Consider the following 55447-nt stretch of genomic DNA (forward strand, 5'->3'; position numbering starts at 1 on the left):
GATCACGCCGGAATACATCGGCGAACGATCCAGGTTGCTGGCGATGATCTCGTGGGTGCGCGCGTTGGTGTGGGTCATCCAGCAACTGATCTGCTGCGGATGCATCTCCTTGTTGCCGAGGAAGGACATCACCGGAATCGGCGTGTCGCCAGGCTGCTCGGTCATCACCGAGAAGTCCACGGAACGGCCATCGATACGCGGCGGGGTGCCGGTCTTCAGGCGGCCGACACGCAGCGGCAGCTCACGCAGGCGCTTGGCCAGCGCGATCGAGGGCGGATCGCCGGCACGGCCGCCGGAGTAATTCTGCAGGCCTATGTGGATAAGTCCGCCGAGGAAGGTGCCGGTGGTCAGCACCACGTTGTCCGCGTGGAAGCGCAGGCCCATCTGGGTGACCACGCCCTTGACCTGATCCTGCTCGACGATCAAGTCGTCGGCGGACTGTTGGAATATCCACAGGTTCGGCTGGTTTTCCAAGATCTCGCGGATCGCCGCCTTGTACAGCACGCGGTCGGCCTGGGCGCGGGTAGCACGTACGGCTGGACCCTTGCGGCTGTTGAGCACGCGGAACTGGATGCCGCCCTTGTCGGTAGCCAGCGCCATGGCGCCGCCGAGGGCATCGATCTCCTTGACCAGGTGGCTTTTACCTATTCCGCCAATAGCGGGGTTGCAGCTCATCTGGCCGAGGGTTTCCACATTGTGGGTCAGTAGCAGGGTCTTCACGCCCATGCGTGCGGCTGCCAGCGCAGCCTCGGTGCCGGCATGGCCGCCGCCGATCACGATCACGTCAAAACGGGAAGGGAAATCCACCACGCACCTCGATGCCTGTTGAGAAGGGGGCTTTTGATTGGAAAGCGGGAAAGGGTGGCAAGTATAGGGATTTGCCCTTCACGAATGAAGCCTTCTGGACAAAAAATAGCCAGCCGGTGAGCTTTTAGGAAAATAGAGAATAAAAGAGAGAAAATTTATAAAGCTTGTTTTTTATGTTTATTCCTTAGCAAGCCATTTTCTGTGGATAGATCTCTATAGCCCAGTAATGCTATGGCCTACAGTGATGTATAAGGCTGTGCCATTCCTGGCCCTAACCACTGGGCAAGCTGGAAAACACCTGTGGATTAAAGTCGACTTTATTCACAGGGCAGTTTTCCAACGACTTATGACCAGGCTTATCGACTGGGTTCAGGCCGGGTTTTCCACAGGGTTCCCGGACTACTTGCCGATGCAGAAACTGGAGAAGATGCGCCCCAGCAGATCGTCCGAACTGAACGCGCCGGTGATTTCACCGAGGGCATGCTGAGCCTGGCGCAGGTCCTCGGCGAGCAGTTCGCCGGCGCCCATCAGGGTCAGCTGGCTGCGTCCGTGTTCCAGGCTGGTCTGCGCCTGGCGCAACGCCTCCAGGTGGCGACGGCGCGCGCTGAAGCCGCTCTCGGCAGTCTGCTCGAAGCCCATGCAGGCCTTCAGGTGTTCACGCAGCAGGTCCAGGCCATCCGTCGATTTGGCCGATAGCGCGATGATCACGTGGCCGTCTTCGCTGGTGTCCAGCAGCACCGCTTCGCCGGACAGGTCGGCCTTGTTGCGGATCAGGGTGACCCGTGCGGGATCGGGTTTCTCGTCGAGGAATTCGGGCCACAGGGCGAAGGGATCGGTTGCCTCCGGTGCAGTGGCGTCCACCACCAGCAGCACCCGGTCGGCCTCGCCGATGGCCTTGAGCGCGCGTTCCACGCCGATGCGTTCGACCTGGTCGTCGGTATCGCGCAGGCCGGCGGTATCCACCACGTGCAGCGGCATGCCGTCGATGTGGATATGTTCGCGCAACACATCACGGGTGGTGCCGGCAATATCGGTGACGATGGCCGCCTCGCGACCCGCCAAAGCGTTGAGCAGGCTGGACTTGCCGGCATTGGGTCGACCGGCGATCACCACGTTCATGCCGTCGCGCAGCAGGGCCCCCTGGCCGGCCTCGCGCAGCACTGTGGATAAATACTCGCGCACCCCATCCAGCTGGCTCAGCACATGGCCGTCGGCGAGGAAGTCGATCTCCTCCTCGGGGAAGTCGATGGCCGCTTCCACGTAGATGCGCAGCTGGATCAGGCGCTCGGTCAGCTCGTGCACCCGCCGCGAGAACTCGCCCTGCAGCGAACGCAGGGCATTGCGCGCGGCCTGGGTCGAGCTGGCCTCGATCAGGTCGGCGATGGCTTCGGCCTGGGCCAGGTCGAGCTTGTCGTTGAGGAACGCGCGCTCGCTGAACTCACCCGGCCGCGCCTGACGCGCACCGAGTTGCAGGCAGCGCTGCAGCAGCATGTCGAGCACCACCGGGCCGCCGTGGCCCTGCAGCTCGAGCACATCCTCGCCGGTGAAGGAATTGGGGCCGGGGAAGAACAGCAGCAGGCCCTGGTCGATCACCTCGCCATCATCGTCGTGCCAAGGGCCGTAATGGGCATGGCGCGGCTTGGGTTCCAGGCCGGCCAGGGTAATGCCGATGGCACGAGCACGCGGCCCGGAGACGCGCACGATGCCGACCCCTCCGCGACCCTGGGCGGTGGCGACGGCGGCGATGGTTTCGCGGACGGTGGACATGGGCGGTTTCTCGACTGTGGATATCTTGCGGATAGCAAAACGCCCCACGAGGGGGCGTCTTGTGCAGCTTCAGCGGGCTTAGGCTTTCGCCGCGGCCGCCTCGATCTTGCGGGTAATGTACCACTGCTGGGCGATGGACAAGCAGTTGTTGACCACCCAGTACAGCACCAGACCGGCAGGGAACCAGAGGAAGAAGAAGGTGAAGATGATCGGCATCAGCTTCATCACCTTGGCCTGCATGGGGTCCGGCGGAGTCGGGTTGAGACGCTGCTGGATGAACATGGTGGCGCCCATGATGATCGGCAGGATGAAGAACGGATCCTTGATCGACAGGTCGGTGATCCAGCCCAGCCACGGGGCCTGGCGCATCTCGACGCTTTCCAGCAGTACCCAGTAGAGGGCCAGGAACACCGGCATCTGTACTAGGATCGGCAGGCAGCCACCGAGCGGGTTGATCTTCTCCTTCTTGTACAGCTCCATCATCGCCTGGGACATCTTCTGGCGATCATCGCCATGTTGTTCCTTCAGGGCCTGCAGCTTGGGAGAAACGGCACGCATGCGCGCCATGGACTTGTAGCTGGCGGCCGACAGCGGGAAGAAGGCCAGCTTGATGATCACGGTGAGCGCGATGATCGACCAGCCCCAGTTGCCGAGCAGGTTGTGGATATGTTGTAGCAGCCAGAAGATAGGCTGGGCGATGAACCACAGGATGCCGTAGTCGACGGTCAGCTCCAGACCCGGGGACAGCGCCTTGAGGTGATCCTGGATCTTCGGACCGGCATACAGCACCGCACCGGTCTCGGCGCTGGCGCCAGCGGCGACGCTCAGCTGCGGGCCGGTGAAGCCGATGATGTAGTTGCCCTGGCTGTCCTTGCGGGTCTGGACGCTGTTGCTGTCGTTCTTGTCGGCAACCCAGGCGGTGACGAAGTAGTGCTGCAGCCAGGCGACCCAGCCACCCTGCACGGTCTCGCGCAGGCTCTTCTCGTCCATGTCGCCCATCTTCACCTTTTTGTAAGGCTCTTCGGCGGTCCACAGCGCCGCACCCAGGTAGGTGGCGGTGCCGGTGGCGGTGGTCGAAGACGGATCGGCGCTATGGTCGCGCTTGAGCTGGGCGTAGAAGTTACCGCTCCAGGCCTGGCCACTCTGGTTGTCGATCTTGTAGGTGACACCCAGGTCGTACTGGCCGCGCTTGAGGGTGAAGCGCTTGACGTAGTTGACCCCGGCTTCGCTGTAGTTCAGCTCGACCACCAGCTCATCCTGACCGTCGGCCAGCTCGTAGCTGCGCTTGTCGCTGTTCCACAGGGCACGACCGCTGGACTTGTCCGGTGCGTTGCTGCCGATCAGGCCGCTCTGTGCCAGGTAGGTGCGCTCGCCACCGTTGTCGAACAGCTGGAAGGGCACGTCCGGGCGATCCTGGCGACGTGGATACTTCGGCAGGGTCAGCTGCACGATATCGCCACCACGCGGATCGATGGCCACATCGAGCACGTCGGTCTTGATGCGAACCAGCTCGTCGCTGACGGCAGCCGGAGCAGCCAACTGCGGATTGGGCTCACCATTGGCGGTCGGCACGTCATCGGCGCTGTTGCTGGCCGGGGTGTCCGGCAGGGTAGCAGCGGGCTTGCCGCCGACAGTTGCGCTGGCGGTAGCCGGGATAGCGGCCTGGCCGTAGTCCTCGTTCCACTGCAGAACCATCAGGTACGACACGATGGCCAGGGCGACGAGCAGGATCGAGCGTTGGATGTCCATGGATTACTCGGTCATCGAAGGGGAGGAAGGAGCTGGAACCGGATCGTAACCACCGGGATTCCAGGGATGGCAGCGGCTCAAGCGACGAATGCCGAGCCAGCCACCACGCAACACGCCATGGGTTTCAATGGCCTGTTGCGTGTAGCAGGAGCAGCTGGGATAGAAACGACAGTGATTAGCCATCAAGGGGCTGATGGCGTAGCGGTAGAACTGGATCGGTAGGATAGCCAGTTTACGCATGGGAGCTGTCGCTTACCCCGGGAGGGGCGGCATCTTGGCGCTGTCGAGCCAGGCGTTTCCAAAGCTTGCCGAACTGCTGATGCAGTTCAGGGTTGTCCAGATCGCCTAACCCTTTGCGGGCCACCACGACAATGTCCAGACCGCCGAGCGACTCCTGGTTGAGCCGGAAGGAATCCCGGATCACACGCTTGAGTCTGTTGCGTTCGACGGAGAGCTTGACGCTTTTCTTGCCGATCACCAGCCCCAGGCGGGGATGGTCGAGATCGTTGGCGCGAGCGAGGAGCAGGACGTTCTTGCCTGGAGCCTTGCCGCTGGGTGAGTCAAATACCGATTTGAAGTGCCGGGGAGTTAGCAGACGCTTATCCCGACTGAAGTCTCGACTCACCATCCGTTCCGGATTATCAGACGGTCAGACGCTTACGGCCTTTGGCGCGACGGCGGGACAGGACTGCACGGCCGTTCTTGGTGGCCATACGGGCACGGAAACCGTGGACGCGAGCGCGCTTGAGGGTGCTGGGCTGGAAAGTACGTTTCATGGCGATCTACCTGGGTGGTCCATACGGGACCTGGATGGCCCCCGTTTAAAGAGACCGGCGATTCTAGTGAAACCGAGCCGCCAGGTCAATTTCCAACCAGTAGGGAATGAAGAAAGAAAGATGAAAGGAAAGAAAATCTTTAAAAGCTTGTTCTAACTGCTCTTGTTTAGGGGGCCTAGGGTCTGTGGAAAAGCGCCTTCGGGCCAGGGTCTACAAGGGCTAGGGAGAAGGATAAGCCTGTCTGCAAGCAGTGTGCTGGATGTTCGTACCAGGTGCATGGCCTGTGCAGGAAAGTACGATTTACCCACAGGCGGGCTTTCCCATAGGTTTCCCCCAGGCTTTTCCACCCACTTATGGTTACCTTTATCCACAGCTTTTCCGGGTTCCGGCGGGAAGACCGGAAACATTATTAAATCGTTGATTTTATTCGGCTGAAATCGCTCATTCGTGTGGATAACTATCCTCCAGGAGGGCTACAATGCGGGCTGTTTTTAGCTTTGCAAACCGTAGCGATCCCAGGGGATATCAGTGTCCATAGAACTTTGGCAGCAGTGTGTGGAGCTGCTTCGCGACGAGTTGCCCGCTCAACAATTCAACACCTGGATCCGCCCCCTTCAGGTGGAGTCGGCTGGCGACGAGCTGCACGTCTATGCACCCAATCGCTTCGTGCTCGACTGGGTCAACGAGAAATACATGGTGCGCCTGCTCGAGCTGCTGGCTGAGCGTGCCAACGGCTTGGCTCCCGCGCTCTCGCTGCTGATCGGCAGCAAGCGCAGCGCCGCTCCACGGATGGCCGCGCCTTCTCCGTCTATTAATAGTGCGCCGGCCTCTCCTGCTCCGACTCCAGCCGCAGTGGCCGATGAGCCTCCTACGGGCGACCTGTTTGCGTCTGTACCGGCACCGGCAGTCAGCCGACCGACCGAGCGCACCGTTCAGGTAGAGGGTGCACTCAAGCACACCAGTTACCTGAACCGGACCTTCACCTTCGAGAACTTCGTCGAGGGTAAGTCCAACCAGATGGCGCGAGCTGCGGCCTGGCAGGTGGCGGACAACCTGAAACACGGTTACAACCCGTTGTTCCTCTACGGTGGCGTCGGCCTGGGCAAGACTCACCTGATGCACGCGGTGGGTAACCACCTGCTGAAGAAGAACCCCAACGCCAAGGTTGTTTACCTGCATTCCGAGCGTTTTGTCGCTGACATGGTCAAGGCGCTGCAGCTCAACGCGATCAACGAGTTCAAACGCTTCTACCGTTCGGTAGATGCGCTGCTGATCGACGATATCCAGTTCTTCGCCAAGAAGGAGCGCTCCCAGGAGGAGTTCTTCCACACCTTCAACGCTCTGCTCGAAGGTGGTCAGCAGGTGATCCTCACCAGCGATCGCTATCCGAAGGAGATCGAAGGGCTGGAGGAGCGTCTGAAGTCGCGCTTCGGCTGGGGCCTGACCGTTGCGGTCGAGCCGCCAGAGCTGGAAACCCGCGTCGCCATTCTGATGAAGAAGGCCGAGCAGACCAAAGTCGATCTGCCGCATGACGCCGCCTTCTTCATCGCCCAGCGCATTCGCTCCAACGTGCGCGAGCTGGAAGGTGCGCTGAAGCGTGTCATCGCTCACTCGCACTTCACCAACCAGCCGATCAGCATCGAGCTGATCCGCGAGTCGCTGAAGGATCTGCTGGCCCTGCAGGACAAGCTGGTGAGCGTGGATAATATCCAGCGCACCGTGGCCGAGTACTACAAGATCAAGATCTCCGATCTGCTCTCCAAGCGTCGTTCCCGTTCGGTGGCGCGGCCACGTCAGGTTGCCATGGCTCTGTCCAAGGAACTGACCAACCACAGCCTGCCGGAAATCGGTGATGCTTTTGGCGGAAGAGACCACACCACAGTGCTGCACGCCTGTCGTAAGATTGCTGAACTGCGGGAAGCCGACGCGGACATCCGCGAGGACTACAAGAACCTGCTGCGCACCCTGACCACCTGATACGCAGCCCACAAGGCAAGGGACGAGACCATGCATTTCACTATTCAACGCGAAGCCCTGTTGAAACCCCTGCAACTGGTCGCCGGCGTCGTCGAACGCCGCCAGACCTTGCCGGTCCTGTCGAACGTGTTGCTGGTCGTCGAAGGCCAACAGCTGTCGCTGACCGGTACTGACCTGGAAGTCGAGCTGGTTGGTCGGGTGACGCTGGAAGACAGCGCCGAGCCGGGCGAGATCACCGTGCCGGCACGCAAGCTGATGGACATCTGCAAGAGCCTGCCGAGCGATGCGCTGATCGACATCCGTGTCGACGAGCAGAAGCTGGTGGTCAAGGCCGGTCGCAGCCGCTTCACTCTGTCCACCCTGCCGGCCAACGACTTCCCTACCGTGGAAGAAGGCCCGGGATCGCTGACCTTCACCCTGGTGCAGAGCAAGCTGCGTCGCCTGATCGACCGCACCAGCTTCGCCATGGCTCAGCAGGACGTGCGCTATTACCTCAACGGCATGCTGATCGAAGTACAGACCGGTGTGCTGCGCGCTGTTGCAACCGACGGCCACCGCCTGGCCATGTGCGCAATGCAGGCGTCGATCGAGAACACCGAGAAGCATCAGGTGATCGTGCCGCGCAAAGGTATTCTCGAACTGGCTCGCCTGCTCACCGAGCAGGACGGCGAAGTGGCCATCGTCCTCGGTGCGAACCATATTCGCGCCACCACTGGCGAGTTCACCTTCACCTCCAAGCTGGTCGACGGCAAGTTCCCGGACTACGAGCGTGTGCTGCCGCGTGGTGGCGACAAGCTGGTTGTTGGCGATCGCCAGGCACTGCGCGAAGCCTTCAGCCGTACCGCGATTCTGTCCAACGAGAAGTACCGCGGCATTCGTCTGCAACTGGCTAGCGGTCAGCTGAAGATCCAGGCCAACAACCCGGAGCAGGAAGAAGCCGAGGAGGAAGTGGCAGTCGACTACAACGGCAGCTCGCTGGAGATCGGCTTTAACGTCAGCTATCTGCTCGACGTGCTGGGCGTGATGACTACCGAGCAGGTTCGCCTGATCCTGTCCGACGCCAACAGCAGCGCTCTGGTTCAGGAAGCCGACAACGACGACTCTTCCTACGTCGTCATGCCGATGCGCCTGTAATCAAGTTCTGAATGTCCCTTTCTCGCGTCACCGTCACCGCGGTGCGAAACCTGCACCCGGTGACGCTCTCCCCCTCCCCCCGCATCAATATTCTTCACGGCGCCAACGGCAGCGGTAAGACCAGCCTGCTGGAGGCCATCCATCTGTTGGGTCTCGCCCGCTCGTTTCGCAGCAACAAACTGCAGCCGATGATTCAGTACGAGCAGCCTGCTTGTACTGTGTTCGGCCAGGTGAACCGCGATGACGGGTTGCACAGCAATCTGGGCATTTCGCGTGATCGTCAGGGCGAGCTTCAGATTCGTGTCGACGGGCAGAACGCTCGTAGCACGGCTCAGCTTGCCGAGCTGCTGCCGCTGCAGGTGATCAACCCGGACAGCTTCCGTTTGCTGGAAGGCGCGCCCAAGGTTCGTCGCCAGTTCCTCGATTGGGGAGTGTTCCACGTGGAACAACGCTTCCTGCCGGCCTGGCAGCGCCTGCAGAAGGCCCTGCGGCAGCGGAACTCGTGGCTGCGGCATGGTACACTGGACGCCGCGTCGCAAGCGGCCTGGGACCGTGAATTGTGCCTGGCTAGTGACGAGCTGGATGGCTACCGCAGAGCTTATATTCAAGCTCTGAAGCCGGTTTTCGAACGGGTATTGAGCGAGCTGGTGGAGCTGGAGGGACTGACTCTCAGTTACTACCGCGGCTGGGACAAGGACAAGCAGCTGGCCGATGTGTTGGCTACTACCCTGCCCCGTGACCAGCAGCTCGGACATACCCAGGCCGGTCCGCAACGCGCTGATCTGCGCCTGCGATTGGGGGCTCACAATGCCGCGGAGATACTGTCCCGCGGTCAGCAGAAGCTGGTGGTGTGTGCTTTGCGCATTGCCCAGGGGCATCTGCTGAATCAGGCCAAACAAGGCCAATGCATCTATCTGGTAGACGACTTGCCGTCGGAGCTGGATGAGCGACATCGACAGGCCCTGTGCCGCCTGCTGGACGATTTGCAGTGCCAGGTGTTCATCACCTGTGTCGATCACGAATTACTGAATGATGGCTGGCGCACGGACACGCCGGTCGCCATGTTCCACGTGGAACATGGCTGTATCACCCAGACACGACCATCGGGAGTGAAGGCATGAGCGAAAACCAAACGTACGACTCCAACAGTATCAAGGTCCTCAAGGGCCTGGATGCCGTACGCAAGCGGCCAGGCATGTACATCGGTGACACCGATGACGGCAGTGGTCTGCACCACATGGTCTTCGAGGTGGTCGACAACTCGATCGACGAAGCGCTGGCTGGCTACTGCAGCGATATCAGCATCACCATCCATCCTGATGAGTCCATTACCGTACGCGACAACGGTCGTGGCATCCCGGTGGACATGCACAAAGAAGAAGGCGTCTCCGCGGCTGAGGTCATCATGACCGTGCTGCACGCCGGCGGTAAGTTCGACGACAACAGCTACAAAGTATCTGGCGGCCTGCACGGCGTAGGTGTCTCGGTGGTGAATGCCCTGTCGAAAGAGCTGGTTCTGACCATTCGCCGCAGTGGCAAGATCTGGGAACAGACCTATGTCCACGGTGTGCCGCAGGCACCTCTGGCTCCGGTTGGTGACAGCGATGGCACCGGCACGCAGATCCACTTCAAACCGTCGGAAGAGACCTTCCACAATATTCACTTCAGCTGGGACATCCTGGCCAAGCGCCTGCGCGAGCTGTCCTTCCTCAACTCCGGCGTCGGCATCCTGCTCAAGGATGAACGTAGCGGTAAGGAAGAGCTGTTCAAGTACGAAGGTGGTCTGAAGGCTTTCGTCGAATACCTGAACACCAACAAGACCATCGTCAACCAGGTGTTCCACTTCAACATCCAGCGCGAGGAAGACGGCGTTGGTGTGGAAGTCGCCCTGCAGTGGAACGACAGCTTCAACGAGAACCTGCTGTGCTTCACCAACAACATTCCGCAGCGTGACGGTGGTACTCACTTGGCGGGCTTCCGCTCTGCCCTCACCCGCCACCTGAACAACTACATCGAAAGCGAAGGTCTGGCGAAGAAGTTCAAGGTTGCCACCACCGGTGACGACGCCCGCGAAGGCCTGACCGCGATCATCTCGGTCAAGGTGCCGGATCCGAAGTTCAGCTCGCAGACCAAGGACAAGCTGGTCTCCTCCGAGGTGAAAACCGCGGTGGAGCAGGAAATGGGCAAGTACTTCTCCGACTTCCTGCTGGAGAACCCCAACGAAGCCAAGGCCGTAGTCGGCAAGATGATCGACGCTGCCCGCGCTCGTGAAGCCGCCCGTAAGGCGCGCGAAATGACCCGCCGCAAGGGTGCGCTGGATATCGCCGGCCTGCCCGGCAAGCTGGCCGACTGCCAGGAAAAAGACCCGGCGCTGTCCGAACTCTACATAGTGGAGGGTGACTCCGCGGGCGGTTCTGCGAAGCAGGGCCGTAACCGCAAGACCCAGGCGATCCTGCCGCTCAAGGGCAAGATCCTCAACGTCGAACGTGCTCGCTTCGACCGCATGATTTCCTCCCAGGAAGTCGGCACGCTGATCACCGCCCTCGGCTGCGGTATCGGTCGCGACGAGTACAACATCGACAAGCTGCGTTACCACAACATCATCATCATGACCGACGCCGACGTCGACGGTTCGCACATCCGCACCCTGCTGCTGACCTTCTTCTTCCGTCAGCTGCCGGAGCTGGTCGAGCGTGGCTACATCTATATCGCCCAGCCGCCGCTGTACAAGGTGAAGAAGGGCAAGCAGGAGCAGTACATCAAGGACGACGAGGCCATGGACGAGTACATGACCCAGTCGGCCCTCGAAGATGCCAGCCTGCACGTCAACGAGAATGCCCCGGGCGTTTCCGGTGCTGCACTGGAACAGCTGGTCAACGAGTACCGCGCGGTGATCAAGACCCTCGGTCGCCTGTCCCGCGTCTACCCGCAGGACATCACCGAGCACATGGTCTACCTGCCGCGCGTGTCGGTGGAGCAGTTGGCTGACCAGGCTGCCATGCAGCGCTGGTTGGAAGCCTTCCAGGCGCGTCTGAAGGCTGCTGAGAAGTCTGGCCAGACCTACACTGCCAGCCTGCGCGAGGATCGCGAGCGTCACCTCTGGCTGCCGGAAGTGGAAATCCTGGCTCACGGCCTGTCCACTTACATCACCTTCAACCGCGACTTCTTCGCCAGCAACGACTACAAGTCGGTCACCGCTCTAGGCGACCAGCTCAACAGCCTGTTGGACGACGGCGCTTATGTGCAGCGTGGCGAGCGCAAGAAGGCTGTCTCCACCTTCAAGGAGGCCTTCGATTGGCTGAAGACCGAGAGCACCAAGCGTCACAGCATCCAGCGCTATAAGGGTCTCGGTGAGATGAACCCCGAGCAGCTGTGGGAAACCACCATGGACCCAACCGTGCGCCGCATGCTCAAGGTGACCATCGAGGACGCCATCGCTGCCGACCAGATCTTCAACACCCTGATGGGCGATGCCGTGGAGCCGCGCCGCGACTTCATCGAATCCAACGCCCTGGCGGTGTCGAACCTGGACTTCTGATCCCTGCACGCGGGGCACGCAAGTGCCCCTACAAGAGCCCCTGCTAGCGTCGCTACCAGGGGCTTTTGTTTGTCTGAGGTTAGTAGGGTCTAGACCGCTGTTGCTGGCATCCGACAGGCCTGATAAAAGCCACAGCATGCGGATTCAGAAAATGGATGTGGGCATGGGGCACATAGATAGAACGAATAGCCGTCTGTTCGAGCTCGACCTGTTACGAGCCCTGGTCACCGTGGCCGATTGCGGCAGCTTCACCACCGCCGCACTGAGACTGAGCTCTACGCAATCGACCGTCAGCCAAAAAGTCCGGCGTCTCGAAGAGCTGGCTGGGCATCGCCTGCTGGAGCGGGGCAATCGCGACGTGCTGCCCACCGATGCCGGCGAAACGGTGCTGGGTTATGCCAGGCGGCTGCTGTCGCTGAACGACGAGCTGCACGAGGCTCTGGATGGGGCGAGCGTGGCGCAGATCGTGCGCATCGGCGTACCGGACGACTTCGCCGCCGGGCGTACCACAAGGCACTTAGCCGAGTTCAGCCGCCGCTTTCCGCATATCAAGCTCGAGGTTACCGCTGGGCTCAGTCGTGATCTGGCCGGCAGCTACGATCGTGGCGAGCTGGACCTGGTGCTCCTCAAGCAACGTCGCAACAGCCGCGATGCGGTAGCGCGCTGGACGGAGAAGACACGCTGGGTGGATAGCCTGCGCAGCCCGGCGTTCGATCTCGATCCATTGCCGATCGTGACGTTTCCGCCGCGAGGCCTGTACCGCGATGAAATGATCGCGGCGCTGGAGTCGGTCGGCAGACGCTGGCGAATCAGCTTCACCAGCTCCAGTCTCAGTGGTATCCAGGATGCGATCGCCGACGGCATGGGCATCGGTCTGCTGCCGCTGCGCGCGGTGACCGGCGAGCACCTGGTGTTGCCGCAATCGGCGGGTCTGCCGGAGGTGGACATGTTCGAGGTGGCGATCATCCATCGGCCGAGTGCCGGGCCGGTGATTACTGCGCTGGCGGAGTCGTTTTCGGCCTTGCTGGAACAGGAACGAGGCAGCTGAGCCGAAAGCAGCACCGCCGAAGTTGAATTCGATAATCAAATGTGGCGCATCCCAACATTTAATTTGTCGATGAGAGAGGCGCTGGATATCTTGGATTTGCCCCGTGCCTCCAGCTCGAATGCTGCTGGACGCCGCCCCGCCGGATGACCGACATCGACGGGGAGCCGAATACCAACAGGAGACCTCCCGTGTCCAAGACGTCCTACTATGCGCCGCATGGTGGTCATCCGGCTCAGACCGAGCTGCTGACCGACCGCGCCATGTTCACCGAAGCCTATGCCGTGATCCCCAAGGGCGTGATGCGTGACATCGTCACCAGCCACCTGCCCTTCTGGGACAACATGCGCATGTGGGTCATCGCCCGCCCGCTGTCCGGCTTCGCCGAGACCTTCTCGCAGTACATCGTCGAGTTGGCTCCCAATGGCGGCAGCGACAAGCCTGAGCAGGACATCAACGCCGAGGCGGTGCTGTTCATCGTCGAGGGCGAGCTGACCCTGACCCTGCAAGGCCAGGTCCACACCATGCAACCGGGCGGCTATGCCTTCATTCCACCGGGCGCTGACTACAAGGTGCGCAACACCAGCGGCCAGCACACCCGCTTCCACTGGATCCGCAAGCACTACCAGCGCGTCGACGGCGTACCGCTGCCGGAAGCCTTCGTCACCAACGAGCAGGACATCGAGCCGCGCGTGATGCCGGACACCGAAGGCCGCTGGAGCACCACTCGCTTCGTCGACATGGCCGACATGCGCCACGACATGCACGTCAACATCGTCAACTTCGAGCCGGGTGGCGTGATTCCCTTCGCCGAGACTCATGTGATGGAACACGGCCTGTACGTGCTGGAAGGCAAGGCGGTGTATCGCCTGAACCAGGACTGGGTCGAGGTCGAGGCCGGTGATTTCATGTGGCTGCGCGCCTTCTGCCCGCAGGCCTGCTATTCCGGTGGCCCGGGTCGCTTCCGCTACCTGCTGTACAAGGATGTGAACCGCCATATGCGCCTGACGCTGAACCAGCCGCACTGATCGACACAACCGGGAGCCTAGCTCCCGGTTTGCTTTGGAAGGGGCTGCTATAGCCAAAGGCTTACACGACAAGGCGGCCTGCTGCTCTTTTGCCGCCCTGCCCTGGCGACTAATCTGCACACACCTGCCAGGAATTGGATGTCCCGGGTCATGGAAGACAGACCGCGCCAGGATGGCAAACGACAGGATGTCGGAAGGTCTTGAAGAACCCGCCTCGGCGGGTTTTTTTATTGCCTGCGAAAAGGTGGGCCTCAGGCCCACCAGTAGCGTACGAAGTGGAAGAAGATCGGCGCGGCGAAACACACCGAGTCCATGCGGTCGAGCATGCCGCCGTGACCTTCGATCATGTGGCCCCAGTCCTTCACCCCGCGATCGCGTTTGATCGCCGACATCACCAGGCCGCCGGCAAAGCCCAGCAGGTTGACGGTCAGCGCCATCAGCGCGGCCTGCCAGAAGCTGAACGGGGTGATCCAGAACAGCGAGGCGCCGACCAGGCTGGCCAGGGCCACGCCGCCGACGAAGCCTTCCACTGTCTTCGACGGCGACAGCTTGGGCGCGATCTTGCGCTTGCCGGCCAGCTTGCCGCAGACGTACTGCAGCACGTCAGACAGCTGCACGACGATGATCAGCCAGGCGATCAGCAGCAGGTTGCGGCCCTCGTAGCCGGGAATGTCCAGGGTCAGCAGCGCCGGCACCGCGGACACGCAGTACACCGCAATCATCAGCCCCCACTGCACTTCCGAGGCGCGCTCAAGGAAGCGCGTGGTATCGCCGGCCAGCGAGGCGAGGATCGGCAGCAGGAGGAACAGGTAGACCGGGATGAAGATGGCGAACAGACCGTACCAGTCCAGGGCTATCAGCAGGTACTGCATCGGCAACGCAAAGTAGAAGGCCGCCACCAACGCCGGGTAGTCGCTGCGCCGGGTCGGCGTCAGGGTGAGGAACTCGCGAAGGGCGTAGAACGATACGAAGTAGAACAGCAGTACTACGCCGTTGTTGCCGAATAGGAAGGCAACGCCGATGACGAGCACCATGACCCACCAGGCATCGATCCGTGCATTGAGGTTCTCGATTACCGCGTTGGGGACGTCACCGGCCCGCTTGCGCAGGATGCGGGCGATCAGGGTGGCGATCAGCAGTACGGCGCCGATGCCGGCGAACAGCAGGATTGTGTTGCGATCCATCTCAGACTACCTCCGGGGCCAGTTCCAGCAGGGCGTTGCGGGCGCGTTCGAGGAAGGCGGCCTTGTCTTCGTCCTCCACGCGCTGCAGCGGCGCACCGAAGCTCAGGGTGCACAGCAGCGGCAGCGGTAGCGCCCTGCCCTTGGGCATCACCCGGTTGAGGTTGGCGATCCACACCGGGACCAGCTCCACCTCGTGCTTGGCTTGGGCCAGGTGGAACAGGCCGCTCTTGAACGGCAGCAGTTGTTCCTCGGTGAGGTTGCGCGTGCCCTCGGGGAAGATGATCAGCGAGTCGCCCTGGTCCAGCGCCTCGAGCATCGACTGCAGCGGGTTGGTCTGTGGCGAGCGCTGCTCGCGGTCGACCAGCACGCCGTTGAACACGTCGCGGATCAGGAAGCGGCGCAGGTCGCTACTCATCCAGTAGTCGGAGCCGGCCACCGGGCGGGTGCGCCGGCGTAGCTCCGGCGGCAGCGAGGCCCACAGCAGGACGAAGTCGCCGTGGCTGCTGTGGTTGGCGTAGTACAGGCGTTGCACCGGTTGGGCCGTGCAGCCCAGCCAGAGGGCGCGTGCGCCGGTCAGCAGGCGGGCTGCCGAGGTGATGGCGAAGGCGGTGATCGAAGCGAGCATGGATATGACTCCTTTATCCAGCCAGGGAAAGCCAGGGGGCGGCGAGAAGGATGGCCAGGGCCAGCAGCAGTTGCGCGACCAGCCAGGCGGCCTGCAGGCGCAGTAGGCGCAGGGCGCCGCGGCTGCGTTCCTGCCAGTCACGTGGCTGGGCAGCAGCGGGCTGCAGGCCGAGAACCTGCAGCGCCTGGTCCAGGTCGGTGGTGTGTTCGGCAAGACGCGTCGCATCGTTGGCCAGGCGGACGAACAGTTCGGCATCCAGCGCCACGCGGATGGCCCAGTACTTCTGCGCCAGGCCGAGCATCACCAGCAGGCCGCAGAGGACGCCGCTGGCGGCGCTGGGTGGCGCACCGAGCAGCGGTGCCAGGCCGTAGGCGAGGGCGAGCAGGGTCAGCGCGTTGGACAGTAGATCCAGGCCTCGACCGCGACGCAGCAGGCCGGCGACCAGGGCGAGTTGCATCTCAGAGGCCATGCGCCACCTCCAGGCTCGCGGCTGATTGCAGCAGACCCTGCAGCGCCTGGCGCTGCGCTTCGCCCAGCACGATCTGCGGGCGTGCGGCGCGAATCAGCTCGATGGCCTGCTCCACGTTACTGGCGCGGCCGCTGTGCAGCAGCCAGGCGGCGACCAGGGTGGCGCTGCGCGAGTAGCCGAGGGCGCAGCAGACCAGCAGCGGGCCTTGCTCGCGCAACTCCTCGATCAGCGCCGCGCCTTGGCGGCAGGCCTCGGTATCGGGGGCGACCAGGTCCAGCAGCGGCAGGCTGCGATAGGCCTTGCCGGGCAGGCGGACCGGCAGCTCGGCACTCAGATCCAGCACGGCGGCGAAGGGTGCAGCTTCCTGCTCGCTCGGTACGCGTCCCAGCCATAGGCCATCCACCACCTGGTCCGGCTGCGGATGCCTGCGCGTCCACAGCCGCGAGTTGATCCAGGCGCCAAGTAGGTAGGGAGCGAGCAGCCAGGTGCTGGCCGAACCGAGCGAGCCGTCGGCGCGCTTCTGGAAGCCGACCGCGCCGAACAGCGCGTAGTTCAGGGCGACCAGCAACAGCGAAGCGCAGGGCCACAGCAGCCACAGCCAGGCGCCACCGAGGTTTACCGCCAGGGATGCGCAGATGACACTGCCCAGTCCATAGCGCAGGGCCAGGCGCCAGCGCTGCGGCTCGCGCGCCAGGCGCAGCTGCTGCAGTGGGCTGCGCCCTTCGACCGGCCATAGCCACACGCACAGCCAGCCGGCCAGGGCGCCGGTAGGCACGTCGATGAAGTGGTGTTGCCAGGTAGTCAGCACCGACAGGCCGATCAGCGCCATCCAGCCGTGCAACAGGCCGCGCAGCAGCACGCCGCGGGTGTGCCGGGCGAACATCACCCAGATCACCACCAGCAGCGCGATATGCAGCGAGGGTGCCTGGTTGAACGGTTTGTCGAAGCCCATCAGCACATCGAACATCCAGCCGAAGAAGCCGCTCAGCTCGGGGCGTTCGAAGGTGAAGCGCAATGGCCAGAGCAGGAAGCAGGCGATGCAGATCAGCTGGGTGCTGAGCAGGCGCAGGGCATGCCTATCCATCTCCCGGCGCGTGGCTGGAAGCAGGAAGGACAGACCGTAGAGCAGGTCGATCGACCAGTAGGGCACGATGGTCCAGGCCCACAGCGGCGTCGCGCTTTCCCAGGCGAACACCAGGCTGCCGACGTCGTCGCGCTGTGCGGTGAACCAGTTGGCGAAGCCGTAGCTGGCGAAGAACAACGGGGCCAGCAGCAATAGCCAGAGAACCCCGCGCTTCCACAATCCGGTCTCGCGGGCGACCTGCATCAGGACACCCGCTGGGCCAGGGACACGCTGAAGATGCCCCACTCGTCGATGCGCTGTTCCAGTTTACGGAAGCCGGCGGCCTCCACCAACTGGTCCATCTCTGCCTGGCTGCGCCGACGCATGACCCAGGCCTGGCCTTGGCGGTGGCTGGTCAGGGCGCGGGCGATCAGCTCCAGCTGTGGATGCCAGGGCTGGCCGGTGTAGACCAGGTAGCCGCCCTCCTCGACCGCTGCGGCCAGGCCGGCCAGCGAGTCGCCGACCATCTGGTTGCTGCCGAACAGCTCATACAGGCCGGAGACCACTGCCAGGGTCGGCTTGGGATCGAGGGCGGCGAGATCGGCCTTGTCGAAGGCGTCGCCTTTGACGAAGCGGGCGATGTCACCCAGGCCTTTCTGCTCGATCAGCGCGCTGCCGTCGCGCACGTTGATCTCGCTGTAGTCGCGTAGCAGGATCGAGTCCGGCTTGTGCTCCAGGCCCTGCAGCGACTCGAGGATGTAGCGGCCATGGCCGGCGGCGATATCGACGATGCGCACGCCCTTGCCCGTCTCGCGCAGCTTGCCCATGGCCAGGCGCAGCAGCTCCTCGGCATGCACCTTGCGCTGGCGAATACCGCGCCAGCCGATGGAGTTGAGGTAGTTCTGATCGATCATCCGGCCCAGCGCGCTCTTGCCGGATGGCTGGTTGCGATAGACGTAGTCGAGAGTGCTGCCGGAGTCGAAGCCGGTGTCGAAGCCCAGTTTCACCCCGTCGGACAGCCCGCTGCCGAGCTTCAGCCCGGCGCGGGTGGCGCGCCAGTAAAGATCACCGAGGGAATTCTTCGGCAGCGGCGCCGCCAGTTCCTCGGCTTCGGCGCAGGTAGCGCCGAGGCGATCGGCATCCAGCAGCGAGGGACGATTCAGTGGCTCCTCGAAGCTGCGCAGGATAAAGCGCCGTGCACGGCTCAGCGCATGGGCGCGGTCGCGCTCGCCGAGGGTGTCGTGGAAGAAGCCGGGCAGAATGTGCTGCTCCTTGCGCAGGCTGCCCAGGCGCGCGAAAAACTGTTCCTGCGGCTTGCGGTGCACGACGAAGTCGGCGCCGGAGATCAGCAGCTGGGTCGGCACCTGGATCGCCTGGGCGTCGGCCACTACCCGATCCGCTGCGTCATACAGCCCGAGCAGCATGTTCACCGAGATCGGCCGGGTGATCAGCGGGTCGTTCTCGAACGAGGCGATGCGCTCGGGATCGTGGCTGAGGAAGCGCGCCTTGACGTAGCTGTTGACGAAGAAGTTGCCGCGCCACTGGCGCAGCAGCTTCAGGCCCGGACGGGCGAAGGGTACGTAGAGCTTGACCTTGAACGCCGGCGAGGCGAGCACCAGGCAGCGTACTTTCGGCGCATAGTCGTGGGCCCAGGTGCTGATGATCACGGCGCCGACGCTCTGCGCCAGCACGGCCATATCCGTCTGCTCGATGGCGTGCGTCGCGCTGATGTGGTCGAGGAAGGTCTGCACGTCGCGCACGCTGGTGGCGAAGCTCGGGCTGTCGCCACGGGCGCCGGGCGAGAGGCCATGGCCGCGGGCATCCCAGGCGAAGAAGTCGTAGTCGGGCAGGTCCAGCTCGGCGGGCAGGTGGGCCATGCGCCCGCCGTGCTCGTGGCCGCGGTGGAACATCACCACCGCCTTGCGCGGGCCATCGCCGGGCTGAGTGGCCGGCCAGTGGCGATAGAGCAGCTCCACGCCGTCGTGGGTAAGGAAGACAGCCGTCTTGCAGTCGCGCATCGAAATGTCCCTATTCCGAATGAGAGGTTTGCGTTACCTCGGCCAGGCCTTGGCGCACGCGGTTGACCAGGGTCGCCAGCAGTAGCAGCAGGATCACGGCCAGCAGCCCGTTGATCCAAGACGCCGGCAGCAGGCCGCACGCCACACCGGCGCCGAGCACGCCGAAGCAGAAGGCGCGGTCGCTCTTGCCCATGGGGCCGTCGTAGCGGCGCGAGGCGCCGACCATGGGGCCTAGCACGCCGGCGTATTCGCTGATCACCGCCAGCACCACCACCAGCACCACCAGGGTTGGCGAGACGCCGGCGAGCAGGGCAAAGGGCAGGTACAGGGCGCTGTCGGCGACTACGTCACTCAGCTCGTTGAGGTAGGCGCCGAGCTTGGACTGCTGGCCGAACTCGCGGGCCAGCATGCCGTCCACGGCGTTCAGTGCCATGCGTAGCAGCATCCACAGCGGGATCAGGGCGAACAGCCAGGTGTAATGGGGTAGCCAGGCCAGTAGTGCGCCGAGCAGCACGGAGACCACCGCCGCGGCCAGGGTCACCTGGTTGGCGGTGACGCCGCGCGCATGCAGGCGGGTGACGCCGGGGCGCAGCAGATTCTGGAAACGTGGCTTGAGCTGGTAGATCGACGGCATGGAGCGAAAATCCCTTTCACGATGCGTGGTGCGGTTAGCTTAACCGCTTTGCCGGGGCGAGGTTTCGCGCAGAACGTGAGGTGCTGCGCGAAAAACTTATACCCTGCCGAGCCTCTCCTTGGATCTTTGAGTAATTCTATTTAAATCAGTATCTTGCAATCTGTGATGGCACTCTGCTGGTATTTCTTGCACAGCTTATCCACAGATGCTCAGGCGGCGCTGGAGGCGCTCTCCTGGCTCACTTCGGGCACTACACCGCTGATTTCCTGCTGGGTCTGGGCGACCCAGGCGAAGGCGCGCTCGTTGAGTTCGGCGATGGCGCGCGGGCCTTCGCCCTGGGCGTGCATGGCCGGGCCGATCACCACCTGGATGGTGCCCGGGTACTTGGCCCAGCCCTGCTTGGGCCAGAACTCGCCGGCGTTGTGGGCGATCGGCAGCACCGGCAGGCCGGCGTTCACCGCCAGGGCGGCGCCGCCGCGGGAGAACTTGCCGATCTGGCCCGGCGGAATACGCGTGCCTTCGGGGAATACCAGCACCCAGGCGCCCTGCTTGATGCGCTCGTCACCCTGCTTGGCCAGTTGCTTGAGCGCCGCCTTGGGGTTGCTGCGGTCGATGGCGATGGGGCGCAGCATGGCCATGGCCCAGCCGAAGAAGGGGACGTAGAGCAGCTCGCGCTTGACCACCTGCGACAGCGGCTCGAAGAAGGCGGAAAGGAAGAAGGTTTCCCAGGTGCTCTGGTGCTTGGCCAGGATCACGCAGGGCTGCTGCGGGATGTTTTCCAGGCCGTGCACTTCATAGCGGATGCCGACCACCACCTTGGCCAGCCAGGTGGCGCAACTGCACCAGGCCTGCACCACCAGGCGATAGCGGGCACGGAACGGCAGGAAAGGTGCGATGAAGACGCAGAGGATGCACCAGAAGAACGAGCTGGACGACAGCAGCAGGTAGAAGAAGAAGGTTCTGATGGCCTGCACTGTCGTCATGGGACTCGGGCTCTCCTAGAGCAGAAGCTGGTCGGCTATCGCCGCCAGATCATCGAATATCAGGGTTCCCGCTGGCAACGGCTTGGCCAGCGTGCGCTCGCCTTTGCCGGTCTTCACCAGAACGGGTTGGCAATGGACGGCCAGGGCGGCTTCCAGGTCACCCCCGCTGTCGCCGACGAACCACACGCCTGCCAGTTCCGTGCCGTAGTGCGCAGCGATCTGCAGCAACATGCCTGGCTTGGGCTTGCGGCAGTCGCAGCCGTCGTCGGGGCCGTGCGGGCAATGCACGATCAGGCCGACTTCTCCGCCCTGCTCTGCTACCAAATGGCGCAGGCGCGCGTGCATGGACTCCAGCGTGGCCAGGTCGTAATAGCCGCGCGCCAGGCCGGACTGGTTGGTGGCCACGGCCACGGTCCAGCCGCCCTTGCTCAGGCGCGCGATGGCGTCGATGGAGCCGGGGACCGGGATCCATTCGTCGAGGGATTTGATATAGGCGTCGGAGTCTTGGTTGATGACGCCGTCGCGGTCGAGGATCAGCAGTTTCATGCGATTACCAGGGCGACCGGGCGGCGTTGCGCCGCCCGGTAAGCCGTCAGCCCAGCAGGGAGATGTCGGCGACGCCGAGGAACAGGCCGCGCAGCTGGTTGAGCAGCGCGTAGCGGTTGGCGCGCACCGAGGCATCCTCGGCGTTGACCAGGACGGCCTCGAAGAACGCATCCACCGGCTCGCGCAGGGCGGCCAGGCGCTCCAGCGACTCGCGGTAGCAGCGCGCGGCGGCCATCGGTTGCACGGCCTGGGCGGCCTGCTGGATGGCCGAGTACAGGCTGAACTCGGCCGGGTTGTCGAAGTAGTGGGCCTCGGCGCTGGCGGCGACCTGGCCTTCGTACTTGCTCAGCAGGTTGGACACGCGCTTGTTGGCGGCGGCCAGGGCAGCGGCTTCCGGCAGCTTGCGGAAAGCCTGCACGGCCTGCACGCGCTGGTCGAAGTCCAGCGGCGCCGCCGGGCTCAGGGCACGTACGGCCTGGTACACGGCCACTTCCACGCCTTCGTCCTCGTAGCGCGCACGCAGGCGGTCGAAGATGAAGTCCAGTACCTGGCTGGCCAGGCCTTCGGCCTTGACCTTGCCACCGTACAGGCCGACGGCGAAGTTCACCGCCTCGATCAGGTCCAGGTCCAGCTGCTTCTCGATCAGGATGCGCAGCACGCCCAGCGCCGCGCGACGCAGGGCGTAGGGGTCCTTGGAGCCGGTCGGCAGCATGCCGATGCCGAAGATGCCGACCAGGGTGTCGAGCTTGTCGGCCACGGCTACGGCAGCACCGGTGAGGGTCTGCGGCAGCTCGGCGCCGGCGCCACGCGGCATGTACTGCTCGTTCAGCGCCTGGGCCACGTCATCGGCTTCGCCGTCATGCTTGGCGTAGTAGTAGCCGGCGATGCCCTGCATCTCCGGGAACTCGCCGACCATCTCGGTGGCCAGGTCGCACTTGGACAGGATGCCGGCACGCGCGGCGCGGGTGGCGTCGCCACCGATGCGCTCGGCGATGAAGGCGGCGAGCTTGGAGACGCGCTCGGCCTTGTTGAACACGCTGCCGAGCTGGGCCTGGAACACCACGTTGGCCAGGCGCTCGTTGCGCTTCTCCAGCGGCTGGCGCTTGTCCTGCTTGAAGAAGAACTCGGCGTCGGTCAGGCGCGGGCGCACGACTTTCTCGTTACCGGAAACGATCTGCGCCGGGTCTTTCGACTCGATGTTGGCCACGGTGATGAAGCGCGGCAGCAGCTTGCCGTTGCCGTCGACCAGGCAGAAGTACTTCTGGTTGTCCTGCATGGTGGTGATCAGGGCTTCCTGCGGCACGGCGAGGAAGCGCTCCTCGAAGGAGCAGACCAGCGGTACCGGCCACTCGACCAGGGCGCTGACTTCATCGAGCAGGGCTGGCGGGACGATGGCCGTGCCGTTCTCGGCGCGGGCCAGTTCCTCGACGCGGGCGGCGATCTGCTGGCGGCGCTCGGCGAAGTCGGCGACCACGTAGGCGGCGCGCAGGTCCTCGGCGTAGCTGGCCGGGCTGGCAATGGTCACGTCACGGTTGGCGTGGAAGCGGTGGCCGCGCGAGGTACGACCGGCCTTCTGGGCGAGGATCTCGCAATCGACGACCGCATCGCCGAACAGCATCACCAGCCACTGGGTCGGACGCACGAACTCGTCCTTGCGCGCGGCCCAGCGCATGCGTTTGGGGATCGGCAGGTCGTTCAGCGAAGCCTCGACGATGCCTGGCAGCAGGCCGGCGGCCGGCTGGCCGGCGATCGACTGGCTGAACTTCAGTTTCGGCCCGCTCTGATCGATCTGGCTCAGCTCGACGCCACACTTCTTGGCGAAGCCGAGAGCGGCCTGGGTCGGGTTGCCGTCCTTGTCGAAGGCAGCCTGCACGGGCGGGCCGTCGAGGTTGACGGTGCGGTCCGGCTGCTGCGCGGCGAGTTGCTCGACCAGCACGGCCAGGCGGCGCGGCGCGGCGTAGAAACGCGCGGTGGCGTAGTTTAGACCGGCGGCCTTGAGGCCTTTTTCCACACCGGCGAGGAAGGCTTCGCCGAGGCTCTTCAGGGCCTTCGGTGGCAGCTCTTCGGTGCCCAGCTCAACCAGAAAATCCTGAGCACTCATTATTCGGCCTCCTTCAGCTGAGCCAGCACTTCATCACGCAGTTCCGGGGTGGCCATCGGGAAACCGAGCTTGGCGCGGGCCAGCAGGTAGCTCTGGGCGATATTCCGCGACAGCGTGCGCACGCGCAGGATGTACTGCTGACGCGCGGTCACCGAGATGGCGCGGCGGGCGTCGAGCAGGTTGAAGCTGTGCGAGGCCTTGATCACCATTTCGTAGGCCGGCAGCGGCAGCTGCAGCTCCATCAGGCGGTTGGCCTCTGACTCGTAGAAGTCGAACAGGTCGAACAGCTTGTCGACGTTGGCGTGCTCGAAGTTGAAGGTGGACTGCTCCACTTCGTTCTGGTGGAACACGTCGCCGTAGGTGACCTTGCCGAACGGGCCGTCGGAGTAGACCAGGTCATACACCGAGTCGACGCCCTGCAGGTACATGGCCAGGCGCTCGAGACCGTAGGTGATCTCGCCGGTGACCGGGTAGCACTCGACGCCGCCGACCTGCTGGAAGTAGGTGAACTGGGTGACTTCCATGCCGTTCAGCCAGACTTCCCAGCCCAGGCCCCAGGCGCCGAGGGTCGGCGATTCCCAGTTGTCCTCGACGAAGCGGATGTCGTGCACCAGGGTGTCGACGCCGATGCGGCGCAGCGACTCCAGGTACAGGTCCTGGATGTTCTCCGGGTTCGGCTTGAGTACCACCTGGAACTGGTAGTAGTGCTGCAGGCGGTTGGGGTTCTCGCCGTACCGGCCGTCGGCCGGGCGGCGCGAGGGCTGCACGTAGGCGGCGTTCCAGGTCTCCGGACCGATGGCGCGCAGGAAGGTGGCGGTGTGGAAGGTACCGGCACCCATCTCCATGTCGTAGGGTTGCAGGATCACGCAGCCTTGCTCGGCCCAATAGCTTTGCAGGGCGAGGATCAGGCCTTGGAAGGTGCTCACGTCGGGCGTTGTTTGGCTCACGAATTCCACCGGTGTCGAGGCATTTGCATAAAGCCGCGCAGTATACCCGATCAACCCCGCGCGGGAGGTGGCGGCAGGCGTACTCCGTCAGCCCTGCGCGCGTGGACGCCGCGTACCCTGTAGCATTACTGCCCCTTGCCGGTCTCGGCAGCGCTTATTCAGGCCTTTTTCATGTCAGTCGAATCCCTGCCTTCCGCCGCCACTGCCGCCCGCGACGAGTTTCTTGCCCTGCTGGAAACCAGCGTGGTGCAGAACACCTTGGTCAAGCTGCTGCTGAGCAAGTACCAGGGCGAGGAAGCCGAGCTGCAGCGTCTGACCATTCGTCCGGTCACGGTCAAAGGCCAGGCCTGCCTGTCGTTCGTCTCCACCTACAAGACCCGCGACCTGACCAAGAACCTGCCGGTTGCTGAAGCCCTGGCACATATCGCCAGCCTGCTGCCGGCGGCGTTCAAGAATGCCCACCTGCTGTCGCTGACCGAGGACGTGCAGCTGACCTTCGGCAAGAAGGAAAAGGCGCGCCTGTTCGTCGGCAAGGCGGTCGAGCGAGAGGCGCCGGCCGCCGGCCATGACCGCGAGAAGAAGCGTTTTCTCGAACTGAGCCGGCCGTTTCTCACCGATCTAGGGGTGACTACCGCCAAGCACGAGCTGGTACCGGCGATGGCGCGCAAGTGGAAGCAGATCAACAAGTTCATCGAGGTGTTTTCCCACGCCCTGAGCCACTCGCCGCTGCAGCAGCGTGATCCGCAGCTGCCGATTCACGCCGTCGACTTCGGCTCGGGCAAGGGCTACCTGACCTTCGCCATGCACGACTACCTGCGCAACAGCCTGGGCCTGCAGGGCCAGGTGACTGGCGTGGAACTGCGCGAAGACATGGTGCGCCTGGGCAACACCGCGGCGGCCCGCCTGGAGCAGCCGGGGCTGCGCTTCGAGCATGGCGACGTGCGTACCTACACCCCGGCCGCCATCGACGTGATGATCGCCCTGCACGCCTGCGACGTGGCCACCGACTATGCCCTGCATCTGGGCATTCGCAGCGACGCGGCGATCATCATGTGCTCGCCCTGCTGCCACAAACAGATCCGCCCGCAGATGCACATGCCGGCCATGCTCAAGCCCATGCTGCAGTACGGCGTGCACCTGGGCCAGGAAGCCGAGATGGTCACTGACAGCCTGCGCGCCCTGCTGCTGGAAGCCAGCGGCTATGAAACCAAGGTGTTCGAGTTCGTCTCCCTGGAACACACCAACAAGAACAAGATGATTCTTGCGGTGAAGCGCCCCGAGCCGGTGGAGCCGAGCGCGCTGTTGGAGAATATCCAGGGCATCAAGCAGTTCTACGGAATTCAGGAGCACTGCCTGGAAAGCCTGCTGCGGGCCGACGGGCGTCTGTAACGGCGCTGCCTTTGGCCTACGCCAAGGTGCGGTGCAACGGCAAATCCGGGCATAGTTGGGCTTCTTCTTTCCCAGGATGGTGAACACCATGCCCCGCTGCTTCTGGTGCAACGACGACCCGCTGTACATCGCCTACCACGACGAGGAATGGGGCGTGCCGCAGCGCGACCCGCAGTGGCTGTTCGAGATGCTGTTGCTGGAAGGCTTCCAGGCCGGGCTGTCGTGGATCACCGTGCTGAAGAAGCGCGAGCGCTATCGCCAGGTGCTGTTCGGTTTCGATGCCGAGCGCCTGGCGGTGATGACCGACGAGGAAATCGAGGAGCGCATGCAGGACGCCGGCATCATCCGCAACCGCCTGAAACTGCAGGCCGCGCGCAAGAACGCGCGGGCCTGGCTCAAGCTGGAGGACCCGGCCACGCTGCTCTGGTCCTTCGTCGGCGGTGCGCCGAAGATCAATCAGTTCAGCGGTCGCGGCGATGTACCGGCGGTGACGCCCGAGGCCGAGGCGATGAGCAAGGCGCTGAAGAAGCTGGGCTTCACCTTCGTCGGCCCGACCATCTGCTACGCCTACATGCAGGCGGCGGGCATGGTCATGGACCACACTCGCGACTGCGATCGTTACCGCGCCCTCGGCGGCGCCGGCTGAGGCCGCCAGCGCGGGTAGGCTGATCCCGGCGGGCGCAGCCGTTACAATGCCGGCCCAGCCAATTTTCAGGAGTCTTCCGTGGAGAAGCTCAAAGGTGCCCTGGTCGTCGGTTTCCTGCGTCTGTTCGCCCTGCTGCCCTGGCGCGCGGTGCAGGCGGTGGGCAATGCCATCGGCTGGCTGATGTGGAAGCTGCCCAATGGTTCGCGCGAGGTAGTGCGGATCAACCTGAGCAAGTGCTTCCCCGAGCTGGACAAGGCGGCGCTGGACCGCCTGACCGAGCAGAGCCTCAAGGACATCGCCAAGACCCTGACCGAGAGCGCCTGCGCCTGGATCTGGCCGGCGGAGAAGTCGCTCAAGCTGGTGCGCGAGGTGGAAGGCCTGGACGTGCTGCAGCAGGCGCTGGCCTCCGGCAAGGGCGTGGTCGGCATCACCAGCCACCTGGGCAACTGGGAAGTGCTCAACCACTTCTACTGCAGCCAGTGCAAACCGATCATTTTCTATCGTCCGCCGAAGCTCAAGGCAGTGGACGAGCTGCTGCAGAAGCAGCGCGTGCAGATGGGCAATCGCGTCGCCCCGTCGACCAAGGAAGGCATCCTCAGCGTGATCAAGGAAGTGCGCCGCGGTGGTGCCGTGGGCATTCCGGCGGACCCTGAGCCGAGCCGCTCCAGCGGCGTATTCGTGCCTTTCCTCGGCACCACGGCGCTGACCAGCAAGTTCGTGCCCGGCATGCTCGCCGGCGGCAAGGCTGTCGGCGTGTTCCTGCATGCCCTGCGCCTGCCCGATGGCAGCGGCTACAAGGTGATACTCGAAGCCGCCCCCGAAGGCATGTACAGCGAGAGCGTGGAAGAAGGTGTGGCAGCCATGAGCCAGGTGGTCGAGCGCTACGTGCGCGCCTACCCCAGCCAGTACATGTGGAGCATGAAGCGTTTCAAGAAGCGCCCGGACGGCGAGCAGAAATGGTATTGATGCGCGAGCGCTTAGCCTTTACCGTCTGAGCACTCAACTTTCAGCCACGCAAACGGGATGGGCATGGACGACAACAAGCGCGAGCACAAGCGGACACCGCTCAAGGTCCAGCTGCGCATCGACCATCCGGTGCATGGCCAGATGCTGGTGACCACCCGCGACATTTCCGACAGCGGCGTGTTCGTGGTGATCGACGAGGCGCAGAGCCTGTTGCAGATCGGTGAAGTGGTCAGCGGCCAGGTCCAGGGCCTGCCGATTCCGGCTCCGGTGGTGCAGATGCAGGTGGTGCGCTTCGAGCCCAGCGGCGTGGCGCTGATCTTCCAGCGCGAGGACTAGCTGCTCGCGGTTCCCGCGGCCTTCTCCAGGCGGCGCAGAAACACCGTCATTTCCTTCTCGGTCTGCTTGTCGCCACGCTTGCGCGCCACTTCCAGGCCGTTGTGCCAGGCCTGGCGCGCCTCTTCCAGCATGCCCTGGCGCTGACACGCCTGCCCCAGCAGCTTCCACGCCGCCGAATAGTTGGGGTCGAAGCCCAAACACTTCTGCAGATGCTCGGCGGCCGCGTCGGGTTGGTTGCCGTCGAGGTAGGCCTTGCCCAGGCCGAAGCGCAGCAGGGCGTTGTCCACCCCGCGGGCCAGCAGTTTTTCCAGGGAGTCCGGCGTGGTCATGCCAGGGGCGCCTCGTGGTTCAGAAGAAGGTCAGACCGACCTGGAACAGGCGCTCCACGTCGCGGATGTACTTCTTGTCGACGAGGAACAGTATCACGTGGTCGCCGGATGCGATGACGGTGTCGTCGTGGGCGATCAGCACTTCCTCGTCACGAATCACCGCGCCGATGGTGGTGCCTGGCGGCAGGGCGATCTCTTCGATCATTTTGCCGACCACCTTGCTCGAGCGGGCGTCACCATGGGCGATGGCCTCGATGGCCTCGGCCGCACCACGGCGCAGGCTGTGCACGCTCTCGATGTCGCCGCGGCGCACGTGGGTCAGCAGGGTGCCGATGGTGGCCAGCTGGGGACTGATGGCGATGTCGATATCGCCGCCCTGGACCAGATCGACGTAGGCCGGGTTGTTGATGATGGTCATCACCTTGCGCGCGCCCAGGCGCTTGGCCAGCAGCGAGGACATGATGTTGGCCTCGTCGTCGTTGGTCAGGGCCAGGAAGATGTCCGCCTCGTTGATGTTCTCTTCCACCAGCAGGTCGCGGTCGGAAGCGCTGCCCTGCAGCACGATGGTGCTTTCCAGGTTGTCCGAGAGGTAGCGGCAGCGCGCCGGGTTCATCTCGATGATCTTCACCTGGTAGCGGCTCTCGATGGCCTCGGCCAGGCGCTCGCCGATATGCCCGCCGCCGGCAATGACGATGCGCTTGTAGCTGTCTTCCATGCGCCGCAGCTCGCTCATCACCGCGCGGATGTGGGCCTTGGCGGCGATGAAGAACACCTCGTCGTCCGCTTCGATCACCGTGTCGCCCTGCGGCATGATCGGCCGGTTGCGGCGGAAGATCGCGGCGACGCGGGTGTCGACGTTGGGCATGTGCTCGCGCAGCTGGCGCAGCTGCTGGCCGACCAGCGGGCCGCCGTAGTAGGCCTTGACCGCCACCAGCTGGGCCTTGCCCTCGGCGAAGTCGATCACCTGCAGGGCGCCGGGGTATTCGATCAGGCGCTTGATGTAGTTGGTCACCACCTGCTCGGGGCTGATCAGTACATCGACCGGGATGGCCTCATTGTCGAACAGCGCCTCGCGGGTCAGGTAGGCCGACTCGCGCACCCGGGCGATCTTGGTCGGCGTGTGGAACAGGGTGTAGGCGACCTGGCAGGCGACCATGTTGGTCTCGTCGCTGTTGGTCACCGCCACCAGCATGTCGGCGTCGTCGGCGCCGGCCTGGCGCAGCACGGTGGGGAAGGAGCCACGGCCGACCACGGTGCGGATGTCCAGGCGGTCGCCGAGGTCGCGCAGGCGATCGCCGTCGGTGTCGACCACGGTGATGTCGTTGGCCTCGCTGGCCAGGTGCTCCGCCAGGGTGCCGCCGACCTGCCCTGCGCCGAGAATGATGATCTTCATGCGGTTCCGTCCTCAGCCGCGCGGTGCCGCGGCGATCTTGATCAGCTTGGCATAGTAGAAGCCGTCGTGGCCGTCGACCTGTGGCAGCAGCTGGCGGCCATGGGCCTGCTTGAGGCCGAAGGCGCCGGCGATATCCAGTTCACGCGCGCCTGGTGTACGGGCGAGGAAGGCGGCGATGTTGTCGCGATTCTCCTCCGGCAGCACCGAGCAGGTGGCGTAGAGCAGCACGCCGCCGACCTCCAGGGTTGGCCACAGGGCATCGAGCAACTCGCCCTGCAGTTTGGCCAGCGCGGTGATGTCGTCAGCCTGGCGAGTCAGTTTGATGTCCGGGTGGCGGCGGATCACCCCGGTTGCCGAGCACGGCGCGTCGAGCAGGATGCGCTGGAACGGCTTGCCGTCCCACCAAGTGGCCACGTCGCGGCCGTCGGCGGCGATCAGGGTGGCCTGCAAGTGCAGACGGTCGAGGTTCTCCTGCACCCGCGCCAGGCGTGCCGGTTCCAGGTCCAGGGCAATGGTCTCTTTCAGTCCCGGCTCGGCCTCGAGCAGGTGGCAGGTCTTGCCGCCGGGCGCGGCGCAGGCGTCGAGCACACGTTGGCCGGGGGCCAGATCGAGCAGGTCGGCGGCCAGCTGTGCGGCCTCGTCCTGCACGCTGACGCGGCCGTCCATGAAGCCCGGCAGGGTCTTCACATCGCAGGGTTGCAGCAGGCGGATGCCGTCGCGGCTGAAGGGGCAGGGTTCGGCTTCGATGCCGGCGCTACGCAGTTCGGCGAGGTAGGCATCGCGGCTGCCGTGACGGCGATTGACCCGCAGCAGCAGCGGCGGATGCTCGTTGTTGGCGGCGCAGATGGCCTGCCAATGCTCGGGCCAGTCGGCCTTCAGGCGCTTCTGCAGCCAGCGCGGGTGAGCGGTGTGCAGCACCGGGTCGCGATCCAGTTCGGTGAACAGTGCCTCGTGATCGCGCTGGGCATTGCGCAGCACGCCGTTGAGCAGACCCTTGAGCGAGGACTTCTTCAGCTTGTCGACGCAGGCCACCGTCTCGCCGATGGCCGCATGGGCCGGGATGCGGGTGTGCAGCAGCTGGTACAGGCCGACCAGCAGCAGGGCCTCGACGTCGCGGTCGGCGGCCTTGAACGGCTTCTGCAGCAGTTTCTCGGCGAGCAGCGCCAGGCGCGGTTGCCAGCGTGCGGTGCCGAAGGCCAGGTCCTGGGCCAGTCCGCGGTCACGCAACTCGACCCTGTCCAGCAGTGGCGGCAGGCTGCTGCCGAGCGAGGCCTTACCGTTGAGTACGGCGGCGAGGGCGCGAGCGGCGGCCAGGCGTGGGTTCATTGACCGAGCACCAGGCCGGGGGCGAACTGCTCGCGGCGGCTGTTGTACAGGTCGGTGAAGGCCAGTGGCTTGCCACCTGGCAGCTGCAGGCGGGTCAGGCGCAGAGCGCCTTCGCCGCAGGCGATTGTCAGGCCACTCTTGTCGGCGGCGAGCACGGTACCCGGCGCGCCGTTGCCCTCGCCCAGTTGCGCGGCCAGCACTTTCAGCGGTTCGCCATTCAGCGTGCTGTGGCAGATCGGCCAGGGGTTGAAGGCACGCACCAGGCGCTCCAGCTCTTTGGCCGGGCGGCTCCAGTCGAGGCGTGCCTCGTCCTTGTTCAGCTTGTGGGCGTAGGTGGCCAGGCTGTCGTCCTGCACTTCGCCTTTGAGCTCGCCAGCGGCGAGCTTGGTGATTGCCTCGACCACGGCAGCCGAGCCTAGCTGCGCCAGACGGTCGTGCAGGCTGCCACCGGTGTCGTCGGCGGTGATGGTAGTGCTGACCTTGAGCAGCATGGGGCCGGTGTCCAGGCCGGCTTCCATCTGCATCACGGTGACGCCGCTGCTGGCATCGCCGGCCTGCACCGCGCGCTGGATCGGCGCCGCACCGCGCCAGCGTGGCAACAGCGAGGCATGGCTGTTGATGCAGCCCAGGCGTGGGGTGTCGAGCGCCACCTGTGGCAGAATCAGGCCGTAGGCGACCACCACCATCAGGTCTGCATTCAGGGTTGCCAGTTCGGCCTGGGCCGCTGGATCGCGCAGGGTCTGCGGCTGGTACACGGCAATTCCGTGCTGCAGTGCCAGCTGCTTCACTGGGCTGGGCATCAGTTTCTGCCCGCGGCCGGCCGGGCGGTCCGGCTGGGTGTACACGGCGACGATGTCACGGCCTGCGTCGAGCAGGGCCTGCAGGTGGCTGGCGGCGAATTCCGGGGTGCCGGCAAAGACGATGCGCATGATTCACTCACATGAAAAGAAAAAGGCTTGCCGGAGCAAGCCTTTGGGATTCGGGTTCAAGCCTGCTGGCGGTGCTGCTTTTCCAGCTTCTTCTTGATCCGGTCACGCTTGAGATTGGACAGGTAGTCGACGAAGAGCTTGCCGTTGAGGTGATCGCACTCGTGCTGGATGCACACGGCGAGCAGGCCTTCGGCGATCAGCTCGTAGTGGCTGCCGTCGCGGTCCTGGGCCTTGATCTTGACCTTCTGCGGGCGGTCGACGTTCTCGTAGAAGCCGGGCACCGACAGGCAGCCTTCCTGGTACTGGTCCATCTGTTCGGTCAACGACTCGAACTCGGGGTTGATGAACACCCGCGGCTCGGACTTGTCCTCGGACAGATCCATCACCACCACACGCTTGTGCACGTTGATCTGCGTGGCCGCGAGGCCAATGCCGGGGGCGGCATACATGGTCTCGAACATGTCGTCGATCAGTTGGGAAAGTGCCGCGTCGAAGACGGTCACCGGCTTGGCGATGGTGCGCAGGCGCGGATCGGGGAATTCGAGGATGTTGAGAATGGCCATGGCTGTTTGTGATGCACTTGTGGAATAAAGTAAAAAACCGCTGCTAAGATGATGAACAGCTTTGAAAAACGGCTCAAAAGCCGCGGCTTCTGCGGCTTACAGGCGCCAGCCACATAATAAAGGGATTCACCGCATGAGGAAATCACTACTCGCCCTGCTGCTGGTCGCCGCGGGCGGTCTGGTACAGAGTGGCCTGGTCCAGGCAGCCGTCCAGCTCAAGGAAGGTCACCCGGACCGCTACACCGTGGTCAAGGGCGATACTCTGTGGGACATCTCTGGCAAGTTCCTCAGCCAGCCGTGGAAGTGGCCCGAGCTGTGGCACGCCAACCCGCAGATCGAGAATCCTCACCTCATCTACCCGGGCGACACCCTCAGCCTGGTCTATATCGACGGCCAGCCACGCCTGATGCTCAACCGTGGCGAGTCCCGCGGCACCATCAAGCTGTCGCCGCAGATTCGCAGCACGCCGATGGCCGAGGCCATCCCGACCATTCCGCTGGAAGCGATCAACAGCTTCCTGCTGCGTAACCGCATCATCGATACCCCGGAAGACTTCAATGGCCGTCCCTACGTGGTAGCTGGCGGTGCTGAGCGTGTGGTCAGTGGTGCCGGTGATCGTGTCTATGCCCGTGGCTCCTTCGACGATGGCCAGCCTGTCTACGGTATCTTCCGTCAGGGCAAGGTCTATACCGACCCGGAAACCGAGGAGTTCCTCGGCATCAACGCCGACGATATCGGCACCGGCGAGATGGTCGCCGAGGAAGGCGACATCGCCACCTTGACCCTGACCCGCTCCACTCAGGAAGTACGCCTGGGTGACCGCCTGTTCCCCACCGAAGAGCGTGCAGTGAACTCGGTGTTCATGCCCAGCGAACCACAAACCGATATCGACGGTGTGATCCTCGACGTGCCGCGTGGAGTGAACCGTATCGGCCAGTTCGATGTGGTGACCATCAACAAGGGCAAGATCGACGGTCTGGTCGAGGGCAACGTGCTGGCCGTGTACAAGACCGGCGAAACGGTGCGTGACCGCATCACCGGTGAATCGGTGAAGATCCCCGATGAGCGCTCCGGTCTGATGATGGTGTTCCGCACCTACGAGAAGCTCAGCTACGGCCTGGTGCTCTACGCCAATCGAGACCTGTCGCTGATGGACAAGGTGAAGAACCCGTAACACCTAGAACCCCCGCCCAGTGCGGGGGTTCTGCTTTCTGGGCAATGATCAAGGATGATCGCCATGCACATTTCTCCCGCTGAACTGGAGGCGCGCCTGCGCCTGCACAGTCTTCCCGAGCTTGGTCCGCGGCGTTTTCGCCGGTTGTTGGACGCCTTTGGTAGTGCCTCCGCAGCGCTCAGCGCGCCCGCCACAGCTTGGCGCTCCTTGGGATTGCCTGCGGTCTGTGCCGAGCCCCGGCGTAGCGAGGATATCCGCGAGTGTGCCACGACTGCTCTGCGCTGGCTGGAGCAGGAGGGACACTCGCTGCTGATGTGGGAGGACTCCGACTATCCGGCCCTGCTCGCCGAGCTGAGCGATGCACCGCCGCTGCTGTTCGTCGCCGGAGACCGAAGCTTGCTCGAACGCCCTCAGCTGGCCATGGTCGGCAGTCGCCGTGCCTCGCGGCCGGGGCTGGATACAGCGGCATCCTTCGCGCGCAGCCTGGCCGGTGGCGGTTTCGTAATCACCAGCGGCCTGGCCCTGGGTATCGATGGCGCGGCGCACCAGGGAGCGCTGGATGTCGGGGGCGGGACAATCGCCGTGCTCGGTACCGGCCTGCAGCGCATCTATCCTCAGCGTCATGCCGACTTGGCCGAGCGCATTGTCGCGAGTGGTGGCGCTCTGGTCTCTGAGATGCCACTGGACTGCCCGCCGCAGGCCAGCAATTTTCCGCGGCGCAACCGCATCATCAGTGGCTTGTCGTTGGGCGTGCTGGTGGTCGAGGCCAGCCCGTCGAGCGGCTCGCTGATCACTGCACGCTTGGCCGCGGAGCAAGGGCGTGAGGTCTATGCGATCCCGGGCTCCATCCACCATCCGGGGGCGCGTGGCTGCCATCAGCTGATTCGCGAGGGCGCGACCTTGGTAGAGAGCGTCGACGACATTCTCCAGGCGCTGCGTGGGTGGCAGCTAGTAGCGCCGGTCCCGACTGCGATACCACAGGCCGAGCACCCGCTGCTGGAGCAGCTGCGCGCTGCGCCGCAGACCAGCGAGGCCCTGTCCATCGCCTGCGGCCTGGAGCTGAGTGCGACGCTGGTGGCGCTGACCGAGCTGGAGCTGGAGGGGCTGGTCGCCTGCGAGGCCGGCCGCTGGGTACACCGCGCGCCTTGAGCTGGGTACACTCGCCGCCAGAGAAACCAGGGGGGTGAGCATGAGTGGTTGGCAGATACAGCGGGTGGCACGTGTGGTGCGTGAAGGCGGCGTGATCGCCTACCCCACCGAGGCCGTCTGGGGCCTGGGTTGCGATCCATGGAACGAGGCCGCGGTGGATCGCCTGCTGGCACTCAAGGACCGCCCGGTGCACAAGGGCGTGATCTTGGTGGCGGACAGCATCGAACAGTTCGACTTCCTCCTGGACGACCTGCCCGAGCGCTGGATCGACCGCCTGGCCAGCACCTGGCCGGGACCCAACACCTGGCTGGTACCGCATCAGGATCGCCTGCCGCGCTGGATCACCGGCCGGCACGACAGCGTCGCCCTGCGCGTTAGCGCTCATCCGCTGGTGCGAGACCTCTGCGCCCTCACCGGCCCGCTGGTATCCACCTCGGCCAACCCGGCGGGACGGCCCTCGGCGCGTTCGCGCCTGCGCGTCGAGCAGTATTTCCCGCGCCAGCTGGATGCCGTGCTCGGCGGCGCCCTGGGCGGGCGCCGCAACCCCAGCCTGATTCGTGATCTGCGCACGGGCGATGTGATCCGCCCATCCTGACTTCTTACGGAATCAGGATGGTCGAGCCGGTGGTCTGCCGGCCGCTCAGCGCTTCCTGAGCCTTGGCCGCATCGGTTAGCGCATAGCGCTGGCCGATCTCCACCTTGATTGCACCACTGGCAATCAGGCCGAACAGCTCGTCGGCCATGGCCTGCAGGTTCGCGGCGTTGTTGGCGTAATGGCCCAGGGTCGGCCGGGTCACGTAGAGAGAGCCCTTCTGCGCCAGCACGCCGAGGTTGACCCCCGTGACCGCGCCCGAGGCGTTGCCGAAGCTCACCAGCAGGCCGCGCGGTGCCACGCAGTCCAGCGAACGCTCCCAGGTGTCCTTGCCCACCGAGTCGTAGACCACCGGGCACTTGGCGCCGCCGGTCAGCTCCAGAACCCGTTGCACCACATCCTCGTGGCTGTAGTCGATGGTCGCCCAGGCGCCGTTGGCCTTGGCCAGCGCTGCCTTCTCCGGCGACGACACGGTGCCGATCAGCTGCACGCCCAGGGTACGCGCCCACTGGCAGGCGATCAGCCCGACGCCGCCGGCCGCGGCGTGCCAGAGAATGGTCTGCCCCGCCTCGACCTGGTAGGTCTGGCGCAACAGGTACTGCACGGTGAGGCCCTTGAGCAGCACCGCTGCGGCCTGCTCGAAGGAGATCGAGTCCGGCAGCTTGACCAGGTGCTGCGCCGGCAGCACATGCAGCTCGCCATAGGCACCGAGCGGGCCGGTGGCATAGGCCACGCGGTCGCCGACCTTGAGGTGGCTCACCGCACTGCCCACCGCCTCCACTTCGCCGGCGCCCTCGCCGCCCAGGCCGGACGGCAGGCTCGGCGGTTGATACAGGCCACTGCGGTAGTAGGTGTCGATGAAGTTCAGGCCGATGGCGCGGTTGCGTACGCGTACCTCCTGCGGGCCAGGCTCGCTTGCCGACTGGTCGACCAGCTCGAGCACGTCGCTGCCGCCGTGGCGGGAAAACTGGATGCGTTTGGCCATGTCCTGCACTCCTGACAAAGAAGACCATCCAAGCGCCGGCACTGACGGCCGTCAAGTCCGTCGGGGGCGACGATGGTATGCTTGCGCCCCTCTTCCGCCTCTGCCCGGACCATTGCCGTGAGTGAACGTACCCAGGCCGTGAAGGCCTACCTGCTCGACCTGCAGGATCGCATCTGCGCCGCCCTCGAAGCCGAAGATGGCGGTGTCCGCTTCTTCGAAGACAGCTGGGAGCGTCCCGCCGGCGGCGGTGGTCGTACCCGCGTGATCGAGAACGGCGCGCTGATCGAAAAGGGCGGCGTGAACTTCTCCCATGTGTTTGGCGACAGCCTGCCGCCATCGGCCAGTGCCCACCGTCCCGAGTTGGTCGGGCGCGGCTTCGAGGCCATGGGCGTATCCCTGGTGATCCACCCGGAGAACCCGCACGTGCCCACCTCTCATGCCAACGTGCGCTTCTTCAGCGCCGAGAAGGAAGGCGAGGAAGCGGTCTGGTGGTTCGGCGGCGGCTTCGACCTGACGCCCTACTACGCCGTTGAGGAAGACTGCGTGCACTGGCACCAGGTTGCCCGTGACGCCTGCGCGCCGTTCGGCGCCGAGGTCTATCCGAAGTTCAAGGAGTGGTGCGACCGCTACTTCCACCTCAAGCACCGCGGCGAGCCGCGCGGCATTGGCGGGCTGTTCTTCGACGACCTCAACCAGTGGGACTTCGACACCAGCTTCGCCTTCCTGCGCGCCATCGGCGATGCCTACATCCAGGCCTACCTGCCGATCGTCCAGCGCCGCAAGGCCACCCCGTTCACCGAGCAGCAGCGCGAGTTCCAGGCCTTCCGCCGTGGCCGCTACGTCGAGTTTAACCTGGTGTTCGACCGCGGCACCCTGTTCGGCCTGCAGTCCGGCGGGCGCACCGAATCCATCCTCATGTCGCTGCCGCCGCACGTGCGCTGGGGCTATGACTGGAAGCCCGAACCGGGCAGCGAGGAAGCGCGCCTGACCGAGTACTTCCTGCAGGACCGTGACTGGCTTGGCGAGGCTGGCCTGTGAGCGACCGTTACGGCGTGTTCGGCAACCCCATCGGCCACAGCAAGTCGCCGCTGATCCACGGCATGTTTGCCGCGCAGACCGGCGAGCAGCTGTCCTACGAGGCGCTGCTGGCGCCGTTGGACGACTTTGCCGGCTACGCCCGCGCCTTCTTCGCCACCGGCCGGGGCGGCAATGTCACCGTGCCGTTCAAGGAAGAGGCCTATCGCCTGGCCGATGAGCTGAGCGAGCGCGCCCGTCGCGCCGGTGCGGTGAACACCCTTAAAAAGCTCGATGACGGCCGCCTGCTCGGCGACAACACCGACGGTGCCGGACTGGTCCGCGACCTGACGGTGAATGCCGGCATCGACTTGGCGGACAAGCGCATCCTCCTGCTCGGCGCCGGTGGTGCCGTGCGCGGCGTGCTGGAGCCGCTGCTGGCCGAGCGCCCGCAGAGCCTGACCATCGCCAACCGCACGGTGGAGAAGGCCGAGCAGCTGGCGCGCGAGTTCGCCGATCTGGGCCCGGTGGCCGCAGCCGGCTTCGACTGGCTCAGCGAGCCGGTCGACCTGATCATCAACGGCACCTCGGCCTCGCTGGCCGGCGAACTGCCGCCGCTCGACCCGAGCCTGATCCAACCTGGCCACACCGTCTGCTACGACATGATGTACGGCAAGCAGCAGACCGCGTTCAACCGCTGGGCTTTTGATCATGGCGCGGCGCGCTGCATCGACGGCTTGGGCATGCTGGTGGAGCAAGCCGCCGAGGCCTTCTTCGTCTGGCGCGGCGTGCGTCCGCAGAGTGCGGCGGTACTGGCGGAACTGCGCAGCCAGCTGAGCTGACATGCGCTACCTGCTGGTCGTCACGGCCCTCTGGGCCTTTTCCTTCAGCTTGATCGGCGAGTACCTGGCCGGCCGTGTCGACAGCGACTTCGCCGTGCTGGCGCGGGTGCTGATCGCCGCGTTGGTTTTTCTGCCTTTCACCCTCTGGCGCGGTTTGCCGTGGCGCCTGCTGGCCGGCTTTTGGCTGGCCGGCGCGCTGCAGTTCGGCATCACCTACCTGTGCCTGTACCGCAGCTTCCAGGTGCTGACGGTGCCCGAGGTGCTGCTGTTCACCGTGCTCACGCCGATCTACGTGACCCTGCTCGACGATGCCCTGGCGCGGCGCTTCAGCCCCTGGGCGCTGGTGGCCGCGCTGGTCGCCGTGGGCGGCGGGGTGATCATTCGCTTCGACAAGCTGGAAGGTGACTACCTGCTCGGCTTCATCCTGCTGCAGGTGGCCAACGCCACCTTCGCCGCCGGCCAGGTGCTGTGCCGCCGCTTGCTGCTGCACTACCAGCCGATGCAGCCGCTGCACCGCTTCTTCGGCCACTTCTTCCTAGGCGCCCTGGTGTTGGCGCTGCCGTCGTTCCTGCTGTTCGGCAATCCGGACAAGCTGCCGCAAACCTTCGTGCAGTGGGGCGTGCTGGCCTGGATGGGCCTGTTCGCCACGGCCCTGGGCCTGTACTGGTGGGTCAAGGGCAGCACCCAGGTGGACGCCGGCACCCTGGCGATCATGAACGAGCTGCACGTGCCAGCCGGGCTGCTGGTCAACCTGCTGATCTGGAACCGCGACTTCGACCTGCCGCGCCTGGCCGCCGGCGGCGCGGTGATCCTCGCCGCCATGTGGCTGAACCAGCGTGGTCGGCGGGCGGCCTGAGCCGCCTCAGTTCAGCACGCCCTGCAGGATGGTGTAGACGATGCCGGTGGTCACGGTGATCAGCACCACGTCGCTGCCGACCCGGCGCCATTCGTACCCCGCGTAGTGCGGCAGGCCATGCAGAGCACGCTCGTCCAGGCGCTTGCCGTAGCCGGGCGGCAGCGGCTGGCCCTGGCGAATGTGCACGCCGGGCGGCACGGCCGGGCCACGGCCGATCTGTGCGCGGCGTTCGTGGAAGGCCCGATGTACGTCGGCGAAGTTTCGCGGTGGCGCCTGGTGATGGTCATTCGATGGACGTTGCTGCGCCTGTTGCTGAGGCGGCCTCTGCTGCTGCGCGGAGCCCTGCCCCGGCTGTTGCGGGCGCTGCTGATCCTGGCGGCCGCGTGGCTCCTGGTGTTGTTCCTGGCGCTGCTCCGGCGGGTTCTGCGGTGCGGCGTGGGCGTCGAGCAGGCTGCTGCTGCCGATCAGGAACAGGCCCAACAGGGCGAAGGCGGGATGTGGCTGTTTCATCGGGGGTGATCCTCGCGGAACTGCTGGCGGGTAGGCACCTGGTGGTGCGTCTTGCCTGTTTAGTCCACGGGCGCAGCGGCGAAATCCTCGGTAAAGACATCTTTACCCTGACCTTTACCTTGCGGATACAAAGCGCGGGACGACCGGCTGCCGACCGCGAGGCGCTTTCCGTATACTGCGCGGGCCAGCAAGGACCGCTGTGGCATCCCATCACCCAGAGCGGAATGTACTTGTGAAGATTCTTCGTTACCTGGCCGGCGTGGTTCTGGCCGGCGCGGCCCTGGTGGCCCACGCCTCCCCCCAAGTCCAGGAACTGGCCTCCGGCAGCGCCCTGCTGGTCGACCTCAATACCAACCAGATTCTCTACTCCAGCAACCCGGACCTGCAGGTGCCGATCGCCTCGGTGACCAAGCTGATGACCGCCATGGTGACGCTGGACGCCAAGCCGAACATGAACGAGCAGCTCGACGTGGTGATCCGCGACGTGCCGGAGATGCGCGGTATCTACTCGCGCGTGCGCCTGGGCAGCGTGCTGAGCCGCCACGACATGCTGCTGCTGACCCTGATGAGCTCGGAAAACCGCGCCGCCGCCAGCCTGGCCCATCACTACCCGGGCGGCGTACCGGCTTTCCTCGCGGCGATGAACGCCAAGGCCCGCGCCCTGGGCATGACCCACACCCGCTACCGCGACCCGACCGGCCTGTCCGAGGGCAACGTCTCCACCGCCAACGACCTGATCAAGCTGGTCAAGGCCGCCGGCCAGTACCCGCTGATCGGTCAGCTCAGCAGCACCCGTGAGCACATCCAGCAGTTCAACAAGCCGCGCTACAGCCTGGGCTTCCGCAACACCAACGGCCTGGTGCACAAGCCCAACTGGAGCATCCAGCTGACCAAGACCGGCTTCACCAACGCCGCCGGCCACTGCCTGGTGATGCGCACCCAGATGGGCGGCCGCCCGGTGGCCTTCGTGGTGCTGGATGCCTTCGGCAAGTACACCCACATGGCCGACGCCAACCGCCTCAAGCGTTGGCTGGAAACTGGCCAGGTGACCAAGGTGGCGCCGGCGGCGCTGGCCTACAAGCAGCAGCGACAGGCCGCGCGAGCGCGCACCATGCAGGCGGCGCAGTAACTGTTTCGCTAAGAAAAAGCCCGGCAATAGCCGGGCTTTTTTATACGGTTGTTGTGGACTCTTCGTGCATGCCCGGACTGTCAGGCGATGAAGTCGGCCAGTGACACGCTGCTGACGCCCAGCAGTTGAATGGCGAACTCTGCGCTGGCATCGGCATCCGTGTTGCCGTACAGCACGCCGTTCACCAATTTTAGCTGGCCCGCCTGAGTAAAGGCTGCGGTACTGTTGATGATTGCGGTGAAGGCATCGTTGTCGGCCGTGGCGGTATTGGCATCCAGGGTAGAGAGATCGATACGATCAGAGCCGCTGATGAAGTCGGTGATGATGTCCCAGTTAGTACTGGTCAGTCCTATCTCAGAAAGGGTGTTGAAGTCGAATATATCGTTGCCGGCACCGCCGTTCAGCGAGTCCTTGCCAGCACCGCCGATCAGCCTGTCATCACCACCACCACCATAAATCGAGTCATTGCCGGCCCTGCCATTCAGCACATTGCTAGCGTTGTTGCCAGTTAATTTGTTGGCCAATTCGTTTCCGTTACCGACGCTCTCTGCAGTTCCGGAAAGGCGAAGGTTTTCCTGTGAGGTGCCCAACCTATACGTCACCGTGGACAGAATCGTGTCGGTTCCTCCATTGGCGGCCTCAGAGACAATATCGCCTGAGTTGTCGACGTAATAAGTGTCGTTGCCCAGGCCGCCAGCCATGATGTCGGCACCGGCCATACCATTCAGAATATTCTTGCCACTGTTGCCCGCCAGGATGTTGCCCAGGCTATTTCCCGTGCCATTGATGGCCGCAGTGCCGGAGAGGGAGAGATACTCCAGGTTGTCACCAAGCGTGGTGCTGATCGAGGACACCAGCGTGTCAGTTCCTCCAGCAGCGCTGGACTCGATGACCTTATCGTAGGCGTTATCGATGTAGTAGGTGTCGTTGCCGTTGCCGCCATCGAGGGTGTCGATGCCCAGCCCGCCGTTCAGGACATCGTTGCCTTCATTGCCATACAGCAGATCATTGCCGGCATTGCCGTAGAGCGTGTCGTTACCCGAGTAGCCGGAGAAATTATCGTTGTACTTGGAGCCGATCACCGTATCGGCCTGGCGCAGCATCAGCGCCATTAGTGCCGCGCCATTGCCGCTGGAATAATAGTTGTAGGCTGTTACCGAGCTGATCGAGAAGCCACTGATGCTGACGAAGTTGGATCCACCCTGCGCATAGCTGTAGCCCCGCAGGGTTCCACCAATGACGTCGCCGTAATCGTTGTACGAGAAGCTGCCGGAATAGACTTCCCTGTGATAGCCATCGCTGATGGTGATATTGGAGCCTGTGCCTGTCACGTTACCGGCCCAGGGGCTGGTATCGAACTTCGTATAGGACTGGTAGAGGTTCACTGTTGCCATCAGCAGTACGTCCATGTCGAGGAATATCCGCGCATTCTGGTGGCCATTGGCTACATCTCGCAAGATCTGCCGACGCCTGCCACCTTCTGCTCAGGACTGGCAACACCCTGGCTCTCAGAGGAACCAACGAAACTCCCGCGCGCTGACCTCGTTCATGAAGTCCAGGTGGTCGTGGCGCTTGTTCTCGCAGTAGACGAAGACGAACTCGCCGCCGAGCTTTTCCTTCACCACCTCGTGCGCCTCCATCTGCGCCACGGCGGTGAGCATGTCCTTGGGGAAGGCCACGCCGCTGTCGCGGTCGTCGTTGAGTGAGGGGATTGGCTCCAGTTCCTGCTCCAGGCCGTGCTCCATGCCGCTGAGGATGGCCGCCAGCACCAGGTAGGGGTTGGCGTCGGCGCCGGCCAGGCGGTGTTCGATGCGCAGGTTGCGGCCGTCGGACTCGGGGATACGGATGCATGCGTCGCGGTCCTCGAAGCCCCAGCTGGCCTGGCTCGCCGCGTTCACTCGCGAGCCGTAGCGGCGATAGGCGTTGTGGTTGGCGGCGAAGATCGGCATGCAGTGCGGCAGCAGTTCCAGGCAGCCAGCCACGGCGTGGCGCAGCGGGCGCTGGTTATTGCCGTCGAGCAGGTTGTTGCCGGCCTCGTCGTACAGGCTGACGTGCACGTGCATGCCGCTGCCCGGCGCGTCCAGGTAGGGCTTGCTCATGAAGCTGGCCCTGTAGCCGTTCTTCATGGCCACGCCGCGGGTGCTGCGGCAGAACAGGGCGGCCTGGTCGGCGGCGTGCAGGCCGTCGTCGCAGTGGGCGAAGTTGATCTCGAACTGGCCGGGGCCGATTTCGGCGGTGATCACGTTGGCGTCCACGCCCTGTTCCTGGGCCGCTTCGACCATCTCATGCAGCACATCGGAGAAGCGCGACAGGCGCTCGATGTGCATGTTCGGCTGGTCGTCTTCGTCGTCGGTCAGCGGGTCGCGCGGGAACTGCGGCAGGCCGTCCTGCAGCTTGCGGTCGAACAGGTAGAACTCCAGTTCGAAGGCCACCACCGGGCGGATGCCCTTGGCCTGCAGGCGCTGCAATACACGGGCGAGCACCTCGCGTGGCTCGAACTCGATGGGCGCCCCGGTGCCGTCGGAGCTGATCAGCATCTGTCCCAGCGGCTGGCTCTCCCAGCGCACCGGCTTGAGGCTGCCGGGGATCAGCCGGCGCGGCGCATCCGGGTCGCCGTCGTTGAAGCAGTAGTCGCCGATCGGGTGCAGGCCGCCCTGGGCGCCGAGCAGCACGCAGTTCTGCGGCAGTTTGAGCGGGCCGCCGGCGGCGACCTTCTCCAGCATGTCGAGGGGGTAGCGCTTGCCGTAGAAATGCCCGGGGATGTCCAGGCAGATCAGGTCGACGTAGCGCACGTCGGGGTGGGCGGCGCGGAAGGCGCGGACTTCGCTGAGCAGGTCGGGGAATCTTGTTGTTGTCATGGCGATATCTGCAAAGGTCAGGTGAAGACCCAGAGCACTCTGGTTGGGGAATCGGTGAGGTTGGCGTAGCGGAACTTGGCGTGCGGCGGCAGCTGGAAGCTGTCCCGCGGGCCGAGGGTGGCTGGAGTGGCATCGTCGCCGTACCACACCGTCAGCTCGCCCTCGAGGACGAAGCCGCCCTGCTCGGAGCTGTCATTGAGGTGGCCGTCGCCGGAGGTGGCGCCGGGTTCGAGGAAGCTCTCGAGCATGGAGAAGCCACCGGCCATGCCTGGCGAAGCCAGCACGTCGGTGATGCCGCCGGCGTAGTACAGAGTGCGGCGCTCGTCCGGGCGGGTCACCCAGGGCATCTGGCGCGGCTTGCCGGGGTTGTAGAAATAGGTAGTGGGCACGCCCAGCGCCTCGCTGATGGCAGTGAGGTCGGCCACGGTCGGGCGCGACAGGCCGCGCTCGACCTGGGACAGGAAGCCCACCGAGCGGCCGATGCGCTCGGCCAGCTCGCCCAGGGTCACGTCCTTGTGCTTGCGCAGGTCGCGCACGAGGATCGCGAGGCCTTCGATTTCGTCCTGTTTGTCCATGAGGGTTCCGTTCTAGATAAGGTCGCGCAGGCGATACCAGGCCTTGCCCACCGCCTCGATAGGCGCGGCCAGCAGGTCGCCGCCGGGGAAGCGCGGGTTGTCCAGGCCCTGGTACAGGCCAAGCAGGCGGTCCTGGCCGAGGATGGCGTCGCTGACCGCGCGGGCGGCGGCCAGGGTCGGCAGGATGCCGTGGCCGGAGAAGCCCTGCAGCCAATACTTCTGGCCCTGGCGGCCGACATCCGGGGTGCGCGGCATGGTGCAGTCGATGTGCCCGCCCCAGCCGTAGTCGATCTGCACCCCGCGCAGCTGCGGGAACACGCGCTCCAGGTAGGGCCGGGTGGTCGCCGGCACATCCTTGGGGATGCCGCCCAGGTAGGTGCAGCCGCCGCCGAACAGCAGGCGGTGGTCCGGGGTGACGCGGAAGTAGTCGGGGACGAACTGGTTGTCGATGGCGCAGGTGCCACGCGGCAGCAACGAGCAGGCCAGTTCGGGGTCGAGCGGCGCGGTGGCCACCTGGTAGGAGCCGACCGGCAGCAGACGCTTCGACAGCTCGCGGTCGAGGCCGTCGATGTAGGCGTTGCAGGCCAGGACCAGCACGTCGCCGCGTACCTCGCCATGCTCGCAACGCACGGAGTAGCCGTTGGTGGTTTCCTGCCAGCCCAGCGCCTTGCTCTGTTCGAAGATGCGCCCGCCGGCGGCCTCGATGGCGCCGGCCAGGCCGTGGGCCAGCTTCAGCGGGTTGAGGTGGGCGGCGCCGGAGTCATGCAGCGCGGCCAGGTAGCGCGGGCTGGCGATCCACTGCGGCAGATCCTTTTGTGGAATGAAACTGAGCTGCTTGTAGCCATACTTCTGCTCGGCCTCCTCCAGGTTCTCCTGCAGCAGGCGGGCGCGGCGTGGCAGCACGGCGGTGTAGATGGCGCCGCTGCGGTAGTCGATGTCGAAGCCATGGCGCTGGGGCAGCTCACGCATCTCCTCGGCGGCCCAGACCATGCTGTCCCACAGCAGGCGGGCGCGCTCGGTGCCGAGGGCCTTCTCCAGTGGTGGCATGTCGCAGGACCAGCCGGGCAGGGCCTGGCCGCCGTTGCGCCCGGAGGCGGCCCAGGCCAGGCGGCTGGCCTCCAGTAGCACCACCTTCTTGCCGGCCAGGGCCAGGCGTAATCCGGTGTGCAGGCCGCTAAAGCCGGCGCCGACGATGATCACGTCGCAGTCGAGCGACTCCTGCAGGTGCGGGCGCAGGGGGATCTGGCCATAGGTGCCGGCGTAGTAGGTGCCGATGTGCTGGGCTGACTGCTTGAACATGACCGCCTCGTGAAATTTATTCTTGTTAATTTCATGAAAAATCTCACAAGGAATTTCATAAGGCAAGTGTCGTGACCGATGGGTCTTACCAAAGGCCTGTCGCCACGATCCGCCTTCAGCATCACGGCTGGTCGTATCGGCGGCTGCTACAGCGCTCGGCCCGCTGCGTCGGCGAGCCGCGTCAGCTCTTGGTCTCGGCCACGCTGGGGTTCTGAGCCATGGCCTGGCTGAGGTAGTCGAGGAAGCAGGTGATGCGCGCCGCCAGCGCCGTGTTGCGGTAGTACACGGCGTTGACCGGCTGGCGGCTGTCGACGCTGTATTCGGCCAGCACTTCTACCAGCGCGCCGCTGGCGCGGTCGGTGGCGGTCATGAAGTCCGACAGGCAGACCAGTCCGGCACCTGCCAGCGCCAGGTGGCGCAGGGTCTCGCCGCTGGAGGCGCGCAGCGTCGGGGCGATCGGCAGGCCGTCGCCGTGGGCGCTGCGCAGCGGCCAGGTGTTGAGGTTCTCCAGCTGGGTGAAGCCGAGCAGCTCGTGGCCCTCCAGCTCGGCCGGGCTCTGCGGCGTGCCGCGCGCGGCCAGGTAGGCTGGGCTGGCCAGCACACGGATGCGGCTGCAGCCGAGCGGGCGGGCGTGCAGGCTGGAGTCGCGCAGGGCGCCGATGCGGATGGCCAGGTCGGTGCGCTGCTCCAGCAGGTCGATGTTCTGCTCGTTGCTGGTCAGCTCCAGCTCGATCTGCGGATAGCGCTGGCGGAAGCCGGCCACCAGCGGCACGAGCACGTGCAGCACGAAGGGCGTGGCGGCATCCACGCGCAGGCGCCCGGCCGGTGCCTGGCGGCGCAGGCTCATCTGTTCTTCGGCCTCCTCCACGGTGTCGAGGATGCGTCGTGCCTGGATCAGGAAGGCGGCGCCCTCCTCGGTCAGCTCCAGGCGCCGGGTGGTACGGCGCAGCAGGGTCACTTCGAGCTTGTCCTCCAGCCGCGCCAGCGCGCGGCTGACGCCCGAGGCGGTCTGCCCCAGGTGCTCGGCGGCGGCGCTGATGGAGCCGGCATCGACCACCTGGGTGAAGGCCTGCAGTTCGTCGAGGCTGGTCTTCATTCGTGACTCCGTGGCAAGGAAGTTGGCGGACTACTGGATACCTGCGCAAGAGTGTGGCGCGCGCGCTGGCGGCCGGCAATCGTGGTGAAGTCCATTCGCCGAGTCTGAGGTCAACAGCTGTAGAGGCTGCCGAGGAGGGCGTCCGATGATCGAGGTGATCACGCAGATCAGTTGCCAGCCGGGCCAGCGCCAGGCGGTGCTGGAGGCGCTACTGGCCAACCAGGCACGGGTGCAGGGCGAGGTCGGCTGCATCGCCTATCGGCCGTTGCAGGATGCCGCCGCCGGCCTGCCCGAGCAGGTGATGGACGCCGACGAACTGCTGGTGCACGAGCAGTGGCAGAGCCTCAAGCACCTGCAGGCGCACCTGGCCTCGCCACATGTGCAGGAGTTCCAGCGTGACACCGCGCAGTGGGTGCGGGAGGTGCGTCTGCGCGTGTTGCAGACGCCCTGAATCGCGCCTGACGCCTGGCTCGACATATTTAGACCGATGATTCTCTGACGCCATAGACTTGGCAAATGATGGCCATTTGTGATCAAGTTCGCCTCCGCGCGCGTTAGCTCAGCGGGGCTGGCCCAAGAAAAACAATCACGCCCAGTCGTTCATGGACTTCGATTTCTTGGGACCTCTCTATGCAAACCTGGTTTGGCAACCTCTCCATCACCCGCAAACTCGGCCTGGGCTTCGGCCTGGTGCTGGTGCTCACCCTCGTCCTGGCGCTGATCAGCTGGAACAGCATCAGCGGCCTGATCAACCGCAGCAACTGGATGGGCGATATCGCCACGCTCGACTCCGAGCTGACCAAGCTGCGTGTCACCCGCTTGCAGTACATGGTGGCCAACGGCGACGAAGCCGTCGGGCAGACCGTGCTGACCGCCCTGAACAACTACGAGCGCCTGCAGGAAGACGTGACCGCGCGCTTCAAGAGCCCGGACAACGTGCAGCGCCTCAAGCAGCAGGGCGCGGTGATCGACGACTACCGCGTGTCGTTCGAGGCCATGCGTGCCGGCTACAAGGCCCGCGCCACCGCGCGCGAGGCGATGGTCGGCAGTGCCCAGGCGGCGCTGCAGTCGTTCGACGCGCTGTCCAGCTCGGTGCAGCAACGCCCGGACGATGCCGACCGCTTCGCCGACTTCCAGGCCGTCGGCATCGCTCGTGAAGAGCTGCTGATGGCGCGCTACGAGGTGCGTGGCTTCATCTTCAACGCCGACGCCAAGTCCGAGCAGCTGGCCCTGCAGCAGCTGGAGAAGGCCAAGGCCGCCGTGGCTCGTCTCGATGACAGCTTCGCCTCCAGCCTCACCGCCAACGCCACCCAGGCCCTGATGCGCTACGAGGCGGCGGTGAAGCAGTACAAGTCCACCGTCGAGCAGATCGCCAAGGCCCGTGCGGAGATGACCGAGCAGGGCCAGGTGATCGTCAAGCTGGACGAGGAGCTGATGAAGATCCAGTTCGAGCGGCGTGACGAGGAAAGCGCCCGCGCGCTGTCGCTGCAGGCCATCAGCGCCCTGCTGGCGCTGGTGCTCGGCGGCCTGGCTGCGGTGATCATCACCCGTCAGATCACCCGCCCGCTGCGCGAGACCCTGAGCGTGGTCGAGCGCATCGCCGACGGCGACCTTACTGCCGATCTCAACACCACCCGTCGTGACGAACTGGGTCTGCTGCAGCAAGGCGTGCAGCGCATGGGCTTGAGCCTGCGCGCGCTGATCGGCGGCATCCGCGACAGCGTGACCCAGATCGCCAGCGCCGCCGAGGAGCTGTCTGCGGTGACCGAGCAGACCCGCGCCGGGGTCAACACGCAGAAGATCGAGACCGACCAGGTGGCCACCGCCATGCACGAGATGGCCGCCACCGTGCAGGAAGTCGCGCGCAACGCCGAGAGCGCCTCGCAGGCCGCCAACGAAGCCGACGGCGAGGCCCGCCAGGGTGATCGCGTGGTAGCCGAGGTGGTTAGCCAGATCGAGCGCCTGGCCGGCGAAGTGGATCGCTCCACCCAGGCCATGCAGGTGCTGCAGCAGGAGAGCAACAAGATCGGCAGCGTGATGGACGTGATCCGCGCGGTGGCCGAGCAGACCAACCTGCTGGCGCTCAACGCGGCCATCGAGGCGGCGCGTGCCGGTGAGGCTGGACGCGGCTTCGCCGTGGTCGCCGACGAGGTGCGTGGCCTGGCCCAGCGCACGCAGAAGTCCACCGAGGAGATCGCCGAACTGGTCGCCGGCCTGCAGAGCCGTACCCAGCAGGTGGCCGAGGTGATGAACAACAGCCGCACCATCACCGACAACAGCGTGGTCTTGACCCGTCAGGCCGGCGAGGCCCTGGCGGGCATCACCAGCCGTGTGTCCAGCATCCAGTCGATGAACCTGCAGATCGCCGCCGCTGCCGAGGAGCAGAGCGCGGTGGCCGAGGAGATCAGCCGCAGCGTGATCAACGTGCGCGACGTCTCCGAGCAGAGCGCCGCGGCCAGCGACGAGACCGCCGCCTCCAGCGTCGAGCTGGCGCGCCTGGGTGGAGAGCTGCAACAGCTGGTCAGCCGCTTCCGCATCTGACGCCGGCTAGCCTGGGGAGTATCCTGCCGACTTCGGTTGGCAGGAGCGTCCCATGCAGATTCGCAGCGATTTCGACAGCGGCAACATCGAGGTTCTCAACGCCGGCGACCCGGCTCGGGTACGCCTGGCGATCCGCAAGGACTTCGCCAGCGATCACTTCCAGTGGTTCCACTTCCTCGCTGAGGGCCTGAGCGTCGGCGAGCGCCACGGCTTCACCCTGGAGAACGCCGCGCAGTCGAGCTACCGCAACGCCTGGCCCGGCTACCAGACGGTGGCCAGCTACGATGGCGTGGACTGGTTCCGCGTGCCCACCCACTTCGACGAACACGGTCTGCACTTCGAGCTGCTGGCCGAGCAGGCGTCTGCCCGCTTCGCCTACTTCGAGCCCTACCTGCGCGCGCGACATGCCCAGCTGCTGGTGCAGGCGCTGGCGCTGCCCAACGTCGAACTGCTGGCCTGCGGCAGCAGCCTGCAGGGGCGCGAACTGCCGCTGCTGCACGTGCGCGGTACCGCCAGCGCGCCGCGCAAGCTGTGGCTGATCGCCCAGCAGCACCCCGGCGAGCACATGGCCGAGTGGTTCATGGAGGGGCTGATCGAGCGCCTGGCCCAGCCCGATGCCGAACTGCAGCAGCTGCTCAGCCAGGCCGATCTGTATTTGGTGCCGCATATGAACCCAGACGGCTCCTTCCTCGGCAACCTGCGCACCAACGCCGCCGGCCAGGACCTCAACCGTGCTTGGCAGGTGCCCTCGGCCGAGCGCAGTCCCGAGGTGCTGTTCGTCCAGCAGCAGATGGCTGGCCAGGGCGTGGACTGCTTCCTCGATATCCACGGCGACGAGGAGATTCCCCACGTGTTCACCGCCGGCTGCGAGGGCAACCCCGGCTTCACTCCGCGCCTGGATGAACTGGAACAGGAGTTCCGCCAGCGCCTGGTGGCCGCCGGCGAATTCCAGGTGGCCCATGGCTACCCGCGCGACCAGCCGGGCCAGGCCAACCTGGCGCTGGCCTGCAACTGGGTCGGGCAGACCTACGACTGCCTGTCCTTCACCCTGGAAATGCCATTCAAGGATCACGACGACAGCCCGCAACCGCGCACCGGCTGGAACGGCGCGCGCTCCAAGCGCCTGGCGGGTGCGGTGTTGAGCGTGCTGGCGTCGATGGTGCAAAAGCTGCGTTGAGGCGTTTGGCAGAAACGCATTGCATTCAGTCATCTCCGACGCCTGCAATGCGCCGCAGCTGATGCTGCAATCGGGGCGACTTCAATGATGAGCGTCGCGCCATGTCCGAGACCCGCACCCGTATCGCCGATATCCTCAGCCGCGAGGAGATCAGGGCCCTCACCCAGCGCTCCGACTGGCGCGGTGGCTGGGCCGTGTTTTCCACCTGGGGCGTGCTGGCGCTGACTTTCGCCGCCCTGGCCTGGGCCCAGGAGCATCTGCCGCTGTGGGCCTTTGCTCTCGCCCTGCTCGCCGGCCTGGCGGTGATCGCCGGGCGCCAGCTGTGCTTGGCCATCCTGCAGCACGATGCGGCGCACGGCACCCTGTTCAAGAGCAAGTGGGGCAATGACGTGCTGGCCGACTGGCTGTGCGCGCGGCCGGTATGGAACGAGCTGCACAAGTACCGCCCCTACCACCTGGTGCACCACGCCAAGACTTCCAGCGAGCAGGACCCGGACCTGTCGCTGGTGGCCGGTTTCCCCACCACGCGCACCTCGCTGCTGCGCAAGCTGGTCCGCGACCTGTTCGGCGTCACCGGTCTGAAGTTCATGCTCGGCCGGGTGCTGATGGACGCCGGCGTGCTCAAGTGGACGGTGGCCAACGATGTGCAGGTACTGGCCCAGGAAGGCCGACGCTGGTGGGACTATCCGCTGACTTTCCTCGGCAACGCCGCTGGCATGCTGATCAGCAACGGCTTGTTGTTGGCCGCGCTGTGGGCCTGCGGCGAGGCCTGGCTGTACGGCGTCTGGGTGCTGGCCTACGTCACGCCCTTCCCGTTGTTCATCCGCATTCGCTCGATGGCCGAGCACGCCTGCCTGGAGCCGAGCCGCGACACCCTGCGCAACACCCGCACCACGCGCGCCGGCTGGCTGGCCCGCGCCTTCGTCGCGCCGATCCGGGTCAACTACCACATCGAGCATCACCTGATGGCCTCGGTGCCCTACTTCCGCCTGCCGCAGCTGCATGCCCTGCTGCGCGAGCGCGGCCTGACCCCGGAGCCGCCGGGCTACTGGCAGGTGCTGCGCATTGTCAGCAGCAAGTGAATGAGCAGCTCAGCGAGAGGCGCTGAGCGCTAGAGGTCGATTCCCAGCTCCCAGCCGGGGTTATGCGGCCGGCGGTCCAGGCCACTGCGGCGCTCACCCTCGAAGCGAATGGTCTGCCGTCGCTCTTCGTGCCGGCGGCGGTCACCTTTGCTGTGGTCGCGGGTATCAATCTGGAAGTGCGCCTTCGGTTTGGCCGTGGCGATATCCAGTTTGGGTTCGAGGGAGAAGTCGAGCGGGGGAAGGACGTCGGTCATGGTGGACTCCAGCCGTGAGGCTCACACGCGGACGTCGGTCGAGCGTTATCCCCATTGAGGCTAGTCAGGCACCGTTGCGGTTGCCATGTCGCTCGTCCGGAAGGGCGTGCCGCCCCTCCGGACATCGAGATCAGCGACGAGCGCCGCGCACGCCCTCAGCCAGCTGGGCGCACAGATTCAGTACGCCTTCGACGGCTTGCTGCGGGGTGGACGCCTTGGCGATCTGGTCGACCAGCGCCGAACCCACCACCACGCCTTCGGCGCGGCGCGCCACGTCGGCCGCGTGCTCCGGGGTGCGGATGCCGAAGCCGATGCACACCGGCAGGTCGGTGTGGCGGCGCAGGCGGGCGTGGGCTTCTTCCACCTGGTCCAGGGTGGCCGAACCGGCACCGGTCACGCCGGCCACGGAGACGTAGTAGACGAAGCCGGAGCTGCCGTTGAGTACGGTCGGCAGGCGCTTGTCGTCGGTGGTCGGGGTGGTCAGGCGGATGAAGTCGATGCCTGCGGCCTGGGCCGGGAAGCACAGGTCGGCGTTATGTTCCGGCGGCAGGTCGACCACGATCAGGCCATCCACGCCGGCTTCCTTGGCGTCGGCGATGAACTTGTCCACGCCGTAGTAGTGGATGGGGTTGAAGTAGCCCATCAGCACCAGCGGGGTGTTCTGCTCGCCCTGGCGGAATTCGCGGACCATCTGCAGGGTCTTGGCCAGGGTCTGCTTGGCGCCCAGGGCGCGGATGTTGGCCAGCTGGATCGACGGGCCATCGGCCATCGGATCGGTGAAGGGCATGCCCAGCTCGATCACGTCGGCACCGGCGGCCGGCAGGCCCTTGAGGATGGCCAGCGAGGTGTCGTAGTCCGGGTCGCCGCCGGTGACGAAGGTGACCAGGGCGGCGCGGTTCTGCTGTTTCAGCTCGGCAAATCGGCTCTGCAGACGGCTCATCAGTTGTTCTCCGATTTGGACAGGTCGAGGTGGTGCATCACGGTCTGCATGTCCTTGTCGCCGCGGCCGGACAGGTTGACCACCATGATGTGGTCCTTGGGCAGGTTCGGCGCGCGCTTGAAGACTTCGGCCAGGGCGTGCGAGCTCTCCAGGGCCGGGATGATGCCTTCCAGGCGGCAGCACTGGTGGAAGGCGGCCAGGGCTTCGTCGTCGGTGATCGAGGTGTACTCGACGCGGCCGATGTCGTGCAGCCAGGCGTGCTCGGGGCCGATGCCCGGGTAGTCGAGGCCGGCGGAAATCGAGTGGGCGTCGATGATCTGGCCGTCGTCGTCCTGCAGCAGGAAGGTGCGGTTGCCGTGCAGCACGCCCGGTACGCCGCCGTTGAGGCTGGCGGCGTGCTTGCCGGTCTCGATGCCGTGGCCGGCGGCTTCTACGCCGACGATCTGCACCGACTGGTCATCGAGGAACGGGTGGAACAGGCCCATGGCGTTGGAGCCGCCGCCGATGCAGGCGACCAGCGAATCCGGCAGGCGGCCTTCCTTCTCGGCCAGCTGCTCGCGGGTTTCCTTGCCGATCACCGCCTGGAAGTCGCGGACCATGGCCGGGTACGGGTGCGGGCCGGCGACGGTGCCGATCAGGTAGAAGGTGTTGTGCACGTTGGTGACCCAGTCGCGCAGCGCCTCGTTCATCGCATCCTTCAGGGTGCCGGTGCCGGCGGTGACCGGGATCACGGTGGCGCCCAGCAGCTTCATGCGGAACACGTTGGCCTGCTGGCGATCGATGTCGGTAGTGCCCATGAAGATCACGCATTCCATGCCGAAGCGCGCGGCTACGGTGGCGGTGGCCACGCCGTGCATGCCGGCGCCGGTCTCGGCGATGATGCGTTTCTTGCCCATGCGCTTGGCCAGCAGGATCTGGCCGATGCAGTTGTTGATCTTGTGCGCGCCGGTGTGATTGAGCTCTTCGCGCTTGAGGTAGATCTTGGCGCCGCCGCAGTGCTCGGTCAGGCGCTCGGCGAAGTACAGTGGGCTAGGGCGGCCGACGTAGTCGCGCTGGAAGTAGGCCAGTTCCTTGGCGAAATCCGGGTCGGCCTTGGCCTTCTCGTATTCGGCGGCGAGGTCGTGGATCAGCGGCATCAGGGTCTCGGCGACGTACTGCCCGCCGAAGGAGCCGAACAGGCCGGTGGCGTCAGGGCCGGTGCGCAGGGAAGTCATGGTGTTCTCCTGTTCTTGCTGCCCTGATCCGCGAAAGACGGATCAAGGGAGCGTGAGCGATGGCGCCATTCTAACCCTGGCCGATCCGGGGAAAAGCGATTAGATTGCTCTGACATGTCAGAAAAACTCACGAATCCATGAGCCGAGAACTGCCCCCGCTGAATGCCTTGCGCGCCTTCGAGGCCGCTGCTCGCCTGCTCAGTGTCAGTCAGGCCGCAGCCGAGCTGCATGTGACCCATGGGGCGGTGAGCCGGCAGATCCGTGTGCTGGAGGAACAGCTCGGGGTCAGCCTGTTCGACAAGGATGGCCGCGGCGTGAAACTCACCGATGCCGGCCGTCGCCTGCGCGAGGTCAGCAGCGAGGCCTTCGAGCGTTTGCGCGAGGTCTGCGGCGAGTTGCGCCAGCAGGACAGCGAGCGTCCCTTCGTCCTCGGTTGCCCTGGCAGCCTGCTGGCGCGCTGGTTCATCCCGCGACTGGACCGCCTGCAGAAGGATCTGCCGGAACTGCGTCTGCAGCTGTCGACCAGCCAGGGCGAGCTGGACCCGCGCAGCCCGGAGGTCGACGCCACCCTGCTGTTCGCCGAACCGCCGTGGCCGGCGGACATGCAGGTGTTCGAGCTGGGTGTGGAGCGCATCGGCCCGGTGCTCAGCCCGCGCTATGCACGCAGCGCCGAGCTGGCCGGCCAGCCGGCCGCCGTCTTGCTCGGCGAGCCGCTGCTGCACACCGCCTCGCGCCCGCAGGCCTGGCCGCAATGGGCTGAGGCCCAGGGTTTGGATGCGCAGCGCCTGCAGCGCGGCCAGGGCTTCGAGCACCTCTACTACCTGCTGGAAGCCGCCGCCAGCGGCCTCGGCGTGGCCATCGCACCGCAGGCGCTGGTGGCCGACGATCTCGCCGCTGGCCGCCTGATCGCACCCTGGGGCTTCGTCGAGACCGACGCTCGCCTGGCCCTGTGGGTACCGAGCCGGCGTGGCGAGCGCCGCGCCGAGCGCCTGGCCGAATGGCTGCGCGGGGAACTGCAGGGCGACAGCAGGTAAAGATCGTAAAGGTCCTGCGGGTTACGCCTCGCTCGTCCGTCTTTACCTGTAGCAGCCCAACTATCTCCGCCTTAGAAGTCGTATTTGGCGGTCAGCAGGTAGCTGCGCGGGTCGCCGTAGGTGTCGGTCGAACCCCAGTAGATGTCGTAGCCGATGCCCGAGTAGTAGTTGCGGTCGAGCACGTTGTTGACGTTCAGCTGCAGATCGAGGTGCTCGTTGACGCGATAGCCGGCGAGCAGGTCGACGGTGGCGTAGCTGCCCTGTTCCAGGCGGTAGATGTCACCGCTGGGCAGGTCTACGTCGTTGTATACGCGGCTCTGCCAGTACAGGGTGCCGCCCACGCGCCACTTATCGAGTTCGCCCGGCAGGTGGTAGAGGCTGGTCAGCTTGAACAGGCGCTCAGGGGCGTCGGAGTCGAAGCGCTCGCCCTCGTTGGACTCGTCGGCGTCATGCCGGTAGCGGGCGCGGGTGTAGGTGAAGCCGGCGCCGACCTGCCAGTTCTCGCTCAGCGCGCCCTGCAGCTCCATGTCCAGGCCCTGGCTGCGCACCGAGCCGGAGGCCTTCGAGCAGTACCAGCCATCGCACACCAGCGGTGCGTCGTAGTCGGTCACCGCGCGGTTCTGCTGGTCGACCTGGAACACCGCCAGGCTGGCATTCAGCGCGCCGCCGAAATACTCGCCCTTGATGCCCAGCTCGTAGTTCTCGCCCACGATCGGCGCCAGCACCTTCTGGCTCGCGTCCTTGGCACTCTGCGGCTGGAACACGTCGGTGTAGCTGGCGTACAGCGAGTGGTGCTGGTCCAGGTCGTAGACCAGGCCGGAGTAGCGGGTGACATTGCGAGTCACCTTGTAGTCGCCC

Annotated in this window: 53 protein-coding genes and 2 pseudogenes (2 of these 55 only partly in view); 23 read left to right on the forward strand and 32 right to left on the reverse strand. The window is 65.1% G+C overall.

All coding sequences use genetic code 11. From position 1 onward, the window contains the following. The 6 genes from mnmG to rpmH form a co-directional block, all read right to left on the reverse strand. On the reverse strand, positions 1-807 hold the start of the coding sequence (mnmG, locus tag PTT45_RS18740; RefSeq protein WP_273815371.1) for a tRNA uridine-5-carboxymethylaminomethyl(34) synthesis enzyme MnmG. The gene continues 1086 nt to the left of window position 1, outside the view; 807 of the gene's 1893 nt are visible here — the first part of the coding sequence; its start codon is at positions 805-807; its stop codon lies beyond the left edge, outside the window. Between the two features lie 399 nt (positions 808-1206). Beyond that, positions 1207-2574 carry a tRNA uridine-5-carboxymethylaminomethyl(34) synthesis GTPase MnmE gene (gene mnmE, locus PTT45_RS18745; RefSeq protein ID WP_273815373.1) on the reverse strand — a complete coding sequence of 456 codons (1368 nt, stop codon included), beginning with the start codon at positions 2572-2574 and terminating at the stop codon, positions 1207-1209. A 78-nt stretch (positions 2575-2652) separates the two neighbouring features. Further along, positions 2653-4323 carry a membrane protein insertase YidC gene (gene yidC / locus PTT45_RS18750; protein ID WP_273815374.1) on the reverse strand — a complete coding sequence of 557 codons (1671 nt, stop codon included), beginning with the start codon at positions 4321-4323 and terminating at the stop codon, positions 2653-2655. Positions 4324-4326: 3 nt separating this feature from the next. Next, on the reverse strand, positions 4327-4563 hold the full coding sequence (gene yidD, locus PTT45_RS18755) for a membrane protein insertion efficiency factor YidD (protein ID WP_043311970.1): 237 nt from the start codon (positions 4561-4563) through the stop codon (positions 4327-4329). After that, positions 4556-4951 (reverse strand): ribonuclease P protein component, encoded by a 396-nt coding sequence (rnpA, locus tag PTT45_RS18760; RefSeq protein ID WP_273815379.1) that lies wholly within the window; start codon positions 4949-4951, stop codon positions 4556-4558. The genes yidD and rnpA overlap by 8 nt, the downstream gene beginning before the upstream one ends. 13 nt (positions 4952-4964) lie before the next feature. After that, on the reverse strand, positions 4965-5099 hold the full coding sequence (gene rpmH / locus PTT45_RS18765; RefSeq protein WP_021702523.1) for a 50S ribosomal protein L34: 135 nt from the start codon (positions 5097-5099) through the stop codon (positions 4965-4967). A 528-nt stretch (positions 5100-5627) separates the two neighbouring features. Here rpmH and dnaA point away from each other — a divergent pair. The 6 genes and pseudogenes from dnaA (at position 5628) to PTT45_RS18795 (ending at position 13821) form a co-directional block, all read left to right on the forward strand. Then, positions 5628-7076, forward strand: a complete 1449-nt coding sequence (gene dnaA / locus PTT45_RS18770) for a chromosomal replication initiator protein DnaA (protein WP_273815385.1) — start codon at positions 5628-5630, stop codon at positions 7074-7076. 30 nt (positions 7077-7106) lie between these two features. Then, positions 7107-8210, forward strand: coding sequence for a DNA polymerase III subunit beta (gene dnaN / locus PTT45_RS18775; RefSeq protein WP_273815386.1), 1104 nt, complete (start codon positions 7107-7109; stop codon positions 8208-8210). A gap of 11 nt (positions 8211-8221) precedes the next feature. Further along, positions 8222-9323, forward strand: a pseudogene (gene recF / locus PTT45_RS18780) (DNA replication/repair protein RecF). Positions 9324-9327: 4 nt separating this feature from the next. Continuing rightward, positions 9328-11748, forward strand: coding sequence for a DNA topoisomerase (ATP-hydrolyzing) subunit B (gyrB, locus tag PTT45_RS18785; protein ID WP_273815389.1), 2421 nt, complete (start codon positions 9328-9330; stop codon positions 11746-11748). A gap of 163 nt (positions 11749-11911) precedes the next feature. Further along, the gene (locus PTT45_RS18790; RefSeq protein WP_273816036.1) at positions 11912-12796 is read left to right on the forward strand and encodes a LysR substrate-binding domain-containing protein; all 885 of its coding nucleotides are present in this window, start codon (positions 11912-11914) and stop codon (positions 12794-12796) included. Positions 12797-12984: 188 nt separating this feature from the next. Continuing rightward, a complete protein-coding gene (locus PTT45_RS18795; protein WP_273815391.1) occupies positions 12985-13821 on the forward strand; it encodes a bifunctional allantoicase/(S)-ureidoglycine aminohydrolase in 837 nt (278 codons plus the stop codon). A gap of 251 nt (positions 13822-14072) precedes the next feature. On the opposite strand, the gene PTT45_RS18800 is transcribed toward PTT45_RS18795, so the two are convergent. From PTT45_RS18800 to glyQ, 10 genes are all read right to left on the reverse strand, one after another. Next, a complete protein-coding gene (locus PTT45_RS18800; protein ID WP_273815392.1) occupies positions 14073-15005 on the reverse strand; it encodes a phosphatidate cytidylyltransferase in 933 nt (310 codons plus the stop codon). Between the two features lies 1 nt (position 15006). After that, a complete protein-coding gene (locus PTT45_RS18805) occupies positions 15007-15630 on the reverse strand; it encodes a lysophospholipid acyltransferase family protein (RefSeq protein ID WP_273815394.1) in 624 nt (207 codons plus the stop codon). 13 nt (positions 15631-15643) lie between these two features. Continuing rightward, positions 15644-16099, reverse strand: a complete 456-nt coding sequence (locus PTT45_RS18810; RefSeq protein WP_273815396.1) for a hypothetical protein — start codon at positions 16097-16099, stop codon at positions 15644-15646. Beyond that, complete coding sequence (locus PTT45_RS18815; RefSeq protein ID WP_273815398.1) at positions 16089-17426, reverse strand: phosphatase PAP2/dual specificity phosphatase family protein; 1338 nt, start codon at positions 17424-17426, stop codon at positions 16089-16091. The genes PTT45_RS18810 and PTT45_RS18815 overlap by 11 nt, the downstream gene beginning before the upstream one ends. Beyond that, positions 17426-19180, reverse strand: a complete 1755-nt coding sequence (locus PTT45_RS18820) for a bifunctional alpha/beta hydrolase/class I SAM-dependent methyltransferase (protein WP_273815400.1) — start codon at positions 19178-19180, stop codon at positions 17426-17428. Before PTT45_RS18820 ends, PTT45_RS18815 begins: the two co-directional genes overlap by 1 nt. 10 nt (positions 19181-19190) lie before the next feature. Beyond that, a complete protein-coding gene (locus PTT45_RS18825) occupies positions 19191-19814 on the reverse strand; it encodes a CDP-alcohol phosphatidyltransferase family protein (protein WP_273815402.1) in 624 nt (207 codons plus the stop codon). Positions 19815-20023: 209 nt separating this feature from the next. Continuing rightward, a complete protein-coding gene (locus PTT45_RS18830; protein ID WP_273815403.1) occupies positions 20024-20797 on the reverse strand; it encodes a lysophospholipid acyltransferase family protein in 774 nt (257 codons plus the stop codon). 15 nt (positions 20798-20812) lie between these two features. Continuing rightward, entirely contained in the window at positions 20813-21343 is a 531-nt protein-coding gene (gene gmhB / locus PTT45_RS18835; protein ID WP_273815405.1) for a D-glycero-beta-D-manno-heptose 1,7-bisphosphate 7-phosphatase, read from the reverse strand. Positions 21344-21389: 46 nt separating this feature from the next. Continuing rightward, positions 21390-23444 carry a glycine--tRNA ligase subunit beta gene (gene glyS / locus PTT45_RS18840; RefSeq protein WP_273815409.1) on the reverse strand — a complete coding sequence of 685 codons (2055 nt, stop codon included), beginning with the start codon at positions 23442-23444 and terminating at the stop codon, positions 21390-21392. Beyond that, the gene (gene glyQ / locus PTT45_RS18845) at positions 23444-24391 is read right to left on the reverse strand and encodes a glycine--tRNA ligase subunit alpha (protein ID WP_273815411.1); all 948 of its coding nucleotides are present in this window, start codon (positions 24389-24391) and stop codon (positions 23444-23446) included. Before glyQ ends, glyS begins: the two co-directional genes overlap by 1 nt. A 171-nt stretch (positions 24392-24562) precedes the next feature. Here glyQ and PTT45_RS18850 point away from each other — a divergent pair, with 171 nt between their 5' ends. From PTT45_RS18850 to PTT45_RS18865, 4 genes are all read left to right on the forward strand, one after another. After that, positions 24563-25780 carry a class I SAM-dependent methyltransferase gene (locus PTT45_RS18850; protein ID WP_273815412.1) on the forward strand — a complete coding sequence of 406 codons (1218 nt, stop codon included), beginning with the start codon at positions 24563-24565 and terminating at the stop codon, positions 25778-25780. Positions 25781-25868: 88 nt separating this feature from the next. Then, positions 25869-26426 carry a DNA-3-methyladenine glycosylase I gene (locus PTT45_RS18855; protein ID WP_273815413.1) on the forward strand — a complete coding sequence of 186 codons (558 nt, stop codon included), beginning with the start codon at positions 25869-25871 and terminating at the stop codon, positions 26424-26426. Between the two features lie 78 nt (positions 26427-26504). After that, positions 26505-27392: a lysophospholipid acyltransferase gene (locus PTT45_RS18860; RefSeq protein ID WP_273815415.1), complete on the forward strand. Its 888-nt coding sequence runs from the start codon at positions 26505-26507 to the stop codon at positions 27390-27392. A 63-nt stretch (positions 27393-27455) separates the two neighbouring features. After that, positions 27456-27728: a PilZ domain-containing protein gene (locus tag PTT45_RS18865; RefSeq protein ID WP_273815417.1), complete on the forward strand. Its 273-nt coding sequence runs from the start codon at positions 27456-27458 to the stop codon at positions 27726-27728. Here PTT45_RS18865 and PTT45_RS18870 read toward each other — a convergent pair. Genes PTT45_RS18870 through def form a run of 5 tightly spaced genes read right to left on the reverse strand, consistent with a single transcriptional unit; the run spans position 27725 to position 32268 of the window. Then, on the reverse strand, positions 27725-28057 hold the full coding sequence (locus PTT45_RS18870) for a tetratricopeptide repeat protein (protein WP_273815418.1): 333 nt from the start codon (positions 28055-28057) through the stop codon (positions 27725-27727). The genes PTT45_RS18865 and PTT45_RS18870 overlap by 4 nt on opposite strands. Positions 28058-28076: 19 nt before the next feature. Beyond that, positions 28077-29450, reverse strand: coding sequence for a Trk system potassium transporter TrkA (gene trkA / locus PTT45_RS18875; RefSeq protein ID WP_273815420.1), 1374 nt, complete (start codon positions 29448-29450; stop codon positions 28077-28079). 12 nt (positions 29451-29462) lie between these two features. Beyond that, complete coding sequence (rsmB, locus tag PTT45_RS18880; protein WP_273815421.1) at positions 29463-30776, reverse strand: 16S rRNA (cytosine(967)-C(5))-methyltransferase RsmB; 1314 nt, start codon at positions 30774-30776, stop codon at positions 29463-29465. Then, positions 30773-31705 carry a methionyl-tRNA formyltransferase gene (gene fmt, locus PTT45_RS18885; protein ID WP_273815423.1) on the reverse strand — a complete coding sequence of 311 codons (933 nt, stop codon included), beginning with the start codon at positions 31703-31705 and terminating at the stop codon, positions 30773-30775. The genes rsmB and fmt overlap by 4 nt, the downstream gene beginning before the upstream one ends. Positions 31706-31761: 56 nt before the next feature. After that, positions 31762-32268 carry a peptide deformylase gene (gene def, locus PTT45_RS18890; protein WP_043311936.1) on the reverse strand — a complete coding sequence of 169 codons (507 nt, stop codon included), beginning with the start codon at positions 32266-32268 and terminating at the stop codon, positions 31762-31764. Between the two features lie 133 nt (positions 32269-32401). On the opposite strand from def, the gene PTT45_RS18895 reads away from it, so the two are divergent. The 3 genes from PTT45_RS18895 (at position 32402) to PTT45_RS18905 (ending at position 35186) form a co-directional block, all read left to right on the forward strand. Beyond that, a complete protein-coding gene (locus tag PTT45_RS18895) occupies positions 32402-33442 on the forward strand; it encodes a LysM peptidoglycan-binding domain-containing protein (protein ID WP_273815425.1) in 1041 nt (346 codons plus the stop codon). Positions 33443-33505: 63 nt separating this feature from the next. Next, on the forward strand, positions 33506-34591 hold the full coding sequence (gene dprA, locus PTT45_RS18900) for a DNA-processing protein DprA (protein WP_443218214.1): 1086 nt from the start codon (positions 33506-33508) through the stop codon (positions 34589-34591). A 40-nt stretch (positions 34592-34631) separates the two neighbouring features. Beyond that, complete coding sequence (locus PTT45_RS18905; RefSeq protein ID WP_273815429.1) at positions 34632-35186, forward strand: L-threonylcarbamoyladenylate synthase; 555 nt, start codon at positions 34632-34634, stop codon at positions 35184-35186. Between the two features lie 4 nt (positions 35187-35190). Here PTT45_RS18905 and PTT45_RS18910 read toward each other — a convergent pair whose 3' ends face one another. After that, a complete protein-coding gene (locus PTT45_RS18910; protein ID WP_273815431.1) occupies positions 35191-36168 on the reverse strand; it encodes an NADPH:quinone reductase in 978 nt (325 codons plus the stop codon). A 72-nt stretch (positions 36169-36240) separates the two neighbouring features. Here PTT45_RS18910 and hemF point away from each other — a divergent pair, with 72 nt between their 5' ends. Genes hemF through PTT45_RS18925 form a run of 3 tightly spaced genes read left to right on the forward strand, consistent with a single transcriptional unit; the run spans position 36241 to position 38880 of the window. Then, a complete protein-coding gene (gene hemF / locus PTT45_RS18915) occupies positions 36241-37206 on the forward strand; it encodes an oxygen-dependent coproporphyrinogen oxidase (RefSeq protein ID WP_443218215.1) in 966 nt (321 codons plus the stop codon). Next, positions 37203-38024, forward strand: a complete 822-nt coding sequence (aroE, locus tag PTT45_RS18920; protein ID WP_273815435.1) for a shikimate dehydrogenase — start codon at positions 37203-37205, stop codon at positions 38022-38024. The genes hemF and aroE overlap by 4 nt, the downstream gene beginning before the upstream one ends. A gap of 1 nt (position 38025) precedes the next feature. After that, entirely contained in the window at positions 38026-38880 is an 855-nt protein-coding gene (locus PTT45_RS18925) for a DMT family transporter (protein ID WP_273815436.1), read from the forward strand. Between the two features lie 6 nt (positions 38881-38886). Here PTT45_RS18925 and PTT45_RS18930 read toward each other — a convergent pair whose 3' ends face one another. Beyond that, on the reverse strand, positions 38887-39390 hold the full coding sequence (locus PTT45_RS18930) for an anti-virulence regulator CigR family protein (RefSeq protein ID WP_273815437.1): 504 nt from the start codon (positions 39388-39390) through the stop codon (positions 38887-38889). Positions 39391-39622: 232 nt separating this feature from the next. Here PTT45_RS18930 and pbpG point away from each other — a divergent pair, with 232 nt between their 5' ends. Beyond that, positions 39623-40519: a D-alanyl-D-alanine endopeptidase gene (gene pbpG / locus PTT45_RS18935; protein WP_443218216.1), complete on the forward strand. Its 897-nt coding sequence runs from the start codon at positions 39623-39625 to the stop codon at positions 40517-40519. An 80-nt stretch (positions 40520-40599) separates the two neighbouring features. Here pbpG and PTT45_RS18940 read toward each other — a convergent pair whose 3' ends face one another. From PTT45_RS18940 to PTT45_RS18960, 5 genes are all read right to left on the reverse strand, one after another. Beyond that, the gene (locus PTT45_RS18940) at positions 40600-41928 is read right to left on the reverse strand and encodes a calcium-binding protein (protein ID WP_273815438.1); all 1329 of its coding nucleotides are present in this window, start codon (positions 41926-41928) and stop codon (positions 40600-40602) included. Positions 41929-42027: 99 nt separating this feature from the next. Then, on the reverse strand, positions 42028-43377 hold the full coding sequence (locus PTT45_RS18945; protein WP_273815440.1) for a glutamine synthetase family protein: 1350 nt from the start codon (positions 43375-43377) through the stop codon (positions 42028-42030). Positions 43378-43394: 17 nt separating this feature from the next. Then, positions 43395-43952, reverse strand: a complete 558-nt coding sequence (locus tag PTT45_RS18950; protein ID WP_273815441.1) for a helix-turn-helix domain-containing protein — start codon at positions 43950-43952, stop codon at positions 43395-43397. Between the two features lie 12 nt (positions 43953-43964). Continuing rightward, a complete protein-coding gene (locus tag PTT45_RS18955; protein WP_273815443.1) occupies positions 43965-45251 on the reverse strand; it encodes an NAD(P)/FAD-dependent oxidoreductase in 1287 nt (428 codons plus the stop codon). Between the two features lie 181 nt (positions 45252-45432). Beyond that, positions 45433-46347 (reverse strand): LysR substrate-binding domain-containing protein, encoded by a 915-nt coding sequence (locus PTT45_RS18960; RefSeq protein ID WP_273815444.1) that lies wholly within the window; start codon positions 46345-46347, stop codon positions 45433-45435. A gap of 145 nt (positions 46348-46492) precedes the next feature. Between PTT45_RS18960 and PTT45_RS18965 the strand changes: the two genes are divergently transcribed. From PTT45_RS18965 to PTT45_RS18980, 5 genes and pseudogenes are all read left to right on the forward strand, one after another. Further along, the gene (locus PTT45_RS18965; protein WP_273815446.1) at positions 46493-46798 is read left to right on the forward strand and encodes a putative quinol monooxygenase; all 306 of its coding nucleotides are present in this window, start codon (positions 46493-46495) and stop codon (positions 46796-46798) included. Between the two features lie 314 nt (positions 46799-47112). After that, positions 47113-47982, forward strand: a pseudogene (locus PTT45_RS22430) (methyl-accepting chemotaxis protein); the annotation flags it as partial. A 201-nt stretch (positions 47983-48183) separates the two neighbouring features. Continuing rightward, complete coding sequence (locus tag PTT45_RS22435) at positions 48184-48888, forward strand: methyl-accepting chemotaxis protein (RefSeq protein WP_443218222.1); 705 nt, start codon at positions 48184-48186, stop codon at positions 48886-48888. Between the two features lie 52 nt (positions 48889-48940). After that, positions 48941-50065: a M14 family metallopeptidase gene (locus tag PTT45_RS18975; protein ID WP_273815449.1), complete on the forward strand. Its 1125-nt coding sequence runs from the start codon at positions 48941-48943 to the stop codon at positions 50063-50065. 101 nt (positions 50066-50166) lie between these two features. After that, positions 50167-51147 carry a fatty acid desaturase gene (locus tag PTT45_RS18980; RefSeq protein WP_273815451.1) on the forward strand — a complete coding sequence of 327 codons (981 nt, stop codon included), beginning with the start codon at positions 50167-50169 and terminating at the stop codon, positions 51145-51147. Positions 51148-51176: 29 nt separating this feature from the next. On the opposite strand, the gene PTT45_RS18985 is transcribed toward PTT45_RS18980, so the two are convergent. From PTT45_RS18985 to trpB, 3 genes are all read right to left on the reverse strand, one after another. Further along, positions 51177-51401: a hypothetical protein gene (locus tag PTT45_RS18985; protein WP_273815452.1), complete on the reverse strand. Its 225-nt coding sequence runs from the start codon at positions 51399-51401 to the stop codon at positions 51177-51179. A gap of 130 nt (positions 51402-51531) precedes the next feature. Continuing rightward, positions 51532-52341 carry a tryptophan synthase subunit alpha gene (gene trpA / locus PTT45_RS18990; protein WP_273815453.1) on the reverse strand — a complete coding sequence of 270 codons (810 nt, stop codon included), beginning with the start codon at positions 52339-52341 and terminating at the stop codon, positions 51532-51534. Continuing rightward, on the reverse strand, positions 52341-53555 hold the full coding sequence (trpB, locus tag PTT45_RS18995) for a tryptophan synthase subunit beta (protein ID WP_273815454.1): 1215 nt from the start codon (positions 53553-53555) through the stop codon (positions 52341-52343). The genes trpA and trpB overlap by 1 nt, the downstream gene beginning before the upstream one ends. Before the next feature lie 137 nt (positions 53556-53692). On the opposite strand from trpB, the gene PTT45_RS19000 reads away from it, so the two are divergent. After that, positions 53693-54589: a LysR family transcriptional regulator gene (locus tag PTT45_RS19000; protein WP_273815455.1), complete on the forward strand. Its 897-nt coding sequence runs from the start codon at positions 53693-53695 to the stop codon at positions 54587-54589. 71 nt (positions 54590-54660) lie between these two features. Here PTT45_RS19000 and PTT45_RS19005 read toward each other — a convergent pair whose 3' ends face one another. Beyond that, positions 54661-55447, reverse strand: the 3' portion of a protein-coding gene (locus PTT45_RS19005) for a TonB-dependent siderophore receptor (protein WP_273815456.1). It continues 1586 nt past the right edge of the window; only the last 787 of its 2373 coding nucleotides appear in the window; its start codon lies beyond the right edge, outside the window; its stop codon occupies positions 54661-54663.

Source organism: Pseudomonas sp. Gutcm_11s, from assembly GCF_028649395.1.
Taxonomy (GTDB): Bacteria; Pseudomonadota; Gammaproteobacteria; order Pseudomonadales; family Pseudomonadaceae; genus Aquipseudomonas.

Bases quoted from the DNA above. Each gene is read 5' to 3' on its own strand.
- mnmE (WP_273815373.1), bottom strand. From the start codon at position 2,574: ATGTCCACCGTCCGCGAAACCATCGCCGCCGTCGCCACCGCCCAGGGT.
- PTT45_RS18985 (WP_273815452.1), bottom strand. From the start codon at position 51,401: ATGACCGACGTCCTTCCCCCGCTCGACTTCTCCCTCGAACCCAAACTG.
- PTT45_RS18975 (WP_273815449.1), top strand. From the start codon at position 48,941: ATGCAGATTCGCAGCGATTTCGACAGCGGCAACATCGAGGTTCTCAAC.
- yidC (WP_273815374.1), bottom strand. From the start codon at position 4,323: ATGGACATCCAACGCTCGATCCTGCTCGTCGCCCTGGCCATCGTGTCG.
- trkA (WP_273815420.1), bottom strand. From the start codon at position 29,450: ATGAAGATCATCATTCTCGGCGCAGGGCAGGTCGGCGGCACCCTGGCG.
- PTT45_RS18800 (WP_273815392.1), bottom strand. From the start codon at position 15,005: ATGGATCGCAACACAATCCTGCTGTTCGCCGGCATCGGCGCCGTACTG.
- PTT45_RS18965 (WP_273815446.1), top strand. From the start codon at position 46,493: ATGATCGAGGTGATCACGCAGATCAGTTGCCAGCCGGGCCAGCGCCAG.
- PTT45_RS19000 (WP_273815455.1), top strand. From the start codon at position 53,693: ATGAGCCGAGAACTGCCCCCGCTGAATGCCTTGCGCGCCTTCGAGGCC.
- trpB (WP_273815454.1), bottom strand. From the start codon at position 53,555: ATGACTTCCCTGCGCACCGGCCCTGACGCCACCGGCCTGTTCGGCTCC.
- PTT45_RS18815 (WP_273815398.1), bottom strand. From the start codon at position 17,426: ATGCAGGTCGCCCGCGAGACCGGATTGTGGAAGCGCGGGGTTCTCTGG.
- PTT45_RS22435 (WP_443218222.1), top strand. From the start codon at position 48,184: ATGGCCGCCACCGTGCAGGAAGTCGCGCGCAACGCCGAGAGCGCCTCG.
- PTT45_RS18865 (WP_273815417.1), top strand. From the start codon at position 27,456: ATGGACGACAACAAGCGCGAGCACAAGCGGACACCGCTCAAGGTCCAG.
- PTT45_RS18960 (WP_273815444.1), bottom strand. From the start codon at position 46,347: ATGAAGACCAGCCTCGACGAACTGCAGGCCTTCACCCAGGTGGTCGAT.
- PTT45_RS18895 (WP_273815425.1), top strand. From the start codon at position 32,402: ATGAGGAAATCACTACTCGCCCTGCTGCTGGTCGCCGCGGGCGGTCTG.
- PTT45_RS18870 (WP_273815418.1), bottom strand. From the start codon at position 28,057: ATGACCACGCCGGACTCCCTGGAAAAACTGCTGGCCCGCGGGGTGGAC.
- yidD (WP_043311970.1), bottom strand. From the start codon at position 4,563: ATGCGTAAACTGGCTATCCTACCGATCCAGTTCTACCGCTACGCCATC.
- def (WP_043311936.1), bottom strand. From the start codon at position 32,268: ATGGCCATTCTCAACATCCTCGAATTCCCCGATCCGCGCCTGCGCACC.
- PTT45_RS18980 (WP_273815451.1), top strand. From the start codon at position 50,167: ATGTCCGAGACCCGCACCCGTATCGCCGATATCCTCAGCCGCGAGGAG.
- PTT45_RS18850 (WP_273815412.1), top strand. From the start codon at position 24,563: ATGTCAGTCGAATCCCTGCCTTCCGCCGCCACTGCCGCCCGCGACGAG.
- PTT45_RS18940 (WP_273815438.1), bottom strand. From the start codon at position 41,928: ATGGACGTACTGCTGATGGCAACAGTGAACCTCTACCAGTCCTATACG.
- dnaN (WP_273815386.1), top strand. From the start codon at position 7,107: ATGCATTTCACTATTCAACGCGAAGCCCTGTTGAAACCCCTGCAACTG.
- rnpA (WP_273815379.1), bottom strand. From the start codon at position 4,951: ATGGTGAGTCGAGACTTCAGTCGGGATAAGCGTCTGCTAACTCCCCGG.
- trpA (WP_273815453.1), bottom strand. From the start codon at position 52,341: ATGAGCCGTCTGCAGAGCCGATTTGCCGAGCTGAAACAGCAGAACCGC.
- gmhB (WP_273815405.1), bottom strand. From the start codon at position 21,343: ATGAAACTGCTGATCCTCGACCGCGACGGCGTCATCAACCAAGACTCC.
- PTT45_RS18905 (WP_273815429.1), top strand. From the start codon at position 34,632: ATGAGTGGTTGGCAGATACAGCGGGTGGCACGTGTGGTGCGTGAAGGC.
- PTT45_RS18790 (WP_273816036.1), top strand. From the start codon at position 11,912: ATGGGGCACATAGATAGAACGAATAGCCGTCTGTTCGAGCTCGACCTG.
- hemF (WP_443218215.1), top strand. From the start codon at position 36,241: ATGGTATGCTTGCGCCCCTCTTCCGCCTCTGCCCGGACCATTGCCGTG.
- PTT45_RS18830 (WP_273815403.1), bottom strand. From the start codon at position 20,797: ATGACGACAGTGCAGGCCATCAGAACCTTCTTCTTCTACCTGCTGCTG.
- PTT45_RS18805 (WP_273815394.1), bottom strand. From the start codon at position 15,630: ATGCTCGCTTCGATCACCGCCTTCGCCATCACCTCGGCAGCCCGCCTG.
- dprA (WP_443218214.1), top strand. From the start codon at position 33,506: ATGCACATTTCTCCCGCTGAACTGGAGGCGCGCCTGCGCCTGCACAGT.
- PTT45_RS18855 (WP_273815413.1), top strand. From the start codon at position 25,869: ATGCCCCGCTGCTTCTGGTGCAACGACGACCCGCTGTACATCGCCTAC.
- PTT45_RS18825 (WP_273815402.1), bottom strand. From the start codon at position 19,814: ATGCCGTCGATCTACCAGCTCAAGCCACGTTTCCAGAATCTGCTGCGC.
- fmt (WP_273815423.1), bottom strand. From the start codon at position 31,705: ATGCGCATCGTCTTTGCCGGCACCCCGGAATTCGCCGCCAGCCACCTG.
- PTT45_RS18945 (WP_273815440.1), bottom strand. From the start codon at position 43,377: ATGACAACAACAAGATTCCCCGACCTGCTCAGCGAAGTCCGCGCCTTC.
- PTT45_RS18950 (WP_273815441.1), bottom strand. From the start codon at position 43,952: ATGGACAAACAGGACGAAATCGAAGGCCTCGCGATCCTCGTGCGCGAC.
- rpmH (WP_021702523.1), bottom strand. From the start codon at position 5,099: ATGAAACGTACTTTCCAGCCCAGCACCCTCAAGCGCGCTCGCGTCCAC.
- gyrB (WP_273815389.1), top strand. From the start codon at position 9,328: ATGAGCGAAAACCAAACGTACGACTCCAACAGTATCAAGGTCCTCAAG.
- PTT45_RS18925 (WP_273815436.1), top strand. From the start codon at position 38,026: ATGCGCTACCTGCTGGTCGTCACGGCCCTCTGGGCCTTTTCCTTCAGC.
- rsmB (WP_273815421.1), bottom strand. From the start codon at position 30,776: ATGAACCCACGCCTGGCCGCCGCTCGCGCCCTCGCCGCCGTACTCAAC.
- PTT45_RS18955 (WP_273815443.1), bottom strand. From the start codon at position 45,251: ATGTTCAAGCAGTCAGCCCAGCACATCGGCACCTACTACGCCGGCACC.
- PTT45_RS18810 (WP_273815396.1), bottom strand. From the start codon at position 16,099: ATGGCCTCTGAGATGCAACTCGCCCTGGTCGCCGGCCTGCTGCGTCGC.
- PTT45_RS18910 (WP_273815431.1), bottom strand. From the start codon at position 36,168: ATGGCCAAACGCATCCAGTTTTCCCGCCACGGCGGCAGCGACGTGCTC.
- PTT45_RS18930 (WP_273815437.1), bottom strand. From the start codon at position 39,390: ATGAAACAGCCACATCCCGCCTTCGCCCTGTTGGGCCTGTTCCTGATC.
- PTT45_RS18820 (WP_273815400.1), bottom strand. From the start codon at position 19,180: ATGCGCGACTGCAAGACGGCTGTCTTCCTTACCCACGACGGCGTGGAG.
- glyS (WP_273815409.1), bottom strand. From the start codon at position 23,444: ATGAGTGCTCAGGATTTTCTGGTTGAGCTGGGCACCGAAGAGCTGCCA.